General features: G+C 61.2%; 46 protein-coding genes and 2 tRNA genes (2 of these 48 only partly in view). 11 read left to right on the top strand and 37 right to left on the bottom strand.

Translation table 11 applies throughout. From position 1 onward, the window contains the following. The 9 genes from HWW83_RS17350 to bcsR all read right to left on the bottom strand — a co-directional run. A protein-coding gene (locus HWW83_RS17350; protein ID WP_033645048.1) for a M16 family metallopeptidase crosses the window boundary here: on the bottom strand, positions 1–980 show its 5' portion. 526 nt of this gene lie to the left of the window's left edge; 980 of the gene's 1,506 nt are visible here — the first part of the coding sequence; it begins with the start codon at positions 978–980; its stop codon lies beyond the left edge, outside the window. A gap of 260 nt (positions 981–1,240) precedes the next feature. Continuing rightward, positions 1,241–2,527: a dicarboxylate/amino acid:cation symporter gene (locus HWW83_RS17355; RefSeq protein ID WP_033645049.1), complete on the bottom strand. Its 1,287-nt coding sequence runs from the start codon at positions 2,525–2,527 to the stop codon at positions 1,241–1,243. Positions 2,528–2,800: 273 nt separating this feature from the next. After that, complete coding sequence (hmsP, locus tag HWW83_RS17360) at positions 2,801–4,807, bottom strand: biofilm formation regulator HmsP (protein ID WP_218035854.1); 2,007 nt, start codon at positions 4,805–4,807, stop codon at positions 2,801–2,803. A 230-nt stretch (positions 4,808–5,037) separates the two neighbouring features. Continuing rightward, a complete protein-coding gene (gene bcsC, locus HWW83_RS17365) occupies positions 5,038–8,511 on the bottom strand; it encodes a cellulose synthase complex outer membrane protein BcsC (RefSeq protein ID WP_176589450.1) in 3,474 nt (1,157 codons plus the stop codon). Next, positions 8,493–9,605, bottom strand: a complete 1,113-nt coding sequence (bcsZ, locus tag HWW83_RS17370; RefSeq protein ID WP_080273430.1) for a cellulose synthase complex periplasmic endoglucanase BcsZ — start codon at positions 9,603–9,605, stop codon at positions 8,493–8,495. The genes bcsC and bcsZ overlap by 19 nt, the downstream gene beginning before the upstream one ends. 5 nt (positions 9,606–9,610) lie before the next feature. Next, positions 9,611–11,899: a cellulose biosynthesis cyclic di-GMP-binding regulatory protein BcsB gene (bcsB, locus tag HWW83_RS17375; RefSeq protein WP_089197574.1), complete on the bottom strand. Its 2,289-nt coding sequence runs from the start codon at positions 11,897–11,899 to the stop codon at positions 9,611–9,613. Positions 11,900–11,961: 62 nt separating this feature from the next. Beyond that, entirely contained in the window at positions 11,962–14,565 is a 2,604-nt protein-coding gene (gene bcsA / locus HWW83_RS17380) for a UDP-forming cellulose synthase catalytic subunit (RefSeq protein ID WP_033645053.1), read from the bottom strand. Continuing rightward, the gene (bcsQ, locus tag HWW83_RS17385) at positions 14,562–15,302 is read right to left on the bottom strand and encodes a cellulose biosynthesis protein BcsQ (RefSeq protein WP_033645054.1); all 741 of its coding nucleotides are present in this window, start codon (positions 15,300–15,302) and stop codon (positions 14,562–14,564) included. Before bcsQ ends, bcsA begins: the two co-directional genes overlap by 4 nt. A 3-nt stretch (positions 15,303–15,305) precedes the next feature. Further along, entirely contained in the window at positions 15,306–15,497 is a 192-nt protein-coding gene (bcsR, locus tag HWW83_RS17390) for a cellulose biosynthesis protein BcsR (protein WP_033645055.1), read from the bottom strand. A gap of 189 nt (positions 15,498–15,686) precedes the next feature. On the opposite strand from bcsR, the gene bcsE reads away from it, so the two are divergent. From bcsE to bcsG, 3 genes are read left to right on the top strand one after another with little or no spacing between them, the layout of a single operon-like run. After that, positions 15,687–17,255 (top strand): cellulose biosynthesis protein BcsE, encoded by a 1,569-nt coding sequence (gene bcsE, locus HWW83_RS17395; RefSeq protein WP_176589451.1) that lies wholly within the window; start codon positions 15,687–15,689, stop codon positions 17,253–17,255. After that, positions 17,242–17,448, top strand: a complete 207-nt coding sequence (bcsF, locus tag HWW83_RS17400; RefSeq protein WP_033645228.1) for a cellulose biosynthesis protein BcsF — start codon at positions 17,242–17,244, stop codon at positions 17,446–17,448. Before bcsE ends, bcsF begins: the two co-directional genes overlap by 14 nt. Then, complete coding sequence (gene bcsG, locus HWW83_RS17405; RefSeq protein ID WP_176589452.1) at positions 17,445–19,100, top strand: cellulose biosynthesis protein BcsG; 1,656 nt, start codon at positions 17,445–17,447, stop codon at positions 19,098–19,100. The genes bcsF and bcsG overlap by 4 nt, the downstream gene beginning before the upstream one ends. 287 nt (positions 19,101–19,387) lie before the next feature. Here the strand turns inward: bcsG and dppF are convergent, their stop codons facing one another. The 13 genes from dppF to HWW83_RS17470 form a co-directional block, all read right to left on the bottom strand. After that, complete coding sequence (gene dppF / locus HWW83_RS17410) at positions 19,388–20,377, bottom strand: dipeptide ABC transporter ATP-binding subunit DppF (protein ID WP_015376237.1); 990 nt, start codon at positions 20,375–20,377, stop codon at positions 19,388–19,390. After that, entirely contained in the window at positions 20,374–21,354 is a 981-nt protein-coding gene (dppD, locus tag HWW83_RS17415) for a dipeptide ABC transporter ATP-binding protein (protein ID WP_033645058.1), read from the bottom strand. The genes dppF and dppD overlap by 4 nt, the downstream gene beginning before the upstream one ends. 15 nt (positions 21,355–21,369) lie before the next feature. Then, complete coding sequence (gene dppC, locus HWW83_RS17420; protein WP_033645059.1) at positions 21,370–22,272, bottom strand: dipeptide ABC transporter permease DppC; 903 nt, start codon at positions 22,270–22,272, stop codon at positions 21,370–21,372. Between the two features lie 11 nt (positions 22,273–22,283). Then, positions 22,284–23,303 carry a dipeptide ABC transporter permease DppB gene (gene dppB, locus HWW83_RS17425; RefSeq protein WP_033645060.1) on the bottom strand — a complete coding sequence of 340 codons (1,020 nt, stop codon included), beginning with the start codon at positions 23,301–23,303 and terminating at the stop codon, positions 22,284–22,286. Between the two features lie 168 nt (positions 23,304–23,471). After that, positions 23,472–25,079 (bottom strand): dipeptide ABC transporter periplasmic-binding protein DppA, encoded by a 1,608-nt coding sequence (gene dppA, locus HWW83_RS17430; RefSeq protein WP_176589453.1) that lies wholly within the window; start codon positions 25,077–25,079, stop codon positions 23,472–23,474. Between the two features lie 601 nt (positions 25,080–25,680). After that, a complete protein-coding gene (gene chiA / locus HWW83_RS17435; RefSeq protein WP_033645062.1) occupies positions 25,681–27,372 on the bottom strand; it encodes a chitinase ChiA in 1,692 nt (563 codons plus the stop codon). Between the two features lie 426 nt (positions 27,373–27,798). Next, positions 27,799–27,875, bottom strand: a tRNA-Pro gene (locus HWW83_RS17440). Positions 27,876–27,995: 120 nt separating this feature from the next. Then, on the bottom strand, positions 27,996–29,327 hold the full coding sequence (locus HWW83_RS17445) for an MFS transporter (RefSeq protein WP_033645063.1): 1,332 nt from the start codon (positions 29,325–29,327) through the stop codon (positions 27,996–27,998). A 95-nt stretch (positions 29,328–29,422) separates the two neighbouring features. Further along, complete coding sequence (gene uhpB, locus HWW83_RS17450) at positions 29,423–30,967, bottom strand: signal transduction histidine-protein kinase/phosphatase UhpB (RefSeq protein ID WP_033652277.1); 1,545 nt, start codon at positions 30,965–30,967, stop codon at positions 29,423–29,425. Then, positions 30,964–31,554, bottom strand: a complete 591-nt coding sequence (uhpA, locus tag HWW83_RS17455; protein WP_033645065.1) for a response regulator transcription factor UhpA — start codon at positions 31,552–31,554, stop codon at positions 30,964–30,966. Before uhpA ends, uhpB begins: the two co-directional genes overlap by 4 nt. Before the next feature lie 119 nt (positions 31,555–31,673). After that, a complete protein-coding gene (gene eptB, locus HWW83_RS17460) occupies positions 31,674–33,368 on the bottom strand; it encodes a kdo(2)-lipid A phosphoethanolamine 7''-transferase (RefSeq protein WP_033645066.1) in 1,695 nt (564 codons plus the stop codon). A 226-nt stretch (positions 33,369–33,594) separates the two neighbouring features. After that, on the bottom strand, positions 33,595–34,020 hold the full coding sequence (locus HWW83_RS17465) for an organic hydroperoxide resistance protein (protein WP_004934114.1): 426 nt from the start codon (positions 34,018–34,020) through the stop codon (positions 33,595–33,597). 160 nt (positions 34,021–34,180) lie between these two features. Beyond that, a complete protein-coding gene (locus HWW83_RS17470) occupies positions 34,181–34,645 on the bottom strand; it encodes a MarR family winged helix-turn-helix transcriptional regulator (RefSeq protein WP_033645067.1) in 465 nt (154 codons plus the stop codon). A 97-nt stretch (positions 34,646–34,742) separates the two neighbouring features. Here HWW83_RS17470 and HWW83_RS17475 point away from each other — a divergent pair, with 97 nt between their 5' ends. Next, positions 34,743–35,342: an HD domain-containing protein gene (locus HWW83_RS17475; protein WP_033645068.1), complete on the top strand. Its 600-nt coding sequence runs from the start codon at positions 34,743–34,745 to the stop codon at positions 35,340–35,342. On the opposite strand, the gene HWW83_RS17480 is transcribed toward HWW83_RS17475, so the two are convergent. The 3 genes from HWW83_RS17480 to bglF all read right to left on the bottom strand — a co-directional run bounded on the left by HWW83_RS17480 (position 35,343) and on the right by bglF (position 40,147). After that, positions 35,343–36,713: a carbohydrate porin gene (locus HWW83_RS17480; protein ID WP_369825824.1), complete on the bottom strand. Its 1,371-nt coding sequence runs from the start codon at positions 36,711–36,713 to the stop codon at positions 35,343–35,345. A gap of 150 nt (positions 36,714–36,863) precedes the next feature. Beyond that, entirely contained in the window at positions 36,864–38,267 is a 1,404-nt protein-coding gene (locus HWW83_RS17485; protein ID WP_033645069.1) for a glycoside hydrolase family 1 protein, read from the bottom strand. A gap of 14 nt (positions 38,268–38,281) precedes the next feature. Further along, positions 38,282–40,147, bottom strand: coding sequence for a PTS beta-glucoside transporter subunit IIABC (gene bglF / locus HWW83_RS17490; protein WP_101453645.1), 1,866 nt, complete (start codon positions 40,145–40,147; stop codon positions 38,282–38,284). 660 nt (positions 40,148–40,807) lie between these two features. On the opposite strand from bglF, the gene HWW83_RS17495 reads away from it, so the two are divergent. Continuing rightward, positions 40,808–41,557 (top strand): NAD-dependent epimerase/dehydratase family protein, encoded by a 750-nt coding sequence (locus tag HWW83_RS17495; RefSeq protein ID WP_033645071.1) that lies wholly within the window; start codon positions 40,808–40,810, stop codon positions 41,555–41,557. Positions 41,558–41,589: 32 nt separating this feature from the next. On the opposite strand, the gene HWW83_RS17500 is transcribed toward HWW83_RS17495, so the two are convergent. Then, positions 41,590–42,756 (bottom strand): MFS transporter, encoded by a 1,167-nt coding sequence (locus HWW83_RS17500; RefSeq protein WP_033645072.1) that lies wholly within the window; start codon positions 42,754–42,756, stop codon positions 41,590–41,592. 377 nt (positions 42,757–43,133) lie between these two features. On the opposite strand from HWW83_RS17500, the gene HWW83_RS17505 reads away from it, so the two are divergent. Further along, the gene (locus HWW83_RS17505) at positions 43,134–44,234 is read left to right on the top strand and encodes an alkene reductase (RefSeq protein WP_176589454.1); all 1,101 of its coding nucleotides are present in this window, start codon (positions 43,134–43,136) and stop codon (positions 44,232–44,234) included. A 386-nt stretch (positions 44,235–44,620) separates the two neighbouring features. Next, positions 44,621–44,791 carry a hypothetical protein gene (locus tag HWW83_RS17510; protein ID WP_162837995.1) on the top strand — a complete coding sequence of 57 codons (171 nt, stop codon included), beginning with the start codon at positions 44,621–44,623 and terminating at the stop codon, positions 44,789–44,791. 64 nt (positions 44,792–44,855) lie between these two features. Here HWW83_RS17510 and HWW83_RS17515 read toward each other — a convergent pair whose 3' ends face one another. The 6 genes from HWW83_RS17515 to HWW83_RS17540 form a co-directional block, all read right to left on the bottom strand. Further along, positions 44,856–45,368: an Mpo1 family 2-hydroxy fatty acid dioxygenase gene (locus tag HWW83_RS17515; protein ID WP_046688035.1), complete on the bottom strand. Its 513-nt coding sequence runs from the start codon at positions 45,366–45,368 to the stop codon at positions 44,856–44,858. Between the two features lie 71 nt (positions 45,369–45,439). Further along, on the bottom strand, positions 45,440–45,883 hold the full coding sequence (locus HWW83_RS17520; protein ID WP_033645075.1) for a universal stress protein: 444 nt from the start codon (positions 45,881–45,883) through the stop codon (positions 45,440–45,442). A gap of 21 nt (positions 45,884–45,904) precedes the next feature. Continuing rightward, positions 45,905–46,678: a siderophore-interacting protein gene (locus tag HWW83_RS17525; RefSeq protein WP_033645076.1), complete on the bottom strand. Its 774-nt coding sequence runs from the start codon at positions 46,676–46,678 to the stop codon at positions 45,905–45,907. Beyond that, positions 46,659–48,104: an efflux transporter outer membrane subunit gene (locus HWW83_RS17530; RefSeq protein ID WP_033645077.1), complete on the bottom strand. Its 1,446-nt coding sequence runs from the start codon at positions 48,102–48,104 to the stop codon at positions 46,659–46,661. Before HWW83_RS17530 ends, HWW83_RS17525 begins: the two co-directional genes overlap by 20 nt. After that, positions 48,101–49,144 carry an HlyD family secretion protein gene (locus HWW83_RS17535; RefSeq protein WP_103101699.1) on the bottom strand — a complete coding sequence of 348 codons (1,044 nt, stop codon included), beginning with the start codon at positions 49,142–49,144 and terminating at the stop codon, positions 48,101–48,103. The genes HWW83_RS17530 and HWW83_RS17535 overlap by 4 nt, the downstream gene beginning before the upstream one ends. Before the next feature lie 41 nt (positions 49,145–49,185). Next, positions 49,186–50,721, bottom strand: coding sequence for an MFS transporter (locus HWW83_RS17540; protein WP_176589455.1), 1,536 nt, complete (start codon positions 50,719–50,721; stop codon positions 49,186–49,188). Between the two features lie 140 nt (positions 50,722–50,861). Between HWW83_RS17540 and HWW83_RS17545 the strand changes: the two genes are divergently transcribed. After that, positions 50,862–51,764, top strand: coding sequence for a LysR family transcriptional regulator (locus HWW83_RS17545; protein WP_063918233.1), 903 nt, complete (start codon positions 50,862–50,864; stop codon positions 51,762–51,764). A 199-nt stretch (positions 51,765–51,963) separates the two neighbouring features. Then, entirely contained in the window at positions 51,964–52,302 is a 339-nt protein-coding gene (locus tag HWW83_RS17550) for a colicin E1 family microcin immunity protein (protein ID WP_033645080.1), read from the top strand. A 147-nt stretch (positions 52,303–52,449) separates the two neighbouring features. On the opposite strand, the gene HWW83_RS17555 is transcribed toward HWW83_RS17550, so the two are convergent. The 3 genes from HWW83_RS17555 to HWW83_RS17565 all read right to left on the bottom strand — a co-directional run bounded on the left by HWW83_RS17555 (position 52,450) and on the right by HWW83_RS17565 (position 55,260). Next, positions 52,450–52,544, bottom strand: a tRNA-Sec gene (locus tag HWW83_RS17555). A gap of 97 nt (positions 52,545–52,641) precedes the next feature. Further along, complete coding sequence (locus HWW83_RS17560) at positions 52,642–53,985, bottom strand: esterase-like activity of phytase family protein (RefSeq protein ID WP_025304806.1); 1,344 nt, start codon at positions 53,983–53,985, stop codon at positions 52,642–52,644. A 75-nt stretch (positions 53,986–54,060) separates the two neighbouring features. Next, a complete protein-coding gene (locus tag HWW83_RS17565; protein ID WP_176589456.1) occupies positions 54,061–55,260 on the bottom strand; it encodes a cyanate transporter in 1,200 nt (399 codons plus the stop codon). Positions 55,261–55,386: 126 nt separating this feature from the next. On the opposite strand from HWW83_RS17565, the gene HWW83_RS17570 reads away from it, so the two are divergent. Beyond that, entirely contained in the window at positions 55,387–56,241 is an 855-nt protein-coding gene (locus HWW83_RS17570; protein WP_089195339.1) for a LysR family transcriptional regulator, read from the top strand. Positions 56,242–56,247: 6 nt separating this feature from the next. Here HWW83_RS17570 and HWW83_RS25725 read toward each other — a convergent pair whose 3' ends face one another. Both HWW83_RS25725 and HWW83_RS17580 read right to left on the bottom strand, forming a co-directional pair. Beyond that, positions 56,248–56,529, bottom strand: a complete 282-nt coding sequence (locus tag HWW83_RS25725) for a hypothetical protein (protein ID WP_232091465.1) — start codon at positions 56,527–56,529, stop codon at positions 56,248–56,250. A 108-nt stretch (positions 56,530–56,637) separates the two neighbouring features. Then, positions 56,638–57,258, bottom strand: coding sequence for a nucleotidyltransferase domain-containing protein (locus tag HWW83_RS17580; protein WP_033645102.1), 621 nt, complete (start codon positions 57,256–57,258; stop codon positions 56,638–56,640). A 208-nt stretch (positions 57,259–57,466) separates the two neighbouring features. Here HWW83_RS17580 and HWW83_RS17585 point away from each other — a divergent pair, with 208 nt between their 5' ends. Continuing rightward, positions 57,467–57,671, top strand: partial view of an amidohydrolase family protein gene (locus tag HWW83_RS17585; RefSeq protein ID WP_176589457.1) — the start only. It continues 1,184 nt past the right edge of the window; the window shows 205 of its 1,389 coding nt (coding positions 1–205); it begins with the start codon at positions 57,467–57,469; the stop codon falls past the right edge of the window.

The raw sequence follows: 57,671 nt of genomic DNA on the forward strand, positions 1-57,671 counted from the left end.
TCAAAGCCCAAATGCAGGTTTTTCTGGTCGCTTTTTTCCAGCGTCTGCTGGAGGTGCCAGAACAACGCCTCGCGGGCGAGATCGCCACGCCAGTAGCGCAGCAGGCTTTGCGAATCGCGAATCGGGTGCCACGGCGAATCCCACATGATCGACAGCGTATCCTGCTTCACCTGCTCGCTGATCAGGCTCACCGGCTGCTGCGGCAGCGGCGTCAGGGTCGGCATCGGAGCCGGGGTTTCACGTTTGCCCTGCAGCGGCGAGAAAGCCTTGTTGATCTGCTCGCCCAGGCTGCGGCTGTCAACCTTGCCGACCACGAACAGCGTCATGGCGTCCGGTGTGTACCACTGCTGATAGAATTTCTTCAACTGCTCAAGGTTGACCGGCCGTTTCGCCGGCTGCGCCGGATCGTGCGCCAGCAGCGTCGAGCCTTTCAGGCGGTAACGCCACCAGGCGTCTTTGGTATTGGGTGGGAAAGTGCCGACCGGATTGATGCTGGAATTCATCACCGCGTGCACCGTGTGCTCGTCGATCGCCAGTTTGCCGGTCGTGTCCGCCAGCCAGGCCAGCGCTTCTTTCAGCAGATCGGGCCGGTTGTTCGGCAAGCTGAGGTTATACATGGTGAAATCGTACGAGATGATAGCCGGCGGCAGCGGCCGCTCGTTATCTACGCTCTGCTGCCACAGCGCCCGCAGCTGCGGCGCCGTGAAGCTTTCGCTGCGCGTCAACGCCAGCCGCGGCAGCAGGTGGGCAAAGCCGGTCTGCTGCGAAGACTCCACCAAAGAGCCGGTATTGACGATCAGCCGCAGTTCCACGCGGTCGCTCGGCCGCTGCGGCGTATCGAGAATCTGCCATGAAAACCCGTTGGCCAGCGCCCCCTGCTGCCAGGCAGGATCGGGTTGTAGTGCTTCAGCCTGCACGCTGCCACTGGCTGCCGCCAGTAGCAGCCCACCAACTATAAGATGAATTCTGGTGCCCTGCATGTGAACCCCTACTTAATGACTATCCAATTTCTTATGCAAATGCGTGTATTCCATTCAATGGAATCATAAAAATACGCCCTGAGTTTCACGGTGGGGCGGAAAGCAGAAAGTGTACCATCGTGTTAGACCGCGCGCCTTTGCGGATGTCACTCATTAGAGTGAAAAATAATAGATTGCGGGGTTTTTAATGCAAAAAATCGTTACGAGGCAGGGGAAGAAGCTCACCGGCCGCGGATGCGGCCGGTGATTTACCGCCGAAATCAGGCGGAAGGCAGCGTTTTGTCCGCGCCGGTATTTTTGTTGTTCAGGGTGTCTTTCAGCTGCTTCTCATCCAGCTGATTACACCATTTGGCCACGACCACGGTCGCCACGCCATTGCCCACCAGGTTGGTCAGCGCGCGAGCTTCCGACATAAAGCGGTCGATGCCGAGGATCAGCGCCAGGCCGGCCAGCGGCAGGTGGCCCACGGCGGAGATGGTGGCGGCCAACACGATAAAGCCGCTGCCGGTCACGCCCGCCGCCCCTTTGGAGGAGAGCAGCAACACCACCAGCAGGGTAATCTGATGCATGATATCCATGTGGGTGTTGGTCGCCTGAGCGATAAACACCGCGGCCATGGTCAGGTAGATAGAGGTGCCGTCCAGGTTGAAGGAGTATCCGGTCGGGATCACCAGACCCACCACCGATTTCTTGCAGCCCAACTTCTCCATTTTATCCAGCATGCGCGGCAGCGCGGATTCAGACGACGAGGTCCCCAGCACGATCAGCAGCTCTTCTTTGATGTAGTTGACAAATTTGAAGATGCTGAAGCCGTTGGCGCGGGCGATGCTGCCCAACACCACCACCACGAACAGGATGCAGGTGATATAGAAGCACACGATCAGCTGGCCGAGTTGCACCAGCGTGCCGACGCCGTATTTACCGATGGTAAACGCCATGGCGCCGAAGGCCCCCAGCGGCGCCAGGCGCATGATCATGTTGATGATGCCGAAAATCACCCGCGAGAAGCTGTCGATCACGTTGTAGATCAGCTGCCCTTTGTCGCCCAGACGATGCAGGGCGAAGCCGAACAGCACCGCGAACAGCAGCACCTGAAGAATGTTGCCGCTGGCGAACGCGCCGATCACGCTGCCGGGGATGATGTCCAGCAGGAACGGAATGATGCCCTGCTGCTGCGCTTGCTCGGCGTAGATCGCCACCGCTTTGGCGTCCAGCGTACCGGGATCGACGTTCATGCCGGCGCCCGGTTGCACCAGGTTGACGATCACCAGGCCGATAATCAGCGCGAGGGTGCTGACGATTTCAAAATACAGCAGCGCGATGGCGCCGGTGCGCCCCACCGCCTTCATGCTTTCCATGCCGGCGATGCCGGTCACCACGGTGCAGAAAATCACCGGGGCGATAATCATCTTGATCAGCTTGACGAAGCCATCGCCCAAGGGTTTCATCTGGGCGCCGAGGTCAGGGTAGAAGTGGCCAAGCAGGATACCCAGCGTGATCGCCGTCAGCACCTGAAAATAGAGGCTCTTAAAAATTGTTGTTTTCATATGAACATCCTATGGGGGGAAGACACGCACCAGGCGGCAGTCTAAAAATCCAGCCTGTTCATTGCTTGCGCGGAAAATAACACCCACTTAACAACATGGAAATAATTTGTTGCACCCACCCCTCAGGGTTGATGTGAATTTAAGAGCTGAAACGCGTCAGTCCGGGTGCAAAGCTGAAAATTGCGTAAGCCTTTGTTTGCACTAACGCAAAAGAGGTATGAGGGGAATAGCGATTTTCGGACGGGGAAAAGTACCGGAAAGGTATCGCGACGCTCACCGCGCCGCGCGGCAAAACTCGGCTTCGAACGCTTCGCGCGGCAGCGGCCGGGCGAACAGGAATCCCTGCCCACTGCGAATGCCGTGCTGCAGCAGCCAGTCGCGCTGTTCGGCGTTTTCCACGCCTTCGGCCATCACCGGCAACGCCAGCACTTCAGAGATCGAACTGACGATGCGCACCATCGCATCGTCGGCCGGCAGCCCCTGAATGAAACTGCGGTCGATCTTAATCAAATCGATCGGCAGGGATTTCAACCGGTTCAGGTACTCCAGGCTGGAGTAGCCCATGCCGAAGTCGTCCAGCGCGATCGACAGCCCCAGGTCGTGCAGCTCGCGCAGCAGCGCCAGCGCGCGGTCGAGATCGTCGATGCGTACCGTCTCGGTGATCTCCAGCAGCAGCTTGCGCGGATCGATTCGATACTGCGCCAGCAGATTTTTCAGATGCGGAACAAACGCCTCGTCCTGCATCTGAATGCCGGAAACGTTAACCGCCAGCGGCAGCGCAATGCCGCGCTGCTGCCAGTCCGCCAGGATACGGCAGGACTCTTCCAGCACCCAGTTGCCGAGCGGCACAATCACGCCCAGCTCTTCCGCGAGCGGAATGACGTCGGCCGGCAGGGTATAGCTGCCGTCGTACTGCTGCCAGCGCAGCAACGCTTCTGCGCCGATCACCTCGTTGGACTGCATGTCGATCTGTGGCTGCAGGAACAGCGTGAAATGCCGCTGCTCAATGCCGTGCAGGATCTCGCTCTCCTGCGTCAATCGCTTCTGCGTGCGCTCCGTCAGGCTGGGTTCGAAGAACAGGATCTGATTTTTCCCTTCGCGATGCGCGGACATCATCGCCGAGGTGGCGCTGCGCAGCAGCTGTTCCGCGCTCTCCCCCTGATTGAGGTAGTGGGCGATGCCGATGCTGGCGTTGGGCCGCAGCGCCAGGCCTTCCAGCGTCAACGGCGCGTTGATCTCCGCCATTATGCGCCGCGCCAGCTGCATGGCGTGGAACGGCCGCTCGATGCCCTTGGCCAGAATGGCGAATTCGGTATTGCTCAGCTGCGCCAACACGCCGTTTTCGTCGATGCAGCCGCGCAGCTTCTTCGCCAGCGCCAGCAGCAGCGCTTCGCGCATCGCCGGGCTCATCACGCCAGACGCTTCATGCAGCGTCTCGATGCCGATCACCAGCAGGTTAAAACGCTCAGGGCGCAGACTGGAGGCGATATGCTGTTCCAGCAACGCGTTCAGCAAGGCCGGGTTCGGCAGTTCGGTCACCGGGTGGCGGGTGCTCAGGCGGCTCATGTCGGCATGCGCCTTGGCCAGCGTCTGTTGATTGCGGTTGTAATTGCGCACCAGCAGGCCGAGCTCATCATCCTGGTGCAGCGCCGGCAGCATCAGTTGATGATAGGGCGCTTCGTCCTGCGAGATGTTCTCCAGCTCTTTGGCCATCGCGCGCAGCGGATGCACCATCAGCCGGTTCATGCACCAGGTGATGGACACCGACAGGATCAGCGCCAGCAGCAGGTAGGTCGACAGCATGGTCGACAAAATGCTGAGGATAAACTGGTACATGCGGAACGAATCGGCCTGCAGCACCAGGTAGGCCAGCGGCTGCTGGTTGGCCGGCACCCGTTCCAGCGAATAGAGCGGCACGGAAATTTGGATAGGCAGCTCAAACAGCCGGGCGATCAGCGTCGGCACCGGCCGCTCCGGCGGGAAATTGGCGTGCAGCGCCTGAAACTCGTTCGGCAAGACGATATCCGCCCGGCTCAGAATGCCGACCGGCAACAGCGTATTCAGCACCTTTTTGGCTTCCGGCACGTCCATGCGCAGCACCGCCTCCGCCAGCGGCTGGCGCACGGAGTGGGCGATATTCTCCAGTTGCTGGGCGTAGTCATCCCTGCGCTGCTGCACAAAGTGGAATAACTGGATCACGATAAAGATGCAGATCGTAACCAGCGCCACGCCGGACACTGTCGCCATCTGCTTAATCGTTAACGAACGCCTGACCCGCAAACCTGCTCTCCGTGAAATCGGGCTGAAACAAAAAAGGGGGCTGACTCTCACCCGCCCCCTCGAACCGGGCTGAGTATACTCGATCATCGGCTGTTTTTATCTGGCTATGCCGCAGGCAAAACCAAGAAAATCGCGGGTTTCAGTCTTTTCCTAAAGCGAACAAACGCGACCCGCACACAGGGTAACAAAACTCCCCGGCGTCCGACACTCCGAATCTTTCCCCCTTCCGGCTACTTGAAGTCGGCGTAAGGCGTCAGCGGCTGCGGCGGCAAATCGAGATCCCCTTGCCAGCCGGCCAGGGAATAACGCAGATAAATCAACGCGTGGCTCGGCGTATAGTCCTTCGCCTGTTGAATGTCGATGCCGGCGCCGAGCGTCCAGTGCGAACTGAGACGGCGTTCGACGATCGCCCGCAGGGTATAACCGACGCCGCTCGAGGCGCTGCCGTCCTCGACGGCGAACTTATCGGGCAACGAATCCGGGATCAGTCCCTGCAGCGGATAACGGCGCTGGCTGTCGGTTTTGGAATGGGACAGCGAAACCGAACCGCCCAGCTCCCACGACCAGTTCTCGGTGCGCTGACGGTAGTTGACCGGCAGCGACAGCGACAGATATTGCTGCGGGCTGTAATAGCCGCCCTGCCCCAGCGAATAGCCGCTCAAATCCTTCTGGTAGTGCCACAGCATGGTATTGAGCCCAACGCTCAGGCGGCGATTGTCTTCGTTGATCAGCTTGTAGTAGTAACCGGCCATCAACCGCTGCCGCTGGTTGTCCGCCACGTTCTTGCCGGTGAGCTGGTGCGCGCTGAGATCGGCCCACACGCCGTTCGCCTCGCCGCGATCGTAGCTGGCGCTCAGACTGACGCCGGTGGCGCGCACGCCGCCCCAGGTAGTGCCGGTATTCGGATCCTTGGCGCCGCCAAACGCCAGCAGCGAGCTGGAGATCGGCCGCCGCGAGGCCGCCAGCGTCCAGCCGATGTGGTTCCAGTCGCCGCTGTAGGCCAGGCCGCCGGTCCAGTCGACCACCTCAAAGCCCATCGGCGTCGTGCCGATGTCGGCGGCCCAGCGATCGTTTTTCCAGCCGGCCGCCACGCTGGTGCCGGTGGTTTTCTGGTGTTCATCGCCGCGGCACCCTTGCGTGTTGCAGGTGCCGAAGGTTTCGTAGTACTTGCCGCTGCCGTCGGTCGAGAAGCGGCCGGCATCCAGCTGCACGGTGTCGGTACGCAAAAAGGCGCGCCCGTCATACAGCGGCATGTCCACCTGCAGCATGGTGTCGTGCGCGTTGAAGTCGGAAATGCCGCCGGTGCCGCTCGAGCGCCAGTAATCGTGATCGAGCGTGACGTTCACGTCTTGCTGTCGATACAGATCCGCGGCGTCGGAGCGGATGCCGCGTTTCAGCCAGTCGTCGCTCGGATTATTGCGCGTCAAATAGGTGTAGCCGTCATTATCCTGCGGCAGCGTAGGCGTGATGCCGCCGGCCACCATCGCCTGGCGGTAATCCTGCTGCGCCCGCTCCGGCTGTTGCTGAGCCCGCTCCAGGCGGGCGGCGTCGCGGTAGATCAGCGCTTTGGTCTGCCCGATGGGTTCTGGAGCCGCCGCCGTTTTCAGCCGGCCGAAGAGCGCGTCGGCCTGCTGCGCATCGCCGACCGCGCCCCAGGCATTGGCGACCCGCCGTTGGCTGTTGAGCGAAGCGTCTTGCGGCTGCGGTTCGGTTTTCAGCCGCTGGCGCGCCGCGTCCAGATCCCCCTGCGCCACATAGGCTTCGATCTCGCCCAGTTGCGCATCCGGGTTGTTCGGTTCACGACGTTTCACCCGCTGATAGTCGTCCAGCGCCGCCGCATACTCCCCGCGCGCCAGCGCCCACTCGGCGAGCAGCAAATCGATGCGCGTGTCCGCCGGCTGCCGGCGCAGATAGGCTTCCGCCGCCGGTTCGTCACCGGCCGCCCGCAGCCCTTCGGCATGCGCGATCGTCGCCTGCATTTTCAGCCGCTGCGCCAGTTCGCGCATGTTGTCGTTCCACTGCGCCGCCGGCAGCGTATTGAGCTGCGCCAGCGCCTGCCTGTCGCGATCGCTGCCGGAAAGATAGAGCGCATAGGCGTAGGTCAGCTGCGGATTGGCGTGCTGGCGCTGCGCCAGCTGCCGGAATAAGGCGTCCGCCTGTTGCGGCTGCCCGGCCTGACGCAGCGCCTGGGCATAGCGATAGGTCAGCCAGACATCGTCGGGCGCCATCGGCTGGGCGCGCCGATAGATTTCCGCCGCCTGCTGCCACTGTTGCTGCTGCGCCAGCGTCTCCGCCTGCTGTTTCAACCTGTCGAGCCGCAGCCCATCGAGAGTGCTGCGCAGCTTGGCCTGCTGGCTGCGCGGCAGGCCGTCAAGGTAGGCCAGCGCTTTTTCCGGCGACTGGCGTTGATAGATATTCACCAGGCCGCGCAGGGCGCTGCCGTTGCCGGGATCGCGCCGCAACGCCTGCTGATAAAACCCTTCCGCCGCGGCGTCATCCTTGCTCGCCACCGCCACATCGCCCAGGCCGATAAACGCGTCGCCGTTGCTGTCGTCGAGCTGGCGCGCCTGTTGATATTTCTGCCGAGCCAGCGCGAGATTGCCGGCCTTGAGCGCTTTGTCGCCCTCGTCGATCGCCAGCCAGTAGCCGGTGCTCTTAATCAGGCTCTGCCATTTGCCGCTGCCGTAGCCATTCTTGTCGGCCGCCAGCGCCTGGCGAAACAGCTTCAGCGCCTGCGGGCGGTCACCGGCGCGTGAATAGGCCTGGCCGAGCGCGCCCAGCACCTCGGCGTCGTTCGGCGTCGCCGCCAACGCCTTTTGCAACTCAGGAATGGCCGCCCGGCTGCCGCCTTTATCCACCTGTGCTAGGCCGCGCACCCTCGCCTGATAAGCCGGATCGGCCAACAGTTTCTGCTGTCTGGCCAGCTCTTCACGGGCGCTGGTCGCCTGATCGCCGGTGTCGAACACGCCGAGGAAACGGTTGAGCGCCGCTACGCTCTGCGCGCTGACCGGCATCGCTTTGACCTTGTCCAGCCACAGATCGGCGGCATCGCCGCGCCCGGCCGGATCGGCGGCGATCTTCTGCAGCAGTTCATAGGCCTGCGCGTCCTGATTCTGGCTGAACAGCATGCGCGCCAGCGACATGCGCAGCGCCGCGTTGCCGGAATATTGCTGATCCAGCGCCTGCAGCTGCTTTAACGCCTTCGCCTCCTGTCCCGGCAAGCGCGCCACCAGCCGCCAGTATTCCACCGCCAGATCGAGCGTCGGCGGCTCGCCGTGGAACAGCGCATCGTACTGCGCCTTGGCCTCCGGCAACCGGCCGGCGGTCGCCATCAGGCGCGCCTGCTGCAGCTTTTGCCGGGTTTCCGGCTGGGTCAGCAGCATGTTCATTTGCGCCTGGCGATAAGCGCTGGACTGCGGCGCGAGCGTTTTCAGCTTGTCCAACTGCTGCTGCGCCAGCGCCATGTTGCCCTGCCGCAGCGCCAAACGCATGCGCGCGGCGATCACGTCCGGGTTGTTCGGATCCATCAGTTCGAGCCGGTACAGCGATTGGCGCACCAGATCGTCCTTGTTGCCGGCCTCGCCAATGCGCACCTGCTCCAGCAGCCACTGCTCCGGCGCCACGGCCTCCGCAGCGCGCGCCTGCGGCAGCATCGCCAGACTCAGCGGAATCAAATTCAGCCAGTTTATTTTGAAGTTGTGCATTGGCCGTCCCACGAGGGTTGCAGTTCACCCTGACGATTAAAGCGATAACGTTGTTGATCCCACCCCTGGCCGAACAGCGTCAGCGAGGCGCTGAAATAGGCGTCGTCACCCGGCGGGTGTTCGCCGATCCGTTGCCGCTGGGCCGCCAGCGCGTCGGCCTGCGCCGCCAACATCGGCAACATCGCGGCGGAAAAGCCGACCGGGCCGTCGCCGGTGGTTTTGCCGCTGGCGGTATCGGTTTTCTCCGGCGGCACGCCCTGGCTGGCGGTGAGCTGCGCCATCGGCTGGAAGCGTTTGAGCAGCGCCGCCTTGTGTTCATCGTCGTCCGCCAGCATGCCGGCCCACAGATAGACCCGAATGGCGTCGTAGCTGCCGACGTTCGGCTTGACGGTGTCCGGCTGCCAGCCGGCGCCGACCCGCCATACCACCCAGTCCGGCGAGAAGCCGTGCGGCGCGGTCTCCAACCACAGCCGCTGATTGATCTCGCGCATCGCGCGCCACGGGCCGTTCAGCGCCGCAAAACGCGTCAACAGCTGCGGCGGCAGGTAGCTGGGGTTCAGCCGCCAGCGATCTTCCGCCACGAACCCGACTTTGCCTGGCAGCAGCATCAGCCCCAGGCCGGGGATGTCGGCCACTTCCTCGCGGCCGATGCGTTGCAACAGCAGCGTCCCCAGGGTTTGATAACGCCGGCTTTTCCACAGGCGGCCGGCTTCGAGCAGGTTATAAGCGATCCACAGATCGGCGTCCGACGCCGAGTTGGCGTCCAGCACCTTCCACTGCTTGTCGTCGCCCTCGCCCCACAGCCAGGCGGGTAAACGGGCGCTGAGATCGCCCGCCGCCAGGTTGTTCTCCGTCCAGGTCAACAGCTGGTCGAAGGTCGGCCGGTCATTGGCCACCAGGGCGAAGAACAGGCCGTAACTCTGCCCCTCCGACGTGGTGATTTTGTTCGGGCTGCTCGGATCGATCACCCGCCCCTGCGGGCTGATGTAGAACTGCTTGTACTGTTGCCAGCCCGGCCATTCGCAGGCCGCCGCCGCGCTGAAAGCGCACAGCAGCAGCATGCCGAGCGACAGGCGTTGCAGCATCGCGTTCACCGCCGTCAATCCCGATCTTCAGGCGCCAGACGCCGCCGGCTGAAGGCCTTCAGGCCGCGCCACAGCATCAACCCCAGGATCACCACCAGCACCACCGCGAGCACCGCCAGCAGGACCGGATGCGTGGAGAGGGCATACCAAAGCCGCTCCCACCAAGGCAGGTGACCGACATAGTAAACATCGCCGACGCGCAGGCTGTTGACCCCCGATTCGCGGATCACCGCCACCGAGCCGAACACCGCGGCGCGCTTGCCGCTGTCCAGCAGGGCATTGTTCAGCAGCTCATAGCCGCGCGGGCTGTCCGCCAACAGCGCCACGATGCTGCGCTGGTCGTTGAACGGCGACTGCACGCCAATGATCGCCGACATCGCCCCCTCGGAACTGACGGTGGTCTTGCTGTCCGGCTTGGCGTCCTCCGCCAGCACTTCCGAGCTGGGCAGCGGCGGTTGGCGCGTCGGCTGTTTCACCCAGCTTTGGGTCGCGTCCACCAGCAGACTGATTTTCTTGTCGTCGCGCAGCGCCTGCGGAATGGTGCCGACCATCAGGATGTCGTCGTCGCGATCCTTGGCCTGCGACCAGTCGTCGCTCAGCGTGAAGGCCAGCGCCGGGTAGCCGGTTTGCGCGCCGATCACGCCGAGCGCGTTCAGCAGCGCGCTGACCTGCGCCGGCTGCGGTTTCTGGTTCACCAACACCAGCGTTTGCGACAGATCCGCCAGGCGGCTGAACGGGAAGCCGGCGTTGGCGAAGGCGCGCAGGTCCGGCATCGCCATAAAGTGGCGGTAGCCGGAGAAATCGATGGTAGACGCGCCGTCGATCACCGCGTGGTTTTGCGTGAAGGAGTAGGTTTCGCAGCGCCCTTCCGCGCCGCTGGCCAGTAGCGTGGTGTAGTCAAAGTCAAAGCGCAGCTGGTTGGTGGCACCCAGCCGCAGCGCCGGGATGCTGACGTTCTTGTCGGAGTCGAGCAGCCCCTGCGTCAACGGCAGGCGCAGCAGCTGCGCCCCCTGTTCGTGTTCCGGCACCAGCGAGTAGGCCTGCACGAACTGGTTGTTCAGGCTGACGCTCAGCCGCGAACCGTCCTGAATGCGCGGCGCGGTATAACGGTACTTGAGGTGCATATCGATGCCGGTGCTGCGGATCAGGAACAGATCCGGCGGCAGGTTCATGGTCAGCGAGATCGGGCCGGGCTCGATGCCGCTGGTTTGCAGCTGTTCGGCGTATTGCTGCAGTTCGGCGAAGGTCATCGGCCGATCGGTGCGCACCCAGTTCGGCGCGTCGTAAGGCTGGCGCGGCGCCAGCTGTTCCACCTTGTCCACCGTCACGTTCTGGCCGCGGAACAGAATGTCGCCCTGCGCGATGCCTTTCACCGCGGTGATCAAATCGTTGTCGTCACGCCCCTGAATCAGCAGCAGTTTGACGTACGGATTGTCCGGGTGGCTGATCATCTCCACCGTCGGGCCGTTGACCGCCGGGTAATCGCGCAGGAAATCCGGGCGCTGCTTATTGGTGGCGAACACCACCGCGTGCTGCGTCGGCAGCGCGTTATACAGCGTCGGGAAGGATTGCCCGCGCCACTGCGCCTTGCTGCCGAACCAGGAAGCCAGAATGCCCGCCGCGCGCTGCTGGGCCAGATCCGGCTGGCCGGCGAACACCATCGGCAGCGTCAGCGGCCGATTATCGCGGCTGTCGAAGAACGGCTCAGGGAAGTGCGACAGCTCGTTTTTCACCGGCAGCGTCTGGAAGCGCAGCTTCAGCGCGCTGGATTTGCTGACGTCGAGCCACAGCGAGGTGCTGGCCGGGTTTTCGCAGATGTTCTGATAATGGCCGACGAACACCAGCCGGACGCGGTTAAAATCGGTGATATAGCGCGGATCGATCGCCATCTGGATGCGATTGGGCTTGCCCAACTGCTCCTTGGCGATCGTGGTCACGCCCATCAGCTCGTCGTTGAGGTAGACCTTGACGTGCGACTCGACCGGGATCAACGCCGGCGACGGCGTAAATTCCAGGTCGAGCATCGCCTGCGAGACGACCTCATCGCTGCGCACGCCGAATTCGATCTGCCCGTCCGGCCGGGTGCCGCGCAGAACAAAGGTGCCCGGCGGCGGCGCTATCTGCGCGAACGGCAGCGACACGTCGCGCACCGGCGCATTCGGATCCTGCGGCGCGGTCGCCGTATCGGCCGCCGCGGCGATCGGCGGCTGGGCCGCCACGGTCGGCGCGGTGGCGGTTTCGGCCTGCGACAGGGTGCTGATGCCTAAGGCCAGAGCAGTTAACCAGGTTATTTTTCTCGTCATCGTATCATCATCAATGTTGGAGCCTGTTCACCGGGCGAGTGAGCGGGCGGTTGAACTCGCAGCTAACCCACGGTTTCTTGTTGACCCAAGGTCGGATCCCTGCCGACGCCGCGCGGAATAAACGACACTACCCAGGCGGTCAGCGACGTGACCCCGACCAGCAGACCGCGCACCAGCGGCGGCGCGTAGTCCGCCATGCGCACATAGCCGCGGAAGCCCAGCGCCAGCACGTCGCGCAGGCTTTCGATCGGCCGGTCTTCAGGGAACCCGTCCTGCCACAGCGCCCAGGTATCGGCGCGGGCGAAGGTGCACTGAATAAAATCGATGTGTTCGCGGGTGGAAAGACTGACCAGACGCACCCCCACCTTGTTGCCGAAGGCGCGCGTCACCACGCAGGGGAAGCTGTACTCCTGCTGGCCGCGTTTGAGCAGCAGCGAGGCCTTGTCGCCCTCTTTCAACGTGTCCGCCACCCGCATCTCGATGCCCACGCCGCCATCGGAGTAATCGCGCAGCGTGCAGGGGTAGAGATGGCCGTCGGCACGCGCGATCGCCGCCGGCATGGCGATCTCCACGCGGTGCGCCTGACGCACCTGTTTGGCTTCCACCGCCACCGCCACCGCGCCGCCGAGAATGGTCATGTTGTACAGCACCCACACCAGGCTGATGATCACCGTCATCACCTCGTCCGTCGGGCCATAGGCCAGCCGCCAGGCGCCGAACGCCAGCCCGGCGAGGTTAAGAACCACCAGGAACATGTAAGGCCGGGTGATCACCCAGTCGACGTGCTCCTCCTCCACCAGCCCGCCCTTGGCGGTCACGTTGAATTTGCCCTTGTGCGGATTGAACAGCGCCACCGTCGTCGGCCGCGCGATATACCAGGCCAACACCGTTTCATAGATTTCGCTCCAGAACGAATGGCGGTATTTCCCCTGGATGCGCGAGTTGGTCAGGCTGGCGTGGATCATGTGCGGCAGCACGTAAAGCGCGATCGCCAGCGCCGGCGCAAAGATGATGTAGGCATGCAACAGCAAAAACGCCAGCGGCGCGGTGAGGAAGATCAGCCGCGGGATGCCCGACAGGAAGTGCAGCATGGCGTTGGCGTAGCACAGGCGCTGCGCCAGTTTCAGCCCCTTGCCCAGCAACGGGTTGTCGAGCCGGAAGATCTGCACCATGCCGCGCGCCCAGCGAATGCGCTGGCCGATGTGCGCCGACAGGCTTTCGGTCGCCAGCCCGGCGGCCTGCGGAATGCGGATATAGGCCGAGGTATGCCCGCGCCGGTGCAAACGCAGCGAGGTATGGGCGTCTTCGGTGACGGTTTCCACCGCAATGCCGCCGATTTCGTCCAGCGCGCTGCGGCGCAGGATGGCGCAAGAGCCGCAGAAGAAGGTGGCGTCCCACATGTCGTTGCCGTCCTGCACCAGCCCGTAGAACAAAGTGCCCTCGTTGGGCGTCTGACGGAAGCGGCCAAGGTTGCGCTCGAAGGGATCCGGCGAGAAGAAGTGGTGCGGGGTCTGCAGCATCGCCAGCTTTTTGTCTTTGAAGAACCACCCCATGGTCAGCTGCAGGAAGGAGCGCGTCGGGACATGGTCGCAGTCGAAAATCGCCACGAACTCGCCGGTGGCCTGCTTCAGCGCGTTGTTGATGTTGCCGGCCTTGGCGTGTTCGTGAGTCGGCCTGGCGATGTACTTCACTCCCACCTCGGCGGCGAACGCCCGGAACTCGGGGCGATTGCCGTCATCAAGGATATAGATGTTCACTTTCTCTTTCGGCCAGTCGATGCCCAGCGCCGCATAGATGGTGGGCTTCACCACCCCGAGGTCTTCGTTGTAGGTCGGCACCATCAGATCGATGGTCGGCCAGGTGGCGCTGTCTTCGGGCAACGGCACCGGCTGGCGGTTAAGCGGCCAGATAGTCTGGAAATAGCCCAGCACCAACACCACCCAGGCGTAGGTTTCCGCCACCAGCAACAGCAGGCCGCATACCAGGCTGAGCGGATCGTCCCAGTTCAGCGTGGCGGTATAGCGCCACCACAGGTAACGGCAGGAGACGGTCAACGACAGCACGATCAGCATCAACGCAGGCAAGCGCCCCGGTACCCGGCGCACCACCATCGCGATCCCCCACAGCAGCAGAACGAACACGAACTGCGCCGACAGATCGAACGGTTGCGAGATGCACAGCATGGCGAGGATCGCCGCCAGCACGCCGACCAGAATGAACAGCGCGCGCCGCAATCCGCGGTTCATACGGCCGAGTCGCTCTACCGAGCGCTGTTCCACGCCGGCGTTTTTCAGCCGCTGCGGCAAGCCCTGCAGCCAGTCGGCATAGCGCTGCTGCAGCCGCCGCCAACCGGCGAAATAATCGCGCTGCACCGGCGCGCGGCCGCTGCGGAACAGCAGCAGCCACGCCCCCTGCAGCAAATAGCGCAGCGCATCCGCCGGGCGGGGGCGTTCGGCGGACAGATGCGGGAACCAGTAAGCGCGGCCGGCGCGCACGCGCCGCCAGGCCGGTGACTCCAAACGCAGCAGCATCCACCCCAGCGCCACCAACAGCGTAGTGAAAAAGGCGGTCAGCGCCGACGCCCCGCTGCGGCGATAGGCGCGGTAACGCGCCTGCACCGCCTGGCGCACCGGCGGCACCAGCAGCAGGCTCAGCACCCGACTCATGGCGCAATGCCCCGTTTGAGGTTGATCAGGCACCAGTTGGCCAGCGTCAGCACTTCATCCGCCGCCAGGCTCTCGGGGCGGTACTCGCCCAGCGGCTGTTTGGCCGCCAGCGCTTCCGCCAGCGCTTCATCGCGGTGGATAACCACCGGCAACAGGCCGCTCAGCGTTTGCAGCCACAGCTGATGCAAATCCTGCTGCAGCCGGCTGGCCGAAGAGTAATGGTTAATCAGGAAATGACTTGCGTGCGGCAGCGCCTGCTGATGGAGCCGCACCTGACAGTTGGCGTCGGGGTTCAACAGCACGAACACGCTGTCGGCCAGTTGCAATGCCTGCTGCGCCAAAACGCCATCCCCGACCGGGACGTCCAGCAGGATCCAGCGCTGCGGATCGCCGGCCATCAGCTGACGCAAATTATCGCGCCAGCGATCGGGATGCGCCTGACACCGATGTTGCACTTCCAGCCGTTCCGCCGCATTCAGGCGGCCAAACGGTAAAAAGTCGAGGTTTTCGCAATAACGCAGCGCGCCTTCCCGCCAACCGCCGCCGTCCTGTTCCGCGCGTGCCCAGCCGCGCGCCAGTTCGAACGGCGTGTTGAAATGCAGGCGCAGCAGATTGTCCGGCGTAAAGTCTATCGCCAGCACCGACTCGCCAAGCTGGCGCAACGCCCAGGCGAGCGCCGCCGTGACTGACGTCGTCCCCATTCCACCCCGCAACCCTTGCAGCGCGATCGCCGGCATAGATCAGTGGCTCCCCGCGTTTTGCGCCAATTCGGCCAGCAGCGGCCAGCGCGTCATCATTTGCGTTAACCGCTCCTGCCGCGAAATATCGACATAGCTTAATTTTGGTAATGAAAAAGCCTGGCTGAGCGCCTGCAGGTCATCCTGGCTCTCCTCCGGCGCCGCTGCACGAAAATGGCTGGGTGCGTTATTCATTCTTCCGCCTTGGCGAAAATAGGCTATGTTAATTAACTATAGCAACGATACAAAAAGAGACAGGCAATAAGATGATTCTCAACAAATATTATTGAAGAGCATCGGAGATTTGTTATTGCCAGCGTAAAAATGGCTATCTTTAAATATAAACGCCTTTAGTCGGCTTTCAACGAAAGTAGAACACATCCTATGGCGCACTCTTTTTCTCTAGGCATTCGGCAGATTTGGGAAGAGCTGTCGGTGATGCAGGCCCCCGGGCTTTATTGGATCAATATCGACAGGCAAAGCGACGCCGCGCTGTTGTGTCGCCAGGCCATCGCCGCCCAGCCGGCCACCCGCAAGCTCGCCCTGATCTGCAGCGGAGACAAACCCGATCGCCTGCTGGCCGAGCTGGCTGCGCCCGCTTTGCAGAAGCTGCCGCTGTATCAACTACCGGAGAAAAAAGCCGCGCTGGCGCAGTTGAGCGACGATCTGATGCGCGCCCTGCGGCCGCAAAATCGCTTACTTATCCTGCTGGCCCACGCCAGCCTGTGGCAAACCTTCACCACCGAAGAACTGCGCGAATGGACGCGCACCCTCGCCGCCTGGCTGCGGCGGCAGGGGTGTACGCTATTGATCCTCAGCCACGGCGGCGGCATCAATAAGCTCAAAGGGCAGCTCAGCACACAGCACCGCATCCTGAACGGCCTGTCCAGCCTGCAATGGCAGCAGGACAGCGCGCAATACCTGGTGAACTGGTGGAGCACCGAAAACGGCATCAACGCCAATCAGCTGCTGACGCTGTATGCGGCGGAAGGCGGTTGGCAGGGCGAGGAGGAAAATAGCCACCCCTCCCCCACCGCCTTGCGCAGCGACGAAGGCCAGTATCTGGCCGAGCGCAGCATCCTGGAAGGCGCGCCGCCGCTGTCCGCCAACTGGCAGCTGTTGGAGAACAACGACGAACTGGCGCAGCACGGCATGCTGAGACTCTCGGCGACGTTGATTTTCGCGTTGTATCAAAGCGACCAAATCGATCATCTGGCGCACCAGATCCACACCCTGCGCCGCAGCCGCGGCAACGGCCTGAAAATCGCGGTGCGCGAGATGAGCGCCAGCCTGCGCTACAGCGACGAACGGCTGCTGCTGGCCTGCGGCGCCAACCTGATCGTGCCGCACGTCGCGCCGCTGTCGCGTTTTCTGACCATGCTTGAAGGCATCCAGGGGCAGCGCTTCTCACGTCACGTGCCCGCCGACATCGATGCGCTGCTGGCCGGGCTGCGTCCGCTGCAGCTGAAAGGCTACATGCGGCCGGAACCGTTTAGCCAGGCGGTGCTTTCGCTGATGGCCAACACCTTGCTGCCCGAGGACGGCAAAGGCGTGATGGTGGCGTTGCGCCCGGCCACCGGCCTGCGCGCCGAACAGGCGATGACCCTGTGCCACCTGCGGCGTTTCGGCGACGTGATGACCGTGGTGCAGGGGCGCCTGGTGCTGTTCCTCTCCACCTGCCGCATCAACGATCTGAACACCGCGCTGAAGTTCATCTTCCGCCTGCCGGTGGATGAAGCCTTCAGCAACCGGGTAGTGTGGCACCAGGATGTCGATATCATTTCGGAAATCAAACGCATGGCTCAGGGGCGCTGGCAGCTTACCGCCACCGGCGCCGCGGGCGTCGCGCCGCCGCCCCCCGTGGTGACGGCCGCAGAGCCCGCAGAACGCCGCCAGCCGATCGCTTTCACGCTGCCGCTTGGCCCGCAGGAGGAAAAGCATGCTGAACCTTAACGACATCCTGCAACTGATCTTGCTGTGCGCGCTGGTCTTCATTCCGCTGGGCTACGCCTTTCACCGGCGTTTTCCGCATTTGCGTCAATACTGGCAAAACCTGTTGTTATCGCCGCGCTATTTGAAATCCGCCGGTTTATGGGTGCGCACAGGCTCATCCTCCCAGATTAAACGTCATAAGAAGCAGCCATGAATCCAAACACAAATACGCAATCCGATAACGCTCTGTGGCGCTACTGGCGCGGGCTGGGTGGCTGGAACCTCTACTTTCTGGCGAAATTCGCCCTGCTGTGGTTCGGCTACCTGAATTTCCACGCGCTGCCGAACCTGGTGTTCATGGCCTATCTGCTGATGCCGATCCCCTCGCCGCGGCTGCACCGCTGGCGCCATTACCTCGCCATCCCGATCGGCATCGCGTTGTTCTACCACGATACCTGGCTGCCGGGCATCAACAGCATTCTCAGCCAGGGCTCTCAGCTGGCCGGCTTCAGCGCCCAGTACCTGCTGGAGCTGGTCAGCCGCTTTATCAACTGGCAGATGGTCGGCGCCGCCTTCGTGTTGCTTATCGCCTACCTGTTCGTCGCCCAGTGGGTGCGCGTTACGGTGTTCACCGTGGCCGCGCTGGTGTGGCTCAATATCGTCAACATCGCCGGGCCGGCGGTCTCACTGCTGCCCGCCAGTTCCACGGCTGCCGCCGGCGGCGCCGGCACGCCGGCCACGGCCGCGCCGACGGCAGGAGATAATGCGCCCGCAGACAGCCTGCCGCCGACCAGCGCCAACCTGACGGCCTATCTGAACCAGTTCTACGAGCGGGAAAAAGGCCGCGCCACCGCGTTCCCGGCCACTTTGCCCGCCGACGCCCAACCGTTCGATCTGTTGGTGATCAACATCTGCTCGCTGGCCTGGGCCGATATGGAGGCGGTCAACCTGCAGAATCATCCGCTGTGGTCGAAGATGGATATCATGTTCGACAGTTTCAACTCGGCCACCGCCTACAGCGGCCCGGCGGCCATACGGTTGCTGCGCGCCAGCTGCGGCCAGCTTTCGCATCACGATCTGTACCAGCCGGTGAACCAGCAGTGTTACCTGTTCGACAACCTGGCGAAGCTCGGCTTCAAGGAACAGCTGATGCTCGATCACTCCGGGGTGTTCGGCAACTTCCTGAAAGAGCTGCGTGAACAGGGGGATATGCAGGCGCCGCTGATGTCGCAGGCCGGCGTCGGCAACGAGCTGACGTCGTTCGACGGCGAGCCGATTTATAACGATCTGGAATTGCTGACCCGCTGGCTGGATCAGCAGCAAAAAGCCGGAGACGCCCGCACCGCCACCTTCTTCAACGTCATTCCGCTGCACGACGGCAACCGCTTCGTCGGCTCTAACAAGAGCGCCGACTATCAGCCGCGCGCGCAGAAGCTGTTCGATCAGCTGAACACCTTCCTCGATCAGCTGGAAAAATCCGGCCGCAAAGTGGTGGTGGTGATCGTTCCCGAGCACGGCGCGGCGTTGGTGGGTGACAAGATGCAAATGTCCGGCCTGCGCGATATCCCCAGCCCGAACATCACCCATACGCCAGTCGGCATCAAACTGATCGGTATGAAGGCGCCGCATCAGGGCAGCCCGCTGCAGGTCAAAACGCCGAGCAGCTATCTGGCGCTGTCGGAGCTGGTATCACGTCTGGTGGACGGCAAAGTCTTCAGCGAGTCCAGCGTCGACTGGCAGGCGCTGACGCAAGGGCTGCCGCAGACGCCGGTCATCTCCGAAAACGACAACGCCATCGTGATGCAATATCAGGGGAAACCATACATTCGCCTGAACGGCGGCGATTGGGTGCCTTATCCGCAATAAGCGCGGCCTTATCGACCCAAAGCACGCCGACGGCGTGCTTTTTTTATTGAACAAGTCCGACAAAAGGCGAAGTTAAACGTCTGGCAAAAATATTATTACTCACCTCCCGTTAAATTTTTTATTCGCTTATTAATTCATTGCGAAAATTCCTATAAAAATAAGCATTCGTCAGATTTTCGTTAAGCATTCAATAACGCCCCGAAAAGCGATTCGATTAACTGATTGATTAAATAATAAAAAACGCCGGCGTTAAGCCGGCGTGGGTTTATGCGGTGAAATCCGACGCTTTACGCCCCCGGATGTTCGTCCTGATCGACCGCAAAACAGGCCACCATCTGCTCACCGTACTGCTTCAGCTGCGGCTGCAGCTGTACGCAGGTGCCGAAGGCGCGGCGGCAGCGGGCATTGAATGCGCAGCCCGGCGGCGGGTTCATCGGGCTGGGCAGTTCGCCGGTCAGCTTGATGCGCTCGCGGCGCATATCCGGGTTCAACCGCGGCGTCGCCGACAGCAGCGCCTGGGTGTATGGATGGCGCGGGTTGTTGAAGATCGCCTCTTTGCTGCCCTTTTCCACGCAGCGGCCCAGGTACATCACCATCACTTCATCGGCGATGTGTTCCACCACCGACAGATCGTGCGAGATGAACACGTAGGACAGCCCCAGCTCCTGCTGCAGATCCATCATCAGGTTCAGCACCTGCGCGCGCACCGACACGTCCAACGCCGACACCGGCTCATCGGCGATCACCACGTCCGGATTCAACATCAGTCCGCGGGCGATGGCGATACGCTGACGCTGGCCGCCGGAGAACATGTGCGGATAGCGATCGTAATGCTCGGTCTTCAGGCCGACCTTCGCCATCATCTCCAGCGCTTTTTCCCGCCGTTCGGCGGCGCTGAGCGAGGTGTTGATCAACAGCGGCTCCTCGAGGATCTGCCCGACCTTCTTGCGCGGGTTGAGCGATCCGTAAGGATTCTGGAACACGATTTGGATCTTCTGGCGCCGCAATTTCTCGGCGGAAACGTCCGGCTTCAGCAGATCCTGTCCCTGGTAGTACAGCTCGCCGCCGGTCGGTACTTCGATCATCGTCAGCAGGCGACCAAGCGTGGATTTGCCGCAGCCCGACTCACCGACCACCGCCAGCGTTTTACCGCGCTCCAGAGTGAAGGAGACGCCGTCCAGCGCCTTGACCAGCCGCTCCGGCGCGAACAGGCCCTTTTTCACCGGGTAATGCTTTTTCAGGTCGATCGCCTGCAGTAAAGGTTGATTCTGGCTCATACGGTCGGCCTCCCCGCATCATCCAGCGGTGTGTGACATTTAACCTGACGGCCGGGAATGCTGCGCAGTTCCGGCTCCTCGTTACGGCAGCGCTCGTTGGCGTACGGACAACGCGGATTGAGCAGGCAGCCGGTCGGGCGATCGTATTTGCCCGGCACCACGCCCGGCAGCGAAGCCAGCCGCGCCTTGTCGGCGGCGAACTCCGGCAGCGCGCGCAGCAGCGCCTGGGTGTACGGGTGGCGCGGCGCGCGGAAAATCTCCGCCGCTTTGCCGGATTCCACCACCTGGCCGGCGTACATCACGATAATGTGATGCGCCGCTTCCGCCACCAGCGCCAGATCGTGGGTGATGAGCAACAGCGCCATGTTCTCGCGCTGCTGCAGATCCAGCAGCAGTTCGATGATCTGCGCCTGGATGGTCACGTCGAGCGCGGTCGTCGGCTCATCGGCGATCAGCAGCTTCGGCCGACAGGCGATAGCCATGGCGATCATCACGCGCTGGCTCATGCCGCCGGAAAGCTGGTGCGGGTACACGTCCAGCCGCGAGGCCGGATCGGGAATCCCCACCTGCGTCAGCAGGTCGATAGCGCGCTGGCGGCGAGTGCGGCGGTTGCCGCCCTGATGCACCTTCAGCGCCTCCATAATCTGATAACCGACGGTGTAGCACGGGTTCAGGCTGGTCATCGGATCCTGGAAGATCATCGCCACTTCGGAGCCCACCAGCTGGCGGCGCTCTTTTTCGGAGATCTTGCGCAAGTCCTGGCCGTTGAACTCCAGCTTGTCGGCCATCACTTTGCCGGGAAAATCGATCAGGCCCATGATCGCCAGCGAACTGACGGATTTGCCGGAGCCGGATTCGCCGACGATGCCGACCACCTGACCTTGATCCACGCTGTAACTGATGCGGTCTACCGCGCGGAACGGGGTGCCTTCGTCACCGAAGTGCACCGAAAGCTTGTCTACATTCAATAACGCCATCTCTCTCGTCCTCTGTTACTGCTTGAGTTTGGGGTCGAGAGCGTCACGCAAACCGTCCCCCATCAGGTTGAATGCCAGCACCGTCAGCAGGATCGCCAGGCCGGGGAAGGTCACTACCCACCAGGCGCTTTGCGCGAACTGCAACACGTCGGAGAGCATGGTGCCCCACTCCGGCGTCGGCGGTTGCGCGCCCATGCCCAGAAAGCCGAGAGCGGCCATGTCGAGAATGGCGTTCGAGAAACCGAGAGAAGCCTGAACGATCAAGGGCGCCAGGCAGTTAGGCAGAATATTGACGAACATCTGACGCAGCGCGCCGGCGCCCGCCACCCGCGAAGCGGTGACGTAATCGCGGTTCACCTCCGCCAGCACCGCCGCGCGCGTCAGACGCACATAGTGCGGCAAGGCGACGAAGGTGAGCGCCAGCGAGGCGTTGACGATCGACGGTCCGAATACCGCCACCAGCACCAGCGCCAGCAGCAGGCTCGGCAGGGCCAGCATGATGTCGACGACGCGCATGATCACCGCGTCCACCGCGCCGCCGAAGTAGCCGGCCAGCAGGCCGAACACCACGCCCATGACCAGCGACAACACTACCACCAGACAACCGACCAGCAGCGACAGGCGCGCGCCGTACATCAGGCGCGACAGCACGTCGCGGCCCACGTCGTCGGTGCCCAGGATGTATTGCCAACTGCCGCCCTCCTGCCACACCGGCGGCTTGAGCAGCGCGTCGCGGAACTGGTCCGCCGGCGCATGCGGCGCCAGCACCCCGGCGCCGAGCGCGATCACCAGCATCAAAACGATATACACCAGGCCGACCACGGCCCCTTTATTGCGCTTGAAATAGTGCCAGAACTCCTGAAACGGGGTCATCGGCTTCGGCGCACCTTTAACTGCAGACTCAGTGATTTGAGACATGAGAGCGCCCCTTATTTCTTGTGGCGAATACGCGGGTTGACCACGCCGTAGAGCACGTCTACCAGCAGGTTAACCAGAATGATCATACAGGCGACCAGCAACACCCCGCCCTGCACTACCGGGTAATCACGGCGCTGCAGCGCATCGATCAGCCAGCGGCCCAGACCCGGCCAGGAGAAGATGGTTTCGGTCAGAATGGCGCCGGCCAGCATGGTGCCGACCTGCAGCCCGATCACCGTCACCACCGGCAGCAGCGCGTTGCGCAGCGCGTGAACGACGATCACCCGCATGCGGCTCACGCCCTTGGCGCGCGCGGTGCGGATATAGTCTTCGCCCAACACCTCCAGCATCGAGGAGCGGGTCATGCGCACGATCACCGCCAGCGGGATGGTGCCCAGCACGATGGCCGGCAGGATCATGTGCATCACCGCATCGATAAAGTCGCCCGGTTCGCCCCAGATCAGGGTGTCTATCAGCATGAAGCCGGTCAGCGGGTGGCTGTCGTCGAGGAATACCGTGTCGCTGATGCGCCCCGACACCGGCGTCAGGTTAAGCTGCACCGACACCAGCATGATCAGCATCATGCCCCACCAGAAAATCGGCATCGAATAGCCGGTCAGCGAGATGCCCACCGCGGTATGGTCGAAGACCGAGCCGCGTTTGACCGCCGCCAGCACCCCGACCGGGATGCCCACCAGCACCGCGAAGATCATCGCGCACAGGCCCAGCTCCAGCGTGGCCTGAAAGCGCGGAACGAACTCGCTCCAGACGGAGATGCGGCTTTTGAGTGAGGTGCCCAGATCGCCGTGCAGCACGTTGGACACGTAGGAGAAATATTGTTGATAGAGCGGCTTGTCCAGCCCCATTTCCGCCATCAGCTGCGCGTGGCGCTCGGCGGAGATACCGCGTTCCCCGGCCATGATGGTCACCGGGTCGCCGGGGATCATATGGACGAATGCAAAAGTCAGCAATGTAATGCCGATAAACGTTGGGATAACTAACCCCAAACGTCGGAGTATGAACTGCAACATATCCCGAACTCTCTGTATCAATGCCCGGCAGCTCATCGTCCGCCAGGCTTATTAACGCTCACATGCCTTTGAACGATCCAACGGCCATACGCCGGAGACTGGTCAGCAGAGGCGCAAACCTGTTGCGCCCCTGCAAGTCCATTCGTGCATCTCCGGTTTAGGTCGGAATCAGTCTACAGAGACATTCTCGAAGTGATGCTTGCCGAGCGGATCCACGACGTAGCCCTTCACTTCCTTACGCACAGGCTCATACACGGTGGAGTGCGCGACGATCAGCGCCGGAGCCTGATCGTGCATCACCACCTGCGCCTGCTTGTACAGTTCGATGCGTTTGTCGTGGTTGGACTCGGCGCGCGCCGGTTGAATCAGATCTTCAAACGGCTTGTAGCACCAGCGGGAGTAGTTGGAGCCGTCTTTCGCCGCCGCGCAGCTGAACAGCGTGGCGAAGAAGTTGTCCGGATCCCCGTTGTCGCCGGTCCAGCCCATCATCACCGTCTGGTGCTCGCCCGCTTTGGCGCGCTTGAGGTATTCACCCCACTCATAGGTCACGATTTTGGCTTTCACGCCGATCTTGGCCCAGTCGGCCTGGATCATTTCCGCCATGCGGCGCGCGTTCGGGTTGTAAGGACGCTGTACCGGCATCGCCCACAGGTCGATGCTGAAACCATCGGCCATGCCCGCTTCTTTCAGCAGTTCTTTCGCCTTGGCCGGATCGTAAGCGTAATCCTGCACCGCGTCGTTATAGCCCCACATGGTCGGCGGGATCAGGTTCTTGGCCGCCTGGCCCGCGCCCTGATAAACCGCGTCGATGATCGCCTGCTTGTTGACCGCCATGGTCAACGCCTGACGCACCTTCACGTTATCCAGCGGTTTTTTCTCGGTGTTGAACGACAGGTAACCCACGTTCAGCCCCGGCTGCTCCATCAGGTTGATGGATTTGTCCTGCTTCATGCGGGCGATATCGGCCGGGTTCGGGAACGGCATCACCTGGCATTCGTTTTTCTGCAGCTTGGCGTAACGCACGGAAGCGTCAGGCGTGATGGAGAACACCAGGCGATCGATCTTCGGCTTGGTGCCCCAGAAACCGTCGAACGCCTTGTACAGGATTTTGGAGTCTTTCTGGTATTGCAGCAGCTGGAACGGGCCGGTACCGATCGGGTTCAGGTCGACTTTTTCCGGCGTACCGGCTTTCATCATGACGTCAGCGTATTCGGCGGACAGGATGGACGCGAAGTCCATGCCCAGGTCAGCCAGGAACGGCGCCTCCGGGCGGTTCAGCACGAAACGCACGGTGTTGTCGTCTACTTTTTCGATCTTGGCGATCAGCTTCGGCATGTCCATGCCTTCAAAGTATTCGTAACTGCCGCCGGACACTTTGTGGTAGGCGTTATTGGCATCCAACTGGCGTTCGAAGGAGAACACCACGTCGTCGGCGTTGAAGTCGCGCGTCGGTTTGAAATCTTTGCTGCTCTGCCACTTCACGCCTTTGCGCAGGTGGAAGGTATAGGTTTTGCCGTCTTCGCTGACGTCCCACTTCTCAGCCAGGCCCGGCTGCAGTTCGGTGGTGCCGACTTTGAATTCGACCAGGCGGTTGTAGATCGGTACCGAACTGGCGTCGTGGGTGGTGCCGGAGGTGAACAGCTGCGGGTTGAACCCTTCCGGGGAACCTTCAGAACAGTAAACCAACGTCTTGGCCTGTACGCTGGCCGCCACGGTCAGCGCGATCAGCCCAATGCCGAATTTCAGAACCCCCGATTTACCCAAGGAACGTGTCATCGTTAGTGCTCCATTGTGTGATGTGATGTGTGTAATTGCCGCCAGACCTGTATTTTTTATTGCGTGGCCTGTGCGGTCAGCGCCCGAAGGCAGAAGGCGTACGATGAGAGGATGCCGGATGGAACGCATCGCGACGGGGACGTCTGAGCGCGTGGAATTCACTCAAACAACTCTCGCTCTTACCCCTGAGGCTATCAAGTTACCAACTGTTTGGGGTGTCGTCAATATAACCAGTGGGGATTTACGCAGACTGTGAGAAACAGCAAACAAACATAAAAAAAACCTTTTGTTAACAGTTCCAGCATGAAAATTTATGCTAAGCGGTCATTTTTAGCGCATTGGTCTGACCCTGATAAATTTACTGGTTTTAAACTCCGCTAAAAAACCCCAAAACTTTGTTGCTGAACGATGAATATCTGAACGGTTATTTTTGTGATCGCCGTTAAAGACAGAAGGAAATGCTGAAGGATTACCCAAAAGGGTGAGTCCGATGAGCGCATTTTTCGCCGGGCAGGCCCACAATCTGTGCGGCGTAAAAAAACTTTCGGCGGCGAAAAAGCCGGGGGCGAAAGGATATCCCCCGGCAACGCACTGCAACCGATTATTGAACGCCGGCGCTGTTGCCCAGGCTGGCGTTCATGCTGTTGAGAATATCACCGTTGTCCGCGTCGATCTCCCAGGAGAATAGGCCGCCCAGCTGCTTATCCAACACGTACTTGCCTTTGGCCTGCACCGAGCGGGCATCGTCAAAGGTGATCAGATCGCCGGTGGAAGGTTTGAACACGTAAGGCGCTTCCGCCGTGGCGTCGTAGGTGTACTGCCACTCGCCGCTCATGAACTGGCTGGCGATCTGGCGGTAGTCCACGATGCCGTTCTCCCAGGTGCCTTTGACCGGCCCGGTGGCGGTGCCGGTGAACGGAATGTTGTTCTGGTAGCCGTTCACCCCGGTCCAACCGCGGCCATACATGGCGGTGCCGACCACGATCTTGCCCGGCTTGACGCCCTGCGCCAGCAGCGCATTCACGCCGTTCACCGTGGTGTAGGCGGTGTCCGGTTTCCAGGCCGGCGCATTCAGCGCGGTCTGATGCCCCAGGTTTTTCAGATCGAAGGCGCCGTAGAAGTCGTAGCTCATCAGGAAGATGTGATCCATCGAGTTCTGCGCGACGTTGTATGCCACCTTGTCGATCTTGTCCTTGCCGGCGCTGATGGCGGAGGTCAGCTCATACTTGCGGCCGGTTTCCGCCGACAGCTGATCCAGCATCGCCCGCAGTTCTTTCATCAGCAGCACATAAGTTTCCCCGTCCTGAGGGCTGCCCAGATTCGGGTTGGCGCCTTTGCCGCCCGGGAACTCCCAGTCGATATCCACGCCGTCGAAGAACTTCCAGGTCTGCAGGAACTCTTTCACCGAGCCGACGAAGCGATCGCGCTTCACCTTGTCGCCCATGAAGAAGAACGGGTCGGACAGCGTCCAGCCGCCGATCGACGGCAGGATTTTCAGATCGGGACGCGCCTGCTTCAGCGCCATCAGCTGGCCAAAGTTGCCCTTGTAGGGGTCATCCCAGGCGGTGACGCCCTTCTGCGCTTTTTGCAGCGCGGCGAACGGATCGTGGATGGAGACTTTGAAATCCTCGCGGCCCTGGCAGGAGCGCTGCAGCGCCTGGAAGCTGCCTTCAATCTCTTTCAGGCTGTCGTTGATGCCGTTGCCGCCGCAGATCGGGATAAAGCCGTACAGCAGGTGAGTCAGGTTCTGCGCCGGGATCTTGTCGACGGTGAAATTGCGCCCGTAAACGCCCCACTCGACGAAATAAGAACCGACCACTTTGCCGGAGTTCTGTTTATACGGTTTATTTTTTTCCAGCAGCGGCTCTTTCAACGGCGCCAAATGGCTGCCGTCGGTGTCGGCCACCACAATTTCAGTGGCGTCGCTGGCGGTGCAGCCGTCGGCATTGCACAATGCCACCTGCATTTGATAACGGCCGCCTTTATTGACTTTAAAATTCGCCGTACCGGAAGAACCGGTTGAAGGGCCGCTCCACGCCTCTTTGCCATTTAATAAAATCTTGGCCGTCGTGCCCGCATCGCCATTCCATAAATTCCAGGAGACGGAAACATCGGCGGCATTTTTTACCTTCACCAAATTATTATAAGCGGTAGCCGCCTGGTCAACTTCAACGATGGCGAACTTGGTGTTGCCCCAGGCGATGGTCGGCTTGCCCGGCGCGGCGGCCTGCGCCGCGGAACACAGCGTGCTGCCGATCAACAGCGCCAACAGCGGTTTATTAAATTTGCGCATAACTGATTCCTTTATTCCGAGAGGATAAACATAAAAGAGTTAATCGTCGCTACGCATTGCCGAAGCGAAAAAATTCCGCAATAATCCACGAAGATTAAAGTCAACAAATAAAAACAGCGTTTTTCCACGTAACGGAAAAAAATCATTCCCGCCGCGTACATTCAGACTATAAATAAAAAAGGCGTAAAAACAAGAGCGCTATCAACTGGGTTTTATTCAGCAAGCGTGAATTTATTTAAATATGAGAAAAAGAACCTAACTGGAATAAGGAGTTTGAATTAATTAAGCGTAAAGGATAAATATATTTCACGAGGCTGGCGGATTGACACGTGCCATAAAGCGAAGCCGGTCGTATCGTAGGAGGTGCTCATCCTCATAAACCGCAGGCGAAAAAAAACCTGCTTTAAAAGCAGGTTTTTCGAATGGTGGTCGGCGAGAGAGGATTCGAACCTCCGACCCACTGGTCCCAAACCAGTTGCGCTACCAAGCTGCGCTACTCGCCGATGCGGGGCGCATCTTACTGCTGGCGGTTATAGGCGTCAATCACTTTTTTTCCCCTGCATTTCAAGTGGTGATAAAAGCGCCATAATGCGCTGCGCCGGGGGTTGCGCAGCGCATTTTACTCAGGCTTTGGCGGTTTTCAGCACCGGCGTCTGCGCACGCAGGAACGGCAGCAGGAACAGCGCCGACAGGCAGGCGGCGATGGAAATCACCACAAAGAAACCGTTCCAGTGCCAGATTTCCATCACCCGCGCGATCGGGTAGCCGGACAGCGCCGCGCCCAGGTAGGCGAACAGGCCGACGAAACCGGTCGCCGCGCCCGCCGCATCTTTATGCGAGCACTCCGCCGCCGCCATGCCGATCAGCATCTGCGGGCCGAAGATGAAGAAGCCGATAGCGAAGAAGCAGCAGGCCTGCAGCAGGTAGGTGACGCCCGGCATCAGCCACAGCGCCGCCACCGACAGGAAGATGCCGATGGCGAAGATCAGGTTCATCGGGCCGCGGTTGCCGCGGAACAGCTTGTCGGAACCCCAACCGGCCACCAGCGAACCGATAAAGCCGCCCACTTCAAACAGCGAAATGGCCGAGTTGGCGGTCATCAGCGAATAGCCCTTTTCCTGCGTCAGGTAGAGGTTGCCCCAGTCGTTGATCGCGGTGCGCACGATGTACACCAGCACGTAAGAGACCGCCAGCAGCCAGATGTACTTGTTGGTCAGCACGTAGCGCTTGATGATCTCGCGGTTGCTCAGCCCCTGGCCTTCCGATTCCTGCACCAGCTCCATGGCGTCGTTGCGCCATTTGCCGACGCTCGGCAGCCCCAGGGTGGAGGGCTTGTCGCGCAGGCGCCAGCACATCAGCAGGCCGAGCACCACGCCGATGATGCCGGGGATGATCATGCCGTAACGCCAGCTGAAGTGCAGCGAGATAAAGCCCACCAGCAGCGGGATCAGCGCGCCGCCGACGTTGTGCGAAGTGTTCCAAATCGCCCACCAGCTGCCGCGCTCGGAGCGCGAATACCAGCTGGTGAGGATTTTGGAGCACGGCGGCCAGCCCCAGCCCTGGAAGAAGGCATTGAGGATCCACAGCGTGCCGAGCATCAGCAGCGAAGAACTGAGGCCGAAGAAGATATTCAGCACCCCGGTCATGATCAGGCCCAGCCCCATAAAGTAACGCGGGTTGGAACGATCGCTGATCATGCCGGAAATGAATTTCGAGCAGCCGTAGGTGATGTAGAACAGCGTGCCGAGGATGCCGACGTCGGACATCGTCAGGCCCAGATCGCTCAGCATCGCCGGCATGATGAAGTTGAAGCTTTTGCGCGTGAAGTAAAACGCGGCGTAGCCGATGTACATGGTGCACATCAGCTGGATGCGCCAGTATTTGTAGCTGGCGTCGATCTGCCGTTGATCGGTGACCTGCGGCGCATCCGGGCGGCTTTTAAGGAAAGACCACATGTGGAACCTCAGAGGATTGAATAAAGTGCCGCTATGATGCTCCCCGCGCGCGCGGGAGGCTTACGCCGGATTCCCGACGCGGTTAGGAGTTTTTCCTAGTTTTGCGCTTGCGCCGGTGAAACTGTGGGCAAGATCACACTCAAACAGGCGCCCCGCTCAGAGGTGAGCCGCAGGCTGCCGCCGAGAGCGCTGATGCGCTCCTGCATGCCGCGCAGGCCGTACCCCGGCTGATGGTGGTCCGCATCGAAGCCCACGCCGTTATCGCGGATGGTCAGGGCAATCTGCGGCGCAGCGCCTTTGCGCGGCTGCAGACGCGCGTCCAATTCCAGGCGGCTGGCGCCGGCGTGGCGGCACACATTGGTCACCCCTTCCTGGCACACCCGGTACAGCGTGATTTTCAGCGTTTCATCCAGCAGTTCGTCCGGCACCTGCCACTGCATGCTGCTCACCAGCGAGGCGTCCTGCGGCAGCGACTCCCGCAGCATCGCCGCCACCGCCGCCGACAGCGGCAGGTTGTTCAGCGCCGCCGGCCACAGCTGGGTCAGCACATCGTGCACCCCATCGTAGACCCGCAGCGCTAACGCATCGATGGTGTCGGCGCAGCCGATCACCGCCGGCTCCGGCGCCAGGCGTTTAACGATGCTGGCCTGTGTGCGGATCACGGTGATGGTCTGCCCCACTTCATCGTGCAGCTCGCGCGCCACCTCGCGCCGGGTTTGTTCCTCCGCCGTCACCAGCGCCCGGGCCAGCTGCCGGTTCTCCGCCAGCCGCAGCCGCAGCTGCTGATTCAGTTCGCGCTGGCGCTGAATACCGGCGCCCAGCAGCAGCCCGGTCAGGCTCTGGGCCAGCAGCGACAACAGCAAGTCGCGGTGCGACTCGGGCTGCGGCGGCTCGTTGACCATCAACGCCACGCCGTTGAGCAGCGTCGCCAACAGCGCGCCCTGCCAGCCATAACGGTAAGACATGAACACGATCGGGATCGCCAGGCAGAAAGGCGCAAAGCGGCGCAGCTCGGCGGCGTTAACCTGCTGCTGCAGCCAGATGCTGAATGCAAACAGCAGCAGATAGCTGGCCAGGTGGCCCAGGCGCAGCTCCACCGGCTTGTGGATCAGCCCCGGCTCCAGCGGCACCCAGATTTGGCGCGCCAGATAGTGCCACAACAGCAGGCAGGTCGGCGCGATGGTGAAACCGCCGGTCAGGCCGAGCAGCAGCGCGCGGGCGCCTTCGCCGCTCACCAGCTGCCACACAAGCGCCTGCAGCAAAGCGGCGGCGGCCACCACCGCGCCCTGCAACAGCGGCCAGCGCCATTCGCTGTCGCTCTGCTGATGGCGCAACAGCCACGGCGAGGCCAGCAGGCTGAGCAGCACCGTCAGCACCAGCACCGCCACCGACGCCCACAGCGCCGGGCCGTAGCCGTACTGGTCCGCCAGCAGCGCCATCAGCAGCAGGTCGGCCAGCAGGATCCCCGGCCAGAAACGGTACGGGCTCTGCAGCAAAATGCCCATGCGCAGGCCGAACGGGAACAGCAACAGCGCCTGCCAGGGCGGGTCGATCAGCGCGGTGCCAATGCCCCACAGGCAAAATGCGCTGGCGGCATAAATGAAGAACAGCGCCAGCTGGGTGATCAGACGCTGCGTCACAGGTTCAGCATCCGTCTGGCCAGCTCAACGTTATTGGTGATGCCCAGCTTGGCGAACAGGTTGGCGCGATGCACATGCACCGTCTTCGGCGACAGCCCCAGCGCGGCGGCGATCTCGCGCACCTCCTGGCCCTGCGCCAGCAATAGCGCGATCTCGCGCTCGCGGCGGGTCAACGGATCCACCTTCACCCGCGCCAGCTGCTGGGCGATTTCCGGCATCAGATAGACGCCGCCGCCGGCGACGGTGCGCACGGCGGTGATCAGATCTTCCGGCTTGCAGCGCTTGGAGAGAAAGCCGCTGGCGCCGCGTTCCAGCGCCATTTCCACCAGCGCCGGATTATCGTGCATCGACAGCATCACCACTCGGATGCCGGAGGGAATGTCCGCCAGCAGATCCAACCCGCTGCCGTCGGGCATCGAAATGTCGCAAATGCAGATTTCCGCCTCCAGCCCCGGCAGGCCGGCGCGCGCCTGCGCCGCGCTGCTGAACTCGCCCACTACCTGAATATCGGCCTCCAGCGACAGCAGCTGCACAAAGCCCGAACGCACAATGTCATGATCGTCGATAAACGCCACGCGCAGGGTCATGGAAATCTCCGGTTAGAAGGGGAAGTGCGCAAGTATACCGTATGCACACACTGGAATAATTGATGAAGAGAATGTATTGGCGGAAATTACCGGGTGCGCAAGGCACCCGGCGGGAGGGATTACAGGCTGGCAGGTGCCGTTTTATTCTGCGGGAGATGGCACCAGTTGTTTTTATCCACGATGCCGCCGTTCGGCGAGGTGTAGCCGAGGCAACCGAGGATGGTGTCGAACAGCTCGACGTGGCGATGCGTTCTGCCGATGCGTTGCTGCGCCTGCAGTTGCTCAAAGGCGCTGAGGTGCTGCGGGTTCTCGAGGAACTTGTCCGACGCCCACACCATCATCGGCACGCGGAATTGTTCCGGCGGCGCCATTTCGCGCGGCGTGCCGTGCAGGTGCGTATTCTCGCCGATCGACTCGCCGTGATCGGCGGCATAGAACACGATGGCCTTCTTGTCCCGCACCTGGTCGATCACATTACTGATAAAGCTGTCGGTATACAGCACCGTATTGTCGAAGGCGTTGATCAGCTGCGCCTTGGTGCAGGAGTCATCCACCCCCATGCACTCTGGCTGATAGCGCGCATAGCTGCGCGGATAACGCTGCGAGTACAGGTAGTGCGAGCCTTTGGTATGCAGGATCACCAGGTGTTTGCCCTTCGGATAACGCGCCAGCGACTCCTTCATTTCGTCCACCAGCAGCATATCGTCGACTGCCTTGCCGTCGTTGCGCTTCTCGGACGCGATCATCTCGCGGAACGAATAGTTATTCACCTCGGTGTTGTTGTAGAACCACACCTCACTCTGCATGGCGAACAGCTCGGAAGAGAAGCCCAGTTCCTTCATCACCGCGAACACGTTTTGCTCTTTCAGCGTGCGCTGCGGGTTGTCCTCGGTGCCGCCTTCGCGCACGAACATGCAGCGCAGCGACAGCTTGGTGGCGGTGTCGCACGACTCGCCGCGGAACGCCACCAGATTCTTTTCTTTCGACAGGCGCGGGGTAGTGTCGCGCTCGTAGCCCAGCATGCCCATGTGATCCCAGCGCGTGGTCTCGCCGATGATGAACACCACGTAGGTATCGTCGATGTCCGCCGGCGGCACATAGGTAAAGTGTTTGCCCGGATCGAACAGCGTGCTCTGATCCTGACTTTCGTCATAGCGGGTATAGGCGAACAGCCCCAGCGCCGACAGCCAGTTAGACGGCAGGTACGAGTGCGCCACCACGCCGCCGTAGCTCGGCAGATCGACGTTGGCGAGCTTCTCCTGCACGCTTTGCTCGTCGTCCAGCATGCGCAGCGGCAGCCAGACCAACGCTACCACCGCCAACAACACCAGCAGCGGTTTGATGCGGTGACCGGGGGTTTTCAGCTGTTCGATCAGGGTGAAGCGCAGGCTGTTTTTCCAGATCAGCAGCAGCGGCAAGGCGCTGAGCGCCACCATCCACAGCACGAAATGCAGGCCCACCACCTCTTTCGACAGATCGATATCGGTGGTCATCACCGACACCACGATGCCGTAGCCGATCACCACGTTGAAAAACGTCATGTAGTAGCTGGCGGCAACCGAAATCAGCACCAGCAGCGAGGCGACGATGCGATAAAACAGCCGGCCGCCGAGCGATACCAGCCGCATGATGAAGAACGTGAACAGGACGATAGCGATGACTTCCGTCACCGCCGAAATAAGCTTAATTCCCTGAATGCCGTGCGCCAGCGAATCAAAGCGGCGATAAAAAACGGACAGGTTTAGAAAGATGCCGATATAGATCGCTAACAATAACGATAAATTCTGCTGTGATAGCGATTTAACTTTGTTCATGTAACGCGGTGGCTCCGGGGACGGTGTAGCGGTTCTGACTCAGTCAGACACTGATTGCGGCTTCTGGTTCAGCCAACCGGCAATAAGCGTTATTTTGCGAGTAATAATCAAGAGAATTCTCACAAAACGGGCAAAATTTACCGCTTTTTTGAGCACTTTTCAGACGGGATATCAAAGAAAATGGAGGGATAAACCCTCCATTTTTTCCATGATGTCGGCAAAAAACTTACTTAACGTTCAGCGTAACGTCGATATTGCCGCGGGTGGCGTTGGAATACGGGCACACCACGTGCGCCTTTTTCACCAGATCTTCCGCCACGCTGCGCTCGATGCCCGGCAGCGAAATATCCAGCTGCACTTCGATGCCGAAGCCGTTCGGGATTTCACCGATGCCGACGGTGCCGTCGATCTTCGCTTCGGCCGGGATTTTGACCTTTTCTTTCGCCGCGACAAACTTCAACGCGCCGAGGAAACAGGCCGAGTAACCGGCGGCGAACAGCTGCTCGGGGTTGGTGACTTCGCCGCCGGCGCCGCCCATCTCTTTCGGTACGCCCAGTTTCACGTCCAACACGCCGTCGGAGGAGGTTGCACGGCCGTCGCGGCCGCCGGTTGCGGTGGCGTGAGCGCGGTAAACCACTTTCTCAATAGACATCGTTCATTCCTTCTTGCTGGTTGGCGAGATGACAACGGCCCCCGCGAGGGGTAGCCGGTCACATATATATCTTTTACGATTAAATCGTGCACTACTTATTTTTGACGCTTATTAACCAGTGTAGACCACCCCTGCCGTTCTTGCGTCCGGCGTCGGTGGGTCAAATCTGATCGATCAGGCTGCCGCGCAGCTTTTCCAGCTGCTGTTTGAGCGAGACGATCTCGTCCAGGCTGCAGTCGGTGGCGCACATCACCGCCTCGGGCACCGACTGCGCCCGTTCACGCAGCGCGCGGCCGGCTTCGGTGAGCGCGATGATCACCTGGCGCTCGTCGGTAGTGGCGCGATAGCGCACCAGCAAACCGGCGGTTTCCAGCCGTTTCAGCAGCGGCGTCAGCGTGGCGGAATCGAGGAACAGCCGCTCGCCGATATCCGATACCGTCACCCGATCGCGTTCCCACAGCACCATCATCACCAGATACTGCGGGTAGGTGAGCTCGAGCTGATTCAACAGCTTGCGGTAGACTTTGTGCAGCGCCAGGTTGGCGGAGTACAGCGCGAAACAGAGCTGCTGATCGAGCAGCAGCAGGTTCTTCGCGTTGGGTTGTTCGGTATCGGTGCTTTTCATGTGAGTGAATATAGATAGCGCACGATGTAATCGCAAGCTATTTCTTGTGAGGTATGCTACATTTTTTTCATGCAGAGGATGCCGGGAGGGAAAGGAAATGACGAATACGCTTGCAGAACGCGCGCGCCGCTACGCCACCAAGGCGCATGCGGCCATCGATCAGCGCCGCAAATACACCAACGATCCGTACATCGTCCACCCGCAGGCGGTCATGGAGCTGGTACGCAGCGTGCCGCACACCGAAGAGATGCTGGCGGCCGCCTGGCTGCATGACACGGTGGAAGACACGCCCACCACCCTCGGCGATATCGAAAGCCACTTTGGGCCGCAGGTAGCGGAGCTGGTGCGGATGTTAACCAACGTCAGCCACGCCGAGGACGGCAACCGCTTCGAGCGTAAAAACCGCGATCGGCGCCACAGCGCCAGCGCATCGCCGCAGGCCAAAACCATCAAACTGGCGGATCTGATCGACAACACCCGCTCGCTGCTGGACTACGACAGCCACTTCGCCCAAACCTATCTGATCGAGAAACAGCGCCTGCTGGAAGTGCTGACCGAAGGCGACCCGACGCTGTGGCGCCAGGCCAGCCATATCGTCGAACAGGGGCTGCTCAGATTACAGCAGCCGCCGCACAACGTGCCGGCCAGCTGGTTTGAGCACGCACGCCGGCGCTACCGCGAGAACGACGCGGCCTGATCAGAAGGTCACCACCGTTTTCAACGCCGTCACCCAGGCGTCCTGCGTTTCGCTGACGCCCGCCGGATGATGCCAGTATTGCAGGCCCGGCTGCAGCTGCAGCCACGGCGTGACGTTAACGCGGTAGTACAGCTCCGCCGTCACCGAGTGGCCCGGCACCGGCCGGTAGTTCGGATCGTGATAATCGCTGATGCCGCTCATCTCGTTGAGGTAACGCTGATTGTCTTTATAGCGGTCGCTCAGTTTCACTACCGAAACGCCCAGCCCCAGCCAGTCGTCCGGCCGCGCATCGAACAGCCCGCGATAGCGGATGCCGGTCGAAGTGGACCAGTGCAGGTAGTTGCTGCGCTGATCCCCCAGCCCCAGGCTGTAGAACACGCTCAGGCCACGGTTGACGTCATCCGCATGGCGCGTCACCTGCTGGTTGAAACCGGTATACAGGAACCAGGTGCGATCGTGGCTGCGATAGCCCTGCGGATCGCTGGCGCCCGGCCCGCCGGATACCCCTTCATAAAGATCGCGCTGGCGCGCATTGGTAAACAACACGCCCAGGTTATACACCCCCGGCAGCTGGTTGACGGCGTGGGTTTTCAGCTCCAGCTCCATCGGCAACAGGAAGCCTTTGCTGCCCTTGGTGGATCCGCTCCAGGCGTGGCTGCGGCTGGGGGCGCTCGGGTTCTGCTCCATCACGCCGCCCTTGAGCGTCAGGCCGTCGGTCAGCTTGTATTGCAGCGTGGTGCCCCAGTAATGCACGTTCCAGTTGTACCAGGTCAACGAGTTGGCGGACTTGCCGCCGCACAGCGTCAGCGTCTGAAAATCGCAGGGGATGATCTGATCGAAATCCTGCACCTTGTTCATCATGCCGATGCGCCATTGCAGCCGGCTGTCGAGGAAGGAACGGCTGAAGGTCAACCAGCCCAGCCGGGTGATCGACTGCCCGCCAAAGCTCTCCTGCGACAGATCGGTCAGGCCGACGCGCGGATCCTGCAGCCGATCGCGGGTCAGGTTGTTGTCATGGTTGCGGTTGACGATATTGCCTTCGATCGCCGCGTCCGGAATGCCGGTCAGCGCCTGCAGATCCTGGCTGAAGGTCAGCGAAAATTGGTCGATGTACGACGCCTGTTTATCGTGGTTGTAACCGCCGCCGGCGTTATACGACAGCTGGCTGAGGTAGCCGAGATTATAGTGGAAACCGTGATCCTCTAGGATCGGCCTGATCCCCAGCATATCCCCCAACAGCCCAGGCTGCGGCGGTTCAAAGCCGAGCGCCACCCCTTCCCATTTGGCGGTGGGAGCTTCAACGTCCTTGCCGATTTGCAGCGTTTCCGCCTGCGCCTGGCTACAGAGCAGCGCCAGCGCCGCCAGGGTCATGGAACGAGGTAATAAGCTTTTCATCATTATTATATTTCTCCGCATAACGGCTGACTGCGGGCAACAGCATTCCCTGGGAGAGAATTTCCCATCATGAACAGCAGCGAATAACGTTAGTTAACGCCCGGCGCTTGCCGCCGGGCTGAAGGGTTAGCGTCGGTCTTTCAGGCTGGCGCCGTTGCTGTGGATCACATCGCGATACCAGTAGAAACTCTTCTTGCGGCGGCGCTCGAGGCTACCGTTGCCGGCATCGTCTCTGTCGACGTGAATGAAGCCGTAGCGCTTCGACATTTCGGCCTTCGAGGCGCTGACCAGATCGATCGGCCCCCAGCTGGTGTAGCCCATCACCTCGACGCCGTCGTCGATCGCCTCGGCCACCTGCACCAGGTGGTCATTGAGGTAGTTGATGCGGTAGTCGTCGTTGATGCTGCCGTCGGCCTCGACGCGGTCTTTGGCGCCCAGCCCGTTCTCGACGATGAACAACGGCTTCTGATAGCGGTCGTACAGCACGTTGAGCAGGTAGCGCAGCCCGATCGGGTCGATTTGCCACCCCCACTCCGAACTGGCCAGGTGCGGGTTCGGCACCATATCGAGAATGTTGCCGCGCGCCGTTTCGTACTGCTCCGGGTCGGCGGTAACGCAGCCGCTCATGTAGTAGCTGAACGAGATGAAGTCGATGGTTTCGCGCAGCGTTTGCCGATCTTCCTCGGTGATCGCCACCTGAATGCCGTTTTCACGGAAGAAACGCTGCATGTAGGCCGGGTAATAGCCGCGCGCCTGCACGTCGCCGAAGAACAGCCAGTCGCGGTTTTGCCGCTGGGTTTCCAGCAGATCTTCCGGCTTGCAGCTCAGCGGATACAGAATGCCGCCCAGCAGCATGTTGCCGATTTGCCCCTCCGGCACGATCTCGTGACAGGCCTTCACCGCTCTGGCGCTGGCCACCAGCTGATGGTGGATCGCCTGATAGACGGCGCTCTTGTCGCTCTCTTGCGGCAGGCCAACCCCGGTGAAGGGCGCGTGCAGCGACATGTTGATCTCGTTGAAGGTCAGCCAGTGTTTAACCTTGTGCTTATAGCGTTCGAACACGGTGCGCGCATAGCGCTCGAAGAAATCGATAGTGCGGCGATCGCCCCAGCCGCCGTAGCGCTTCACCAGACCGTAAGGCATCTCATAGTGCGACAGCGTGATCAGCGGCTGAATGCCGTATTTCGCCATCTCATCGAACAGCCGATCGTAAAACGCCAGCCCGGCTTCGTTCGGGGTCTCTTCATCGCCCTGCGGGAAAATGCGCGTCCAGGCGATCGAGGTGCGCAGGCACTTGAAACCCATCTCGGCGAACAGCGCGATATCCTCCGGGTAACGATGATAGAAATCGATCGCCACGTCCTTGATGCCGCTGTCGCCCGCCGTGCGCGGCGTGATGGCGCCGAAGATGCCCTGCGGCTGCAGATCGGAGGTCGACAGCCCCTTGCCGTCGGCCTGATACGCGCCTTCTACCTGGTTCGCCGCTACCGCGCCGCCCCACAGAAAATGTTGCGGAAACTTGCCGTTCATCGCTTGCTCCTCAATTAACGTAATAAAGTCAGCAGCGGCGCCTGTTCCTGCACCGGAGACAGGCCGCTGGTCAACACGTCCACGTAGTCATCGCTGTTGCTGATGATGATCGGCGTGGTGGTGTCATAGCCGGCGGCATGGATCGCCGCCTGGTCGAACTCGATCAGCAGATCGCCCGGCGCGATCCGCTCGCCTTCCCGCACGTGGGCGGTGAAATGCGCCCCGTCGAGCTTCACGGTATCGATGCCGACGTGGATGAGAATCTCCGCGCCGTCGTCCGATTCGATGCCGATGGCGTGTTTGGTTTTGAACAGCGACGCCACGCTGCCGCTCACCGGCGCCACCACCCGCCCCTGCTGCGGCGCGATCGCCACGCCTTTCCCCAGCAGGCCGCTGGCGAAGGTCGCGTCGTTCACCTGTTCCAGCGGCACGATGTCGCCGGCAATCGGGCTGAGAATGGCCTGTTTGCGGTTAAGTGGCGCGGCGGCTTCAGGCGGCGCCGTCTCTTCCGCCGGCGCAACGCCGAACAGGTAGCTGGCCAGCGCGGCGAACACAAACGACAGCAGAGTGCCGCCGATCGCGCCCCACACCGTGGCGTCAATGCCGCCGTTGGGAATGATTTGCGCGAAGGTGAACACGTTCACCAGGCCGAACGAGTAGACCGAGGTATGGAAGTAACCGATCACCGCCCCGCCCAGCGCGCCGCCGATGCAGCCGAAGATGAACGGACGCTTGTTCGGCAGGGTGACGCCGTACACCGCCGGTTCGGTGATGCCGAAAATCCCGGCGCCGATGGCCGAACCGGACAGCGCCCGCAGCTTGGCGTCGCGGGTGCGCAGCATCACGCCCAGCGTAGCGCCAACCTGCCCCATCACCGCCGGCAGCAGCAGCGGCACCATGGTGTCGCGCCCCAGCACGCTCAGGTTGTTGATCATCAACGGCACCAGCCCCCAATGCAGGCCGAAGATCACGCACACCTGCCACATCGCCCCCATGAAAGCGCCGGCGATGATCGGGTTGAAGGCGTAAATGGCCTGATAGCCGTTGGCCAGCAGATGGCTGAGCCAGGTCGCCGCCGGGCCGATCAGCAGGAAGGTCAAGGGCACGGTGATCGCCAGACACAGCAGCGGCGTGATGAAATTGCGCAGCGCGCTGTGGATCACCCGGTTAAGCAGCGGCTCCAGACGGCAGGACACCCAGGCCGCAAAGATGATGGGGATCACCGACGAGCTGTAGTTGATAAAAGTCAGCGGAATGCCGAAGAAATATTCGCGCACCGCGCCCGGCTGTTGCGCCGCCTCGAACGCCGCCATCATCAGCGGATGCGTCAACGCGCCGCCGATCGCCATGGTGACGAACGGGTTGCCGCCGAATTTTTTCCCGGCGGTGTAGCCGAGCATGATCGGGAAGAAATAGAACAATGCGTCGCTGGCGGCGAACAACATTTTAAAGGCGCCGCTGCTTTCCAGCAGCCAGCCGCAGGCCAGGCTCAGCGCCAGCAACCCCTTCAATACCCCCGAGGCAGCCATCACCCCGAGCAATGGGGTGAAGATGCCGGAAACCACGTCGATAAAGCGGCTGAGCAGATTGTCTTTTTTACCGTCCGCATCGCTGCCGCTCGACGCGCCTTCGGCCAACCCGCCGACCCGGTTGACCGCGTCGAACACCTCGGCCACGTGGTTGCCTACCACCACCTGAAACTGGCCGCCGCTCTCCACCACCATGATGACGCCCGGGTTTTTCTTCAGCGCTGCCGCGTTGGCGCGGCGGTCGTCACGCAGCTTGAAACGCAGGCGGGTGGCGCAATGCACCAGGCTTTTCACATTGTCGCGGCCACCGACGCCGGCCAAAATCTCACTGGCTAATGTGTCATATTTCATACGGTTATCCTTAGACTTCGCGTTCTGCCGATCCCGCATTTGCGCTGGCCTGGCGCAGGAGCGAAATTCGGCGCAAAAAAAAACCTAAACCTCGCGGCCTCTGCCCCATCGGGGAACAGAAACGCGAGGTTTAGGTTTTGCCTGCCGCAGCAGTAACAACCCTAAATCGGTTGAGTTATGACGTTAACACCGCAGATTTTAGCGGAGCAAGGCTTTGCGACGGCAAATTGCCGAACTGTGATCGCAAAGGCAAAACGGCCTCAATGCGCGAAATAATGCATGCCGCCCTCTACCGGGATCACTGCGCCGATGATATATCGCGCGAGCGATAGAGAGGGATGAGAGAGTATCGCCCGGCCTCACGTCAAAAAAACATAAGATTAACTAACCTAATAATTCACTATCAAGCTAAAGCGAAACACGCATTTTCCAGCGGCCAATCGGCTTTTCTGGCAATATTCGCAGCCATTAAGGCAAATACATCGCCAAACCTCATCGAATATTGTTATCATTCCACGATATTCACCCGCGTAAAAATCACCGTGCGCAATTGAATACGGCAAATAAACATCAGAATAACTAATTAAAACAACTAGACAAAAATCACACGGGGGATTATTACTGGTCAACGCTTAATCGAGAGTAGGGATGACAGTCACCATGGTGTTGCGTACTGATGTAGGACGGATTTTGATTACCGGCGCCGGCGGCCGAGTCGCCACCGCGTTTCGCCAGGCAGTGGGCGATCGCTATGCATTGCGGCTGGCGGAACGAGATCTCGCTCTGTTGCGCGATCGCCGGCCCGGCGATGAGGTCATCAGCTTCAACATCGCCGATCTCGACGCCTGCCGTGAGGCCTGCGCCAATATCGACACCGTGTTGCACCTGGCCGCCGATCCGGCTCCCGACGCCGATTTTTGCGGTTCGCTGATGGACAACAACATTCTCGGCACCTTCAATATCTTCCGCGCGGCGAAAGACGCCGGCTGCCGCCGGGTAGTGTTCGCCAGCAGCGCGCAGGCGGTGGAAGGCTACCCGCTCGATTATCAAATCCGCCCGGATGACGCCCCGAAGCCGAAAAATCTGTACGGCGCCAGCAAGGCGTTCGGCGAAGGCATCGCCGCCTATTTTGCCCATCAGGAGGGGCTTTCCGCCCTGTCGGTACGCATCGCCAACTTCACCACTCTAAGCCGGGGCGAACAGCTTAGCGCCCGCGACATGAGCGCTTTTCTCAGCCATCGCGACGCCGCCGATCTGCTGGATCGCTGTATTCGTGTCGAAGGGGTGCAATATGCGGTGGTGCACGGGGTTTCCAATAACCGCTATACGCGTTTGTCGCTGGAAGAGACCCGTCGCCTGCTCGGCTACGCCCCGCAGGACGATGCGTTCAGCCAGCTCGGCTTTGAGTGAGCGCGGCGGGGAACCCCGCCGCACGTTATCGTTTACCCGTTGGCGTAGGCCACTTTTTCGGCCTGACGGTGGGTGAACAGCACCAGCAACAGCGCCAATCCGGCAATAATAGCCCCCATCACCGGCACGAAGCTGTATCCCAGCCCGGCGGAGACTACCGCGCCACCGGCGGCGGCGCCCAGCGCATTGCCCAGGTTAAAGGCGCCGATGTTGACCGAGGACGACAGGCCCGGCGCTTCGCTGGCGACACGCATCACGCGCATCTGCAGCGGCGGCACCACGGCAAAGGTCGCCGCACCCCAAATCACCATGCTGACCGCGGCGCCGATTTCACTGCGCGCCAGGAACGGGATCACCAGCATAATGACCACCAGCAGCAGCAAGAAACCCTTCAGCGTCGCGCTCTCGGAGCGGTCGGCGAATTTACCGCCCAGGTAGTTGCCGATGGAGAAACCGACGCCGATCAACACCAGCATGACCGTCACGAACAGCGGCGTCGCATCGGTGATGTGCTGCAACACCGGCGAGATATAGGTATAGAGCGTGAACATCGCGCCCGCGCCCAGCACGGTCGTCAGCAAGGCGGACAGCACCTGCGGGCGCACCAACACCGACAGCTCGCGTTTCACATCAGGGCGTGCGCCGGCGCTGCCTTTCGGCAACGAGAACCACAGCCCCAGCATGGCGATCACGCCCAGCCCTGCCGTCGCCAGGAACGACATGCGCCAGCCGATGGTTTCACCCAGCCAGGTCGCGGCCGGCACCCCGCCGATATTGGCGATGGTCAGGCCCATAAACATGGTCGCCACGGCGCTGGCCTGTTTCTCTTTCGGCACCACGCTGGCGGCCACCACTGAACCGAGGCCAAAGAACGCGCCGTGGTTCAGGCTGGTGATGATGCGCGACAGCATCAGGGTGGTGTAGTCAGGCGCAACCGCCGACAGCACGTTACCCAGGGTAAAGATCGCCATCAGGAAGATCAGCGCGCTTCTGCGCGCCCGGTGAGAAAGCAGCAACGTCATCAGCGGTGCGCCGACCATCACGCCAACGGCGTAGGCGCTGATCAACATGCCGGCCATCGGGATGGAGACGTCCACCCCTTTGGCGATCGTCGGCAGCAACCCCATCGGGGAAAACTCGGTCGTGCCGATGCCGAACGCCCCCACCGCCAGGGCTAATAAGGGAAAGTTAATTTTCATTCAACAACTCCGGTTAACCGCTGCCGAAGCGCGGGAAAGTTAAGATGCCAAAAGTATGACATTGATCACACCAAAGATAAGCAGGCGGAAGGCTAAAAGACTTTTGCGATTTTGTTAAAAATCGTGGGGAAAACAGCAGCCGACTCTATCTCAGCCACGCGCCGACAGGCAATAGCCGCCGTCGCCCGTGCGCACATCGGGTTCATTCTCGCCACCTGGCCCACCCGCCATACCGGCTCACCGGCGGCTGCCGCGACTATTGAACACAGAGCAAAAGTGTTTTTTTATTGTGCGCGTTTTTAGAATTAAACGACGAAATATAATGGCCTCAGCAAAACATCATCGCCCTACGGCCTAATTCACATGAGGGAAGCGTCATGCTTTTTGACTCGTATTCTTTAAACGGTTTATCGCTGAACAATCGCATCGTCATGCCGCCAATGACCCGTTCACGGGCCGGCGCCGGCGACGTCGCCACCGACATGATGGCTGAATATTATGCCCAGCGCGCCAGCGCCGGGCTGATCGTCAGCGAAGGCACGCATATCAGCCAGCAGGGCCAGGGTTATGCCTGGACGCCCGGCATTTACACCCCGGAACACATCGCCGGTTGGAAAAAAGTCACCGACGCCGTACATCATGCCGGCGGCAAGATCTTCGCGCAGCTTTGGCACGTCGGCCGCGTGTCGCATACCATTTTACAGCCTGGCCACGCCGCGCCGGTCTCCTCCTCCGCCATCCAGGCCGACGGGGTCAAGGTGTTCGTGGATGTCGAAGGCCGCGGGCCGGAGCATGGCGTGGGTGAAATGGTGCAGCACTCCGCACCGCGCGCCTTAACGCGGGAAGAAATTCCGGCGATCGTCAACGACTACGCCCAGGCGGCCCGCAACGCCATCGCCGCCGGTTTCGACGGCGTAGAGCTGCACGGCGCGAATGGCTATCTGATCAATCAGTTTATCGACTCGCGGGAGAATCAGCGCGACGACGAATACGGCGGTTCACTGCAAAATCGCCTGCGTTTCCTACGGGAAGTGGCGCAGGCGGTGGCGGACGCCATCGGCAAAGAGAAACTGGGCGTGCGTCTGGCGCCGCTGACCACCCTGATGGGCTCGCAGGACGATACCCCGGAAGCCACCTATCTGGCGGCGGCCAGCGTGCTGAACGATATTGGCGCCGCTTACATTCACATCGCCGAAGCGGACTGGGATGACGCTCCGGTGATGCCGGCGGCGTTCAAAGAGTCGCTGCGCCTGATTTTCCGCGGCACGCTGATTTACTCGGGCAAATACACGCGTGAACGCGCTGAAGAAGCGCTGGCCAAAGGCTGGGCGGATCTGATCGGCTTCGGCCGCCCGTTCATCGCCAACCCGGATCTGCCTCACCGCCTGCAACACGGGCTGGCGCTGAATGCGCCAATCAAAGAGAAATTCTTCGGCGGCAGCCGGGAAGGCTACACCGATTACCCGACGATCGGGTAAATATGTTCAGCCCCCCGAGCCTGCAAGTGCGGGGGGCTTCGCTGACTTGGTAAACAACGCTCTTCTGAATAAGCGACATAACCCAGATTTTCAGTGTCCGCACGATAAATAAAAAATAAATCGAAAACCTTAGATATAAAATAATAAATTAAACATTTTCATTGCAATTTTTTATTAGAATACAAAAAAAACAAAACATATAAAAACAATATAAATTGAAATAAAAACAATGAAACCAAGAAAAATGAAAACTTAAAACACAATATTAAATCAAAATTTAAACACATAACCCGTATTGACCGAACAGGGTTGAATATATACACGAACGTGTAAATATCTTTCTGAACAGCGCTACTGTGGCGCTGTATGGATTAAGGAAAGATCTTATGTCTAAATCACCTATTGGCACTACAGCCACGACAGGGCAAAAATGCCCGGAAAGCGGCGTCTGGGAAGTGGTTGGCAAACCCTCAACCACAGCGCCAATCGCTAAAGGCAATATCATGCCGCCTTATGGCGGCAAAGGGGTCACCTGGAAATTGATCCAATACGCATAATCCGTCATCTTCAGGCCTCTTTTTTCAAAAGGGGCCTCGCAGAAAAATCCTATGACGCCTTATTTTATACCCTCCCGTTGCGCACTTTGCCCGATCGCATTTCGATGTTCCGCTGCAGTTCGCGCAGCCCGCCGGCCAGGAAGCAGGCTTCTGCCAGCACGAACAGCGGGCCGATGATCAGGCCCGTCACGTCGTCCATAAACGCCGGTTTTCGTCCCTCCCAGAAATGCCCGACAAACTGAAACAGCCAGCCGATGACGAAGCCGCCGATGCCGACGCTCAGCCACGCCGTCGTCGACAGCGACGCCACCCAGGCACCGACCCCGAGGCACAGCAGCAGCAACGCCAACATCATGACGCCAAGCCGCAGACTCAGCCGCAGGTAATAGAGAGCCGACACGATCACCACCGCGCAGGCCGGCGAAAACGGCAGCCATCCCGCGCCCCATGCCGGCCGGGAGAGCAGCGCCAGCAGGCTGACGACGATCAGGGGGATGCCGATAAAGTGCGTGACGATATTGCGCGCATCGCGATGATAGGCGGCATAAGCGGCAAGTTGATCTTCCAGACTTCGCATGTTGACCTCCGGTATGTACGGCCTTCGTCGCCGAACGCGTGCAGCCGCATGCGGCTGCCCTTACCCATAGCTTAGCGCGGGATCACCAATACCGGTTGGCCAATCTCATCCAGCAGGCCACGCGTGACGGAGGCGTTCAACCAGCGCCCCAACGAAGACAGGTGGCGGTGCGAGATGATCAGCAAATCGCAGTTGAACAGCGCCATCTGTTCCGGGATCACCTCGATGGGCGTCCCCGCAGCCAGCAAGCCCTGGGCGTTGAAACCCTGCTGTTTCAGCGCCCGCGTCACCTGCCCGACCTGCTTTTCCGCCAGCGCCTCTTCCCGTTGCGCGGCGGGATACTCCTCGCGCTCCTCGCTGTCGAAACGCAGGCCGCTACGGCTGAGCGTGAAGGCATTGTCCACCACCGTCAGTACGATCACGTCGCCGATGCTGCCTTGCAGGCGCGCCATAAAATCCAGGGCATTGCCGCTGTGCTCAAAGCAGTCCACCGCCAATAACACTCTCTTAATCATAACAATCCTCGTTCGGCTGAGTTAAATCGCGCCCTTGAAGTTGGCTTCGCCCTTTTTCCAATACCCCTTGGCAAACAGCGCCGCACGGGAGACGCCCATTTCGTTGATAAAGCGCGCCTTCAGGTATGCGGCGATCTGCTGCTCGCAGGCCAGCCACACCTGCCCTTCGCCGGGCGGCAGTTCGCAATGGCTGACGGCCTGCACCAGCGGGCTGTTCATCACGCTGTCAAAATGGCGCGTGCGAATTTGCCAGCTGTTCACCTGCAAGAAGGAACAATCGACATCCTGAATCTCCTGCGCATCGCCCACTTCGGCGAACCACAGCACCGGCAACGGGTCGGACAGCGAGGCGAGAATGGTGCGCATGGCGGGCAACGCGGTCTCATCGCCCAGCAACAGCAGCCAGCGAGTTTGCGGCAACAATCGGAAGCCGCCGGAACAAGGGCCGGCGAACCCCAGCTTGTCGCCCGGCATCGCGTCGCGCGCCCAGTTCGACGCCGGGCCTTCGCCGTGCAGTACCATATCGATATCGAAGGTGCGGGCGAGTTTGTCGATGCCGCTCAGGGTGTAAGCCCGCCCGGCCAGCGTGTCGCGCCACGGGAAGAACACTTTGACCCAACTGGCCGGCTCCTGCGCGCGCGGATCGGCGATAAACTTATCCACATCATCGCCGCTCAACGTGATGCGACGGATCCGGGCGGTGACTTGCCGCACGGCGCTCACCCGGGCCTCCCGTTTGCGGCGGGTGTCCCTTTCCAGCATCTCGTCGACAATCTTATTCAGCGTGTTGTGCATCAGCCTTCTCCTGTGGCGCCGCAGACGGGTAGGTGTGTTCCCAGCCGCCGCCCAGCGCTCGATAGATATTCACCACGGCGATCGCCGTCTCCTCCTCTGAAACAATTTGCGCGGACTGCAGATCCAGCAGCGCGCGCTGCGTGCTCAGAACGTGGATAAAATCGCTGGCGCCGTTCAGATAGCTGTCGCGCGCCAGCGCAAACGCGTGTCGGTTGGCGGCCAGCGCCTCGGCCAGGTGCGTCTGGCGGCGCTGCTGGGCGCGATAACCGGCAAGCGCGTCGTCAATCTCGTGCCAGGCGCGCAGCACCGTTTGCTGGTAGGCGATGGCCATTTCCTGCTGCCGGTATTCGCTCAGGCGCACCCGTTGGGTGATTTTCCCCCCGTCGAACAGCGGCAAATACAGGGCGGGGCCGATGGCGAAGGTATGCGTGGACCAACTGCCCATATCCGCCAGCGCCAACGCCTGATAACCCGCATTGCCGGTCAGCGTGATGCGCGGGTAGTAGTCGGCGGTGGCGACGCCGATCTCGGCGGTCGCCTGATGCAAACGCTCCGCCGCTTCGCGAATATCCGGCCTGCGCAGCGCCAGATCCGACGGCACCCCCATCGGCACGGCGCGCGCCAGCGTCGGCAGCGGCCCCGTCGGCGACAACATCGCTGTCAGCGCGCCCGGTCGCTCGCCCAACAGCAGGCTGATGGCGTTGATCAAGCGTTCCTGCCGATCGAACAGCGCCGGCAGCAGGGCATCCACCTGCGCCAACTGCACCTGCGCCTGATCGACATCCAGTTCGTTGCCCGCGCCGCTCTGATAACGGTTTTGCGTCAGCTGCAGCGTGCGCAGCGCCGTAGTGCGGTTTTCCTGCGCCACCGCCAGCTGTTGCTGCGTGGCGCGCAGGCGCAGATAGTCGCTCGCCACCTCCGCCGTCACCGACGTCAGCAGTGCGCGCCGGTTCTCCTGCGAAGCGGCGAAGCTGGCGCGCGCACTTTCCGACGCGCGACGCAGCTTGCCCCACATGTCCAGCTCCCAGGTGGCGCTGGCTCCGCCGCGCCAGAGGTTATAATCCGCCTCTCCGCCGTTGCCGGACGGATCCATGCTGCCCACCGAGGTGGCGCGTTGGCGCAGATAAGCGCCGTCCAGACTCAGATCCGGCATCAGCGCCGCCTCCGTCACGCCCAGCAAGGCGCGGCTTTGTTGCATGCGCGCCGTGGCGAGCTGCAGATCCAGGTTGCCGGCCGCCGCGCGCTGCACCAGTTGCGACAGCGACGCATCGTTGAATATCGACCACCAGGCCACCGGCAGCGCCCCGCCGCCGGCCTGCTCCCCCCAGCTTTCGGGCAGCGCGTTCTGCGGCCGAGCGTAGTCCGGCCCTACCGCCCGGCAGCCGCTCAGCGCAATCAGCAGCAGCGGGATCACGACTCTGTTCATTGCAGGCCCCCGTCCAGCGTATTGATGCTGACGTCCGCAGACATGCCGACGCGCAGGGCGCTCAGCAAAGTGGCGTGCTCTTTGTTGATATCAAACACAATCTTCACCGGGATGCGCTGAACGATCTTGGTGAAGTTGCCGGTGGCGTTCTCCGGCGCCGCGGCCGCGAAGCTGACGCCGGAAGCCGGCGCGATGCTGTCCACCAGCCCTTTCAGCGTTTGGCCGGGAAAGGTATCGATATGGATGTCTACCGACTGCCCGTGCGCAATGTTTTCCAACTGGGTTTCCTGGTAGTTGGCGATGATGTACAGCTTGTCCTGCGGCACGATGGCCAGCAGCGCATCGCCCGGTTTGACGAACTCCCCGACCCGTAGGCTTTTCTTGCCGATCACGCCGCCGATCGGCGCGGTGATACGGGTGTAAGACAGGTTCAGCTCGGCCATCGCTTTCTTCGCCTGCGCCAGCATCAGCTCGGCATCGCTGTCCGCCAGCTTGGCTTGCAGCACCTGCTCCATGTTTCGCGCCGCTTTGAGCGTCGCCTCCGCCTGCGCCACATTGGCGGAAAGCGTGTGCACCCGCGTTGTCGCCTGCTGCGCCGCCTGCTGCGACCCCGCACCGCTGCTGGCCATTCTCTGGTAGCGGTTCTGCTCCTGGCGCGCAAACGCCAGCTCCGCCTGCGCCGCCTGCCGCTCCGCCAACGCGGCGGCGATCAGCGCGCTCTGTCGGGTCAGGTTGGCCCCAGCGTCGTCCTGGCGGGCGCGGGCGGATTGCTCCTGGGCCGTCGCCTGCGCCAGCGCGACGTTGAATTCACGCGGGTCGATCACCGCCAGCAATTCCCCCTGTTTGACCCACTGGTTGTCCCTGACCAACACCTGCGCAATTTCACCGGCAATCTGCGGTGAAATACGCGAGATATCGGCGCGAATATAGGCGTCGTTGGTATTCTGCTGTGTTTCTTTAATAAAGAACTTATTGATTAATAACCCCAGCGTAATGACGGCAACCGCCAATACGGCAACGGCGACTTTCTTGTTAGCCATAAAAGTGACTCCACTTAATATTTATGTCTGATGATAAAATGTCAGGCAGCGACCGAACGCGGCGGGTAAATACGGGTCGGCATAACTAAAATCAGCGCGGTCAGTAATAACGCCAGGCCGGCAACCAACAGATAAAGATCGGCGCTGGCCAGCACGTGGCCCTGCCGGGCGGCAAGCTGCGCCAACTGCTCCGCCGATCCCGATGCGCGGCTATAGGCCGAGCCGAAGCCGTCGGCGATCGTACCGGCGTGATAATCCCCGCGCTGCCGGCTGAGCAGTGCGATGGCGCCGCCGGCCGCGGTGGCGGCGAAACCTTTCACCGCGTTGAACCAGGCCGCCGCAAACGGCCCGTCGGTCGGCAACAGCCCGCCGGTCGCCTGCATCAGCAGGGGGATGATCGCCATCGGTTGAGCGATCGCCTGCAACAGTGCGATAACGCGAAACGTGTCGCCGTTCCATTCCGGCGTCAGCTGGGCGGCCAGCACGCAGGCGGTGGCCATCAACAGCAGGCTGATCGCCAGCACCCAGCGGCAATCCACCCGCGGCGTATTGCAAATTATGGCGACGATCGGCAGCGTAATTAATTGCGGCAACGCCACCCACAGCATTAAGTCGGAGGTTTGTTCCTGACGGTAACCCTGAATCGCGGATAAATATCCCGACGTGATATTGACCAGCGACACCATAATTAACAGCACGCCACCCAGCGTAATTAAGGAGAAGGACAAATTCCTTTTGCTTAATAGCTGTAAATTAAAAAAGGGCAGCGGGTGGTACCATTCGTTAATCAGAAATAACGCCAATAATCCGCCGCCACCCAATAATAAAACGTAGATCAGCGGCGAATTCAGCCAGTCGAGCCGCTCCCCCTGTGAAATGCCCACCGTCAGCATGCCGAGCGCCATGCCGCCGAGCAGCAGGCCGCGCCAGTTGAACTGCCGCAGGCGCTCCAGCCGCAGCGGATCCTGTGGCAGACCGTAGCCGATGCACAAGGCGGCGATCGCCATCAGCGGCAGGTTCCAGTAGAAATACCCGCTCCAGCCCCAGTGAAAGGCGAAGGCGGCGGCGGTGGCGCCCAGCGTGGCGCTCCAGGCCGAGACCCAGCCGTAGGCGCCCAGCCCCAGCACCTTGATCAGCGGCGGCATAAAACGCAGCACCACCGTCATCAGCATCGGCGGCAACGCGCCGCCGGCGAAGCCCTGCAGGCTGCGCACCGCCAACAGCGCGCCATATTGTTCTCCCAGCCAGGGCGTCAGCAGCCCGCCGGCCAGATAAATGCCGCACATCGTCAACGCCACCCGGCGCAGCGAAAAAGTCGGCCAAAAACAGGGCGTGAACCCGGAACCGATCACAAAACCGGTGACGTAACAGGTAGTCAGCCAGCTGCCGGCATCGAAGCTCAGCAGCATGCCGCCCTGTATGTCCGCCAGCGCGAACTTGCTGGCGTTTTCCCCCACGCCGCTGGCCATCACCGCCAAAAACACGCCGAACAGCCCCAGCCAGGTGCGGCCGTTGATTTCACCGGCGCTGGCGAGCCATCTATTCTTGTGATGCGGCGTAACAGACACCTCAACCATTCCCCACTCCTGCTGTTTCAGCCTCAATCTTTGTTGTCGTGGGCAGTATCCGGGCTTATTTGGATTGTTTAAAATGAAATGATGTAATTAACTAGTTGCACAAAACGCAATCCATCACGCACGCCACGACCGGAGAGGCCATGCCGCAAAAAATTGATTTCAATCTGATCTATGCGCTGAATCTGCTGCTGGAAGAAGGGAGCGTGAGCGGCGCCGCCGAAAAGATGAACCTGAGCGCGCCGGCGATGAGCCGCATTCTGGGGCGCATCCGCCGGCAGTTCGACGACCCGATCATGGTCAGGGCCGGCAAGCATCTGGTGCCGACGCCGCGCGCGCTGGAATTGAAACGCCAGCTCGGCGAGATCATCGAGCAGGCCGCCGCGCTGATCGCACCGAATGATGCGTTCGAACCCGGCAGGCTGACCAGAACCTTCACCATTCGCGCCAACGACATCTTTATCGGCGCGCTGGCGGGCGGATTGCTTGAGACGCTGCGGGAATCGGCGCCGCTGAGCGGCCTGAAATTCATCGCCGAAAGCGACGGCGAGGATGACGCGCTGCGCAGCGGCAAAGTGGATCTGGTGATCGGTTCCTCACGCGACTGGCACCCGGAAATCAAGACGCAGAGCCTGTTCACCAGCACCTTTCAGGCGCTGGTGCGGCCGGGGCACCCGATCATCGGCCGGGTAACGCCCGAAACCCTGACCCATTACCCGCATATCAGCGTCTCCCGCCGCGGGCGCACGCAGGGGCCGATCGACGATGCGCTGCGCGATCTCGGCCTGCAGCGCAACGTCGCTCTGACCCTGCCGGGCTTCCATTCAGCGATGATGCTGACCATGAAATCGGACTTCATCCTGCCGCTGCCGCGCCACGTGCTGCAGGGGGTGAGCAACATCCACCTGCCATTGGCGGAGATCGAGCTGCCGCTCGAGCTGGAGTCGGTGTTTATCGTGCAGGCCTGGCATCCGCGCCTGGATCGCGATCCGGCGCACCGCTGGCTGCGGCAGACCATCAAGCAGTTCTTTTTGCAGCGGGAGTGAGGGGGCTATGTGTTGGGGAGAGGGACGCTCGCGACAGAACCCAAATACGCCTGCCAGATAAGCCGGTAATATGGCATTTTGCCGAAGCCCTGCGCATACTCATACGTCTTGGGTAAACCGCGCAACGCGGGCAATGGCATCGATATTCCATTTCGCCAAGCACGAAAACAGAAAGGAACTCATGTCCAGGGAGGCACAAATGACCAAAGCGTATTATTGGAAAAGTCAGGTGTGGGGCGTGACTTACTTTTTTATCGCGCTTTATTACATCTATTCTTTCCAGGACATGGTGAATATCGCACTTTCGTTGATCCTCTCCATCCTGAGCTTTTTACTGTATCCCTGTGCTAAAAAAGGCACTGAAATGGCCGCCCTGCAGTTCACGAGTGAAGAATTTTGGCACCGCGGACTGTTCGCCGATACCATAGGCAAAAATGGCGTGCTGATCCTGTATTATGCATTCTGTTATGTCATGGCCCTGCCGCTGGGCGCCCTGTATCTGCTTGCCCTGTTTCTCAGAAATAAAAAGGCCGCGTAAGCGGTTTTTACGTCAACGGCTTACTGCCTCATAGTCCTTCTTCATGAACGTTTCTTCTACCCACGCAAGCTGCGCTATCACAAAGCGAAAGAAGCAAATTACCCCTACCGGAGCCGACAATCACAGAGGAGATTGGGAGACATTGATTGGCGGAAGATCACAGGAGTCGAACCTGCCCAGGACCGCTGGCGGCCCCAACCGGATTTGAAGTCCGGCCGCCCCACCGGGGACGAGGATCTTCCTTGGAGAAGAGGGAAGCAAGGCGCTGATTATAGCGCAGTTCGTTCGCTGCGCTAAGCGGGAAATGGCGGCCGCCGGCGATTCGGCGGCCAGGGGGAGCTACTTCAGGAAATCCTTCACGTCTAGCAGGATGAACTCGTTGTCATCCGCCATATTGGGCTGGCGGCTGGAGGAAAACGGGAAGTTGTTGTCGTTGCCGACGATGATGTGGTTGGCGTCCACCACGTCCACGTTCTCGATAGTGAAGAACGGGAAGGTCAGCACGCCGTCGTTCAGCGGCTTGCGCGCCAGCTTGTTCGGATCCTGAATGTTCATCAGGTCGATATAGCCCAATTTTTCGACCGGTTTGCCGACGTTGGCGTCCGAGAAGGCGATTTTATACACCCGCTTGAACTTGGCCACCTGGCTGAAGCAGTTGTCGGTTGGCGCGCCGGCGGCGCAGGCTTTATCCGGCGTGCCTTCGCCGTTGTCGCGCTCAATCACCAGCCCGTGGGTGGCGTCGATCATGTTGAAATCGCCGATGGCGTTCTGGTTGTCTTCCAGCACGTACTGCCAGCTGCGGCCGGTCCAGGCCTGCTGTTTGACGTCGAACTCCAGCACCCGCAGGTAGCGTTTGCCGCCGACGTTCTCGAACTGTTCGCCATCCCACAGCGCCCCTTCCAGCAGCGGGTACAGCTTGCTGCCGTCCGGCGAGGCGGCCATGCCTTCAAAGCCTTTGGAACGCGCCACCTGGAAGTTCTGCTTGCCGTCCGGCGCGCCCGGCAGGGTCAGCGTCGGGTTGTCCGGCGATTTCACCACCTTGCCGTCTACCTGAGTGTCGAACACCGCCAGCACTTTGCCGTTCAGGTCGGCCTTGATCAGGTAAGGCCCGAACTCTTCACCGATCCATAAGGCATCGTCGGCAAACTGGAAGCTTTCCGGATCGAAATCGCTGCCGGTCAAATAACGTTTCTCGGTGCTCTCGTTGATGATGTGGAACGGCACCTTTTTATCCGGATCGTGCAGGAACACCGTCTTCAGCGGCGCGACCGTGCCGTCTTTGAAATCGATCTTGTAGTGATTGAGGTACAGCATGGCGTCCGGCGAATTGGCCTTGCTGCCGAAGCCGTTGTCGGTCAGCACCCAGTAGGTGCCGTCGGGCATGTGTTTGATGCCGGAGTGGCCCTGCAGCGGCTGGCCGTCGATCGGCAGGCCGAGGCCGGTCAGGCGATCGGCGGATTTGCCCGCCACGCTGCCCAGCTCGGTGACGCGTTTGCCGCTGGTGTACTTGCCGCTCTGCTGCAAATCGCTCGGCGCGTCCTTCGGTGTGGAAACGGCAGATTTCACCGGCAGCAGCGCATGCCCGGCCAGCGTCGCTTGCACCGGCTGCGCGTCGGCCCACAGGTTGGCGCTCAGCGCCATGCAGCCGACCAGCAGCGCCAGCCGGGTTTTGGTGTTGTGCATGTCATTGTCCCTTTTCGTTGTTATCGCCCAGAAGTAAAAGCAACGTCACTATAGGGAGCAGCAATGACAGAAATATTATTCGGCGAACGCCCGTCGGTAGCTGTGCGGATGGAAGCGCCAGGTGATGGCGACCAACACCACCACCAGCAGCGCGTGGATCTGCCAGTCCAGCACGAAGCCGCCGCTGTAGTCGCGCAGCAGGCCGGAAAGGTAGGGCGTCACACCCGCCAGCAGGAAGCCGACGCCCTGCATAAAGGCCACCAGTCGCCCGGCCGCCGCCGGCTGATGCAGGTGATCGAGCGCCAGCACCAGGCACAGCGGGAACGCGCCGCCCAGCCCCAGCCCGGAGAGCAGCACCCACAGCCACGGCAGCGTCTGCGGCAGGTAAATCAGGCCGATAAAGCCGATCAGTTGCATCATCAGCGCCAGCAACAGCAGCGGCCGCCGGTCATGATTGCGCGCCAGCGCCGGCAGCAGCAGCGCCCCCACCACCTGGCCAAAGGTCATCAACGCCAGCAGCGAACCGCTGGCCTGCGGCTGCCAGCCGAGCTGCATGTAATACGGCGGCAGCCAGGCGATCAGGCTGGTATAGCCGCCGTTGATCAGGCCGAAATAGGCGCCAAGCAGCCAGGCGCGCCGGTTGCGCAGCAGGCTTGGCCCGCGGTTTTCGCCCGCCGCGCCCAGGCGAGACAGCCCACGGCTGACCGGCCACCAGGCCAGCAGCGCCACCAGGGCCGGCAACGCCCACCAGGCCAGTGCGCTGTGCCAGTCGTGCCCTACGCTCATCAGCCACGGCGTGATCGCCGCCCCCAACCCGCCACCGCCCATCAGCGCCGCCGACCACAGCCCGGCCACCAGCGCCATGCTGTTGAGGAAGTGATGCTTGATGATGCCGGGCATCACCGCCTGGATCACTCCGATGCCGAGCCCGCCCAGCACCGCGCTCATCAGCAGTTGCACGCTGCCGGGGGCCAGTTCGCGCCAAAGCGCGCCCAGCCCGATCGCCAACAGGCTCAACGCCACGGCGCTGCGTTCGCTGAACAGTCGGTTGATGGCGCCGCCCGCCAGCGCCATCAGGCCCATCATCAGCACCGGCAGCGTGGTCAACAGCGCCGCGCCGCCAAAACTCAGCCCGGTGGCCTGGCGCAACGTCGGCAGCAACGGGCCGATCGAGGTCAACAGCGGCCGCATGTTCAGGCCGATCAACACCAGCGCCAGCAACAGGGGGTTGAGCCAACGGCGTGGAGAAGGTGAATTAACAGAATGATTTAACACGGCATATTCCTGGTACTGCGAAATGAAGAGTGCGGCGTCACAGCGCGATCGCCGCAGCGTTGCGTTACTGTAGGCAACGCCGCTAGTATTGGGAAATTAAATAATAAAATAGCCAACAGTGGGAAAATGAATCGCTACCCGATGTTCAATCCGCAGCTGCTGCTCAGCTTCGTCGCCGTGTGCGACAGCAACAGCTTCACCCGCGCCGCAGAGCGGGTGTTTTTGTCGCAGTCCACCGTCAGCCAGCAGGTGCGCCGGCTGGAAGAGATGCTGGGCAAGCCGCTGTTTGAGCGTTCCTCGCATCAGGTGCTGCTGACCGAAGAAGGCGTCAAGCTGTTGAGCTACGCGCGCCGCATTATCGCGCTGAATGAAGAAGCCCACGATGCGCTGACCGGCATCTGGCGCGACGGCGTGCTGCGGATCGGCATGCCGGAAGATTTCGCCGTGCCCACCACCGGGCTGCTGGCCGAATTCAGCCGCGAGCACCCGCACCTGCGGCTGGACGTCGCCAGCGGCCTGAGCGCCGATCTGCACAGCGCCTACGCGCGTGAAGAGCTGGATCTGATCCTGGTGAAGCAGCGCCGCCGGCAACCGCCGCGCGCCGCGCGGCCGGAACCGCTGCTGTGGCTGGACAGCCTGGCCTTCCCGGCCATCGAGCAATCGCCGGTGCCGCTGGCGGTATTTCCACTGAACGGCCTGTACCGCGACGAGCTGTGCCAGGCGCTAGACACCCTCGGCAAACGCTGGCGCATCGGCTACAGCAGCGCCAGCCTGGCGGCGCTGACCGCCGCCTCCGCCGCCGGGCTGGGCGTCACCCTGCTGCCGGCCGGCTGCCGTCTGGCGACGCACCGGGTGCTGGGCGCGGCCGAAGGATTGCCGCCGATAGACAGCTTCGAACTGGCGCTCTACTACCGCGACGGCGCCCCCGCCGCCACGCTGGCGCTGGCCCAGCGGCTGGCGGCGTTTTGCGGGCTGAAGTAAGGCATCTTACGCCACTATCTGCGGATGTTCGCGCTGCAGCCAGTCGATAATCCGTACCCACAGCGCTTCTGTCTGCTCAAGGCAAGCCTGTACCGCCGCGTCCGTCACCAAGTCGCCGGAATAATCCGCCACGTTGCGCTGTTTTCGCAATGCATCCAGGCAGATCATTTCCTCTCGCGGCAGCCCTACGGTGAGCGGCAACGATTGGATCATGATCTGGTGATGGCCGGGTTTGCTGGTCAGCGTGCGGTATCCTTTGGCTTGTAAAGCGGCATTCGCCATTTGCATGACCGCCTTGTATGCCGTGTCGAAACGGCTCTCATTGCTAAGCTGAGTGATACCCGCATCGCGTCGGTTGCGAGCGGCGGCGGCCAGCAATTTTTTAATCGCCCCGCGTCAGGCGTTATCACCTCCAGTCCCAGCCCGACCAGATTGTCCAGCGTCATCCTTGTCTCCCACAATCCAGAGTTGGGGTTTATCCATAATGTCCTGAATAAACGCGGAGTTCTCGGCCAAAGCCGCTCGCCACTCTTCAGGCGAATACAGTTTGGGGTTAATTTCCCGACCCAGCGTTGCCTGCAGCGGGTAAACCGCCTGAATCACCTCCGCAAAAGACAGTTTGCCGACGATCAGAACATCGATATCACTGGCCGCCGTCGCTTTGCCACTGGCGACAGAACCAAAAATAAAAGCGCGTTCAATAGCTTCGCCAAACGCTGCCAATGTCTGCCTTAAGCACTCCGCCGGCCCGCAAACCTTGCGGAAAATCGCCGCCAGCTCAGGGAAAATCAGGCAATCGGCGTTGGCCTGATAGCAAATTTGGTTGCCCTGCCGCTGCCTGAGCAAGATGCCGCTCTCCGCCAACCTGCTCAACTCTTTATGTAAAGTGCCGGCCTGAGTTGCGGTGCGCCGCGCAATTTCTCGCACATGAAACGCACGCCCGGCTTCAATAAACAGCAGGCTTAGCACTTTTCTACGGTATTCGCTGAACAGCAACTCGAGCATCGGATCGTGCATAACGCTGACCTCAATGTAGCTTTAATGACTACAAATGTAGCCATTAAAGCTACGAAAGAGCAAGCCAGGAAAATCCTTGCCCCGGCGCACGCCGGTCATTACCAAATCGAATAGTCACCAGTGGCAAATGTCGCTGCCAACCGGCCGGTTCCTCTCCTAAATTGGGGGATGTTTTCACCCACCTCACCTCTGGATTAAGGAACCGAACGTGGAAAACCCTCAACAACCGGGCCGCAGAGCCTTCCTCAGCCAAACCGGCAAACTCACCACCGCCTGCGCGGTGATCGGCCTGACGGGCGGCATGGCGCAGGCCGCGTCACCGGGCGGCGAGCCGTGTGCGCCAACGCCGATGACCCTGACCGATCGCCACTACTGCCTGAGCGAGGTGCGGCTGGAAGACGGCTTTGAATACG

The sequence above is a fragment of the Serratia ureilytica genome, assembly GCF_013375155.1.
GTDB classification, from domain to species: Bacteria; Pseudomonadota; Gammaproteobacteria; order Enterobacterales; family Enterobacteriaceae; genus Serratia; species Serratia ureilytica.

What these genes read in the sequence shown, in the direction of transcription:
- HWW83_RS17355 (WP_033645049.1), bottom strand. Translation starts at nt 2,527, where the DNA reads ATGAAAACAACAATTTTTAAGAGCCTCTATTTTCAGGTGCTGACGGCG.
- bcsC (WP_176589450.1), bottom strand. Translation starts at nt 8,511, where the DNA reads ATGCACAACTTCAAAATAAACTGGCTGAATTTGATTCCGCTGAGTCTG.
- bcsB (WP_089197574.1), bottom strand. Translation starts at nt 11,899, where the DNA reads ATGACGAGAAAAATAACCTGGTTAACTGCTCTGGCCTTAGGCATCAGC.
- bcsA (WP_033645053.1), bottom strand. Translation starts at nt 14,565, where the DNA reads ATGAGTCGGGTGCTGAGCCTGCTGCTGGTGCCGCCGGTGCGCCAGGCG.
- bcsQ (WP_033645054.1), bottom strand. Translation starts at nt 15,302, where the DNA reads ATGCCGGCGATCGCGCTGCAAGGGTTGCGGGGTGGAATGGGGACGACG.
- bcsR (WP_033645055.1), bottom strand. Translation starts at nt 15,497, where the DNA reads ATGAATAACGCACCCAGCCATTTTCGTGCAGCGGCGCCGGAGGAGAGC.
- bcsE (WP_176589451.1), top strand. Translation starts at nt 15,687, where the DNA reads ATGGCGCACTCTTTTTCTCTAGGCATTCGGCAGATTTGGGAAGAGCTG.
- bcsF (WP_033645228.1), top strand. Translation starts at nt 17,242, where the DNA reads ATGCTGAACCTTAACGACATCCTGCAACTGATCTTGCTGTGCGCGCTG.
- bcsG (WP_176589452.1), top strand. Translation starts at nt 17,445, where the DNA reads ATGAATCCAAACACAAATACGCAATCCGATAACGCTCTGTGGCGCTAC.
- dppF (WP_015376237.1), bottom strand. Translation starts at nt 20,377, where the DNA reads ATGAGCCAGAATCAACCTTTACTGCAGGCGATCGACCTGAAAAAGCAT.
- dppD (WP_033645058.1), bottom strand. Translation starts at nt 21,354, where the DNA reads ATGGCGTTATTGAATGTAGACAAGCTTTCGGTGCACTTCGGTGACGAA.
- dppC (WP_033645059.1), bottom strand. Translation starts at nt 22,272, where the DNA reads ATGTCTCAAATCACTGAGTCTGCAGTTAAAGGTGCGCCGAAGCCGATG.
- dppB (WP_033645060.1), bottom strand. Translation starts at nt 23,303, where the DNA reads ATGTTGCAGTTCATACTCCGACGTTTGGGGTTAGTTATCCCAACGTTT.
- dppA (WP_176589453.1), bottom strand. Translation starts at nt 25,079, where the DNA reads ATGACACGTTCCTTGGGTAAATCGGGGGTTCTGAAATTCGGCATTGGG.
- chiA (WP_033645062.1), bottom strand. Translation starts at nt 27,372, where the DNA reads ATGCGCAAATTTAATAAACCGCTGTTGGCGCTGTTGATCGGCAGCACG.
- HWW83_RS17445 (WP_033645063.1), bottom strand. Translation starts at nt 29,327, where the DNA reads ATGTGGTCTTTCCTTAAAAGCCGCCCGGATGCGCCGCAGGTCACCGAT.
- uhpA (WP_033645065.1), bottom strand. Translation starts at nt 31,554, where the DNA reads ATGACCCTGCGCGTGGCGTTTATCGACGATCATGACATTGTGCGTTCG.
- eptB (WP_033645066.1), bottom strand. Translation starts at nt 33,368, where the DNA reads ATGAACAAAGTTAAATCGCTATCACAGCAGAATTTATCGTTATTGTTA.
- HWW83_RS17465 (WP_004934114.1), bottom strand. Translation starts at nt 34,020, where the DNA reads ATGTCTATTGAGAAAGTGGTTTACCGCGCTCACGCCACCGCAACCGGC.
- HWW83_RS17470 (WP_033645067.1), bottom strand. Translation starts at nt 34,645, where the DNA reads ATGAAAAGCACCGATACCGAACAACCCAACGCGAAGAACCTGCTGCTG.
- HWW83_RS17475 (WP_033645068.1), top strand. Translation starts at nt 34,743, where the DNA reads ATGACGAATACGCTTGCAGAACGCGCGCGCCGCTACGCCACCAAGGCG.
- HWW83_RS17480 (WP_369825824.1), bottom strand. Translation starts at nt 36,713, where the DNA reads ATGACCCTGGCGGCGCTGGCGCTGCTCTGTAGCCAGGCGCAGGCGGAA.
- HWW83_RS17485 (WP_033645069.1), bottom strand. Translation starts at nt 38,267, where the DNA reads ATGAACGGCAAGTTTCCGCAACATTTTCTGTGGGGCGGCGCGGTAGCG.
- bglF (WP_101453645.1), bottom strand. Translation starts at nt 40,147, where the DNA reads ATGAAATATGACACATTAGCCAGTGAGATTTTGGCCGGCGTCGGTGGC.
- HWW83_RS17495 (WP_033645071.1), top strand. Translation starts at nt 40,808, where the DNA reads ATGGTGTTGCGTACTGATGTAGGACGGATTTTGATTACCGGCGCCGGC.
- HWW83_RS17500 (WP_033645072.1), bottom strand. Translation starts at nt 42,756, where the DNA reads ATGAAAATTAACTTTCCCTTATTAGCCCTGGCGGTGGGGGCGTTCGGC.
- HWW83_RS17505 (WP_176589454.1), top strand. Translation starts at nt 43,134, where the DNA reads ATGCTTTTTGACTCGTATTCTTTAAACGGTTTATCGCTGAACAATCGC.
- HWW83_RS17510 (WP_162837995.1), top strand. Translation starts at nt 44,621, where the DNA reads ATGTCTAAATCACCTATTGGCACTACAGCCACGACAGGGCAAAAATGC.
- HWW83_RS17515 (WP_046688035.1), bottom strand. Translation starts at nt 45,368, where the DNA reads ATGCGAAGTCTGGAAGATCAACTTGCCGCTTATGCCGCCTATCATCGC.
- HWW83_RS17520 (WP_033645075.1), bottom strand. Translation starts at nt 45,883, where the DNA reads ATGATTAAGAGAGTGTTATTGGCGGTGGACTGCTTTGAGCACAGCGGC.
- HWW83_RS17525 (WP_033645076.1), bottom strand. Translation starts at nt 46,678, where the DNA reads ATGCACAACACGCTGAATAAGATTGTCGACGAGATGCTGGAAAGGGAC.
- HWW83_RS17530 (WP_033645077.1), bottom strand. Translation starts at nt 48,104, where the DNA reads ATGAACAGAGTCGTGATCCCGCTGCTGCTGATTGCGCTGAGCGGCTGC.
- HWW83_RS17535 (WP_103101699.1), bottom strand. Translation starts at nt 49,144, where the DNA reads ATGGCTAACAAGAAAGTCGCCGTTGCCGTATTGGCGGTTGCCGTCATT.
- HWW83_RS17540 (WP_176589455.1), bottom strand. Translation starts at nt 50,721, where the DNA reads ATGGTTGAGGTGTCTGTTACGCCGCATCACAAGAATAGATGGCTCGCC.
- HWW83_RS17545 (WP_063918233.1), top strand. Translation starts at nt 50,862, where the DNA reads ATGCCGCAAAAAATTGATTTCAATCTGATCTATGCGCTGAATCTGCTG.
- HWW83_RS17550 (WP_033645080.1), top strand. Translation starts at nt 51,964, where the DNA reads ATGACCAAAGCGTATTATTGGAAAAGTCAGGTGTGGGGCGTGACTTAC.
- HWW83_RS17560 (WP_025304806.1), bottom strand. Translation starts at nt 53,985, where the DNA reads ATGCACAACACCAAAACCCGGCTGGCGCTGCTGGTCGGCTGCATGGCG.
- HWW83_RS17570 (WP_089195339.1), top strand. Translation starts at nt 55,387, where the DNA reads ATGAATCGCTACCCGATGTTCAATCCGCAGCTGCTGCTCAGCTTCGTC.
- HWW83_RS25725 (WP_232091465.1), bottom strand. Translation starts at nt 56,529, where the DNA reads ATGCAAATGGCGAATGCCGCTTTACAAGCCAAAGGATACCGCACGCTG.
- HWW83_RS17580 (WP_033645102.1), bottom strand. Translation starts at nt 57,258, where the DNA reads ATGCACGATCCGATGCTCGAGTTGCTGTTCAGCGAATACCGTAGAAAA.